The sequence below is a fragment of the Shewanella hafniensis genome, from assembly GCF_019655335.1.
Lineage (GTDB): Bacteria > Pseudomonadota > Gammaproteobacteria > Enterobacterales > Shewanellaceae > Shewanella > Shewanella hafniensis.
Genome location: NZ_BPFD01000025.1, coordinates 1 through 55,355, shown reverse-complemented (window position 1 = coordinate 55,355; position 55,355 = coordinate 1). Strand labels below are relative to the sequence as shown.

General features: G+C 47.6%; 44 protein-coding genes and 1 pseudogene. 35 read left to right on the top strand and 10 right to left on the bottom strand.

Going from position 1 to position 55,355, the window contains the following annotated elements:
* Nucleotides 1–126 precede the first annotated feature (126 nt).
* The 20 genes and pseudogenes from K5Q99_RS09585 to K5Q99_RS09490 form a co-directional block, all read left to right on the top strand.
* Nucleotides 127–207, top strand: a pseudogene (locus K5Q99_RS09585) (LysM peptidoglycan-binding domain-containing protein); the annotation flags it as partial.
* A gap of 13 nt (nucleotides 208–220) precedes the next feature.
* The gene (mutL, locus tag K5Q99_RS09580; RefSeq protein WP_373317042.1) at nucleotides 221–2,107 is read left to right on the top strand and encodes a DNA mismatch repair endonuclease MutL; all 1,887 of its coding nucleotides are present in this window, start codon (nucleotides 221–223) and stop codon (nucleotides 2,105–2,107) included.
* Nucleotides 2,100–3,026, top strand: a complete 927-nt coding sequence (gene miaA, locus K5Q99_RS09575; RefSeq protein ID WP_220776728.1) for a tRNA (adenosine(37)-N6)-dimethylallyltransferase MiaA — start codon at nucleotides 2,100–2,102, stop codon at nucleotides 3,024–3,026. The genes mutL and miaA overlap by 8 nt, the downstream gene beginning before the upstream one ends.
* Before the next feature lie 92 nt (nucleotides 3,027–3,118).
* Nucleotides 3,119–3,391 carry an RNA chaperone Hfq gene (gene hfq, locus K5Q99_RS09570; RefSeq protein WP_006084207.1) on the top strand — a complete coding sequence of 91 codons (273 nt, stop codon included), beginning with the start codon at nucleotides 3,119–3,121 and terminating at the stop codon, nucleotides 3,389–3,391.
* A gap of 23 nt (nucleotides 3,392–3,414) precedes the next feature.
* A complete protein-coding gene (gene hflX / locus K5Q99_RS09565; RefSeq protein WP_220776727.1) occupies nucleotides 3,415–4,722 on the top strand; it encodes a ribosome rescue GTPase HflX in 1,308 nt (435 codons plus the stop codon).
* A gap of 36 nt (nucleotides 4,723–4,758) precedes the next feature.
* Nucleotides 4,759–5,898: an FtsH protease activity modulator HflK gene (gene hflK / locus K5Q99_RS09560; protein ID WP_106651683.1), complete on the top strand. Its 1,140-nt coding sequence runs from the start codon at nucleotides 4,759–4,761 to the stop codon at nucleotides 5,896–5,898.
* Nucleotides 5,899–5,901: 3 nt separating this feature from the next.
* Nucleotides 5,902–6,795, top strand: coding sequence for a protease modulator HflC (gene hflC / locus K5Q99_RS09555; RefSeq protein ID WP_106651682.1), 894 nt, complete (start codon nucleotides 5,902–5,904; stop codon nucleotides 6,793–6,795).
* A gap of 370 nt (nucleotides 6,796–7,165) precedes the next feature.
* Nucleotides 7,166–7,756, top strand: a complete 591-nt coding sequence (gene petA / locus K5Q99_RS09550; protein ID WP_106651681.1) for a ubiquinol-cytochrome c reductase iron-sulfur subunit — start codon at nucleotides 7,166–7,168, stop codon at nucleotides 7,754–7,756.
* Nucleotides 7,756–8,970, top strand: a complete 1,215-nt coding sequence (locus K5Q99_RS09545) for a cytochrome b (RefSeq protein ID WP_105250274.1) — start codon at nucleotides 7,756–7,758, stop codon at nucleotides 8,968–8,970. Before petA ends, K5Q99_RS09545 begins: the two co-directional genes overlap by 1 nt.
* Nucleotides 8,970–9,665 (top strand): cytochrome c1, encoded by a 696-nt coding sequence (locus K5Q99_RS09540; RefSeq protein WP_131523976.1) that lies wholly within the window; start codon nucleotides 8,970–8,972, stop codon nucleotides 9,663–9,665. Before K5Q99_RS09545 ends, K5Q99_RS09540 begins: the two co-directional genes overlap by 1 nt.
* 96 nt (nucleotides 9,666–9,761) lie before the next feature.
* Nucleotides 9,762–10,391 (top strand): stringent starvation protein SspA, encoded by a 630-nt coding sequence (gene sspA, locus K5Q99_RS09535; protein WP_006080065.1) that lies wholly within the window; start codon nucleotides 9,762–9,764, stop codon nucleotides 10,389–10,391.
* Nucleotides 10,391–10,828 carry a ClpXP protease specificity-enhancing factor gene (locus tag K5Q99_RS09530; RefSeq protein WP_106651680.1) on the top strand — a complete coding sequence of 146 codons (438 nt, stop codon included), beginning with the start codon at nucleotides 10,391–10,393 and terminating at the stop codon, nucleotides 10,826–10,828. Before sspA ends, K5Q99_RS09530 begins: the two co-directional genes overlap by 1 nt.
* Nucleotides 10,829–11,035: 207 nt before the next feature.
* Entirely contained in the window at nucleotides 11,036–11,620 is a 585-nt protein-coding gene (locus K5Q99_RS09525; RefSeq protein ID WP_106651679.1) for an anthranilate synthase component II, read from the top strand.
* Between the two features lie 207 nt (nucleotides 11,621–11,827).
* Nucleotides 11,828–14,308: a S9 family peptidase gene (locus tag K5Q99_RS09520; RefSeq protein ID WP_220776726.1), complete on the top strand. Its 2,481-nt coding sequence runs from the start codon at nucleotides 11,828–11,830 to the stop codon at nucleotides 14,306–14,308.
* Between the two features lie 204 nt (nucleotides 14,309–14,512).
* Entirely contained in the window at nucleotides 14,513–15,658 is a 1,146-nt protein-coding gene (locus tag K5Q99_RS09515) for an HDOD domain-containing protein (RefSeq protein WP_006084202.1), read from the top strand.
* A gap of 55 nt (nucleotides 15,659–15,713) precedes the next feature.
* Nucleotides 15,714–16,625 (top strand): alpha/beta hydrolase, encoded by a 912-nt coding sequence (locus K5Q99_RS09510; RefSeq protein WP_220776725.1) that lies wholly within the window; start codon nucleotides 15,714–15,716, stop codon nucleotides 16,623–16,625.
* A 307-nt stretch (nucleotides 16,626–16,932) separates the two neighbouring features.
* Nucleotides 16,933–18,150: an aspartate aminotransferase family protein gene (locus K5Q99_RS09505; RefSeq protein ID WP_012197666.1), complete on the top strand. Its 1,218-nt coding sequence runs from the start codon at nucleotides 16,933–16,935 to the stop codon at nucleotides 18,148–18,150.
* A gap of 127 nt (nucleotides 18,151–18,277) precedes the next feature.
* Entirely contained in the window at nucleotides 18,278–19,297 is a 1,020-nt protein-coding gene (gene astA, locus K5Q99_RS09500; protein WP_220776724.1) for an arginine N-succinyltransferase, read from the top strand.
* 9 nt (nucleotides 19,298–19,306) lie between these two features.
* Nucleotides 19,307–20,767 (top strand): succinylglutamate-semialdehyde dehydrogenase, encoded by a 1,461-nt coding sequence (gene astD, locus K5Q99_RS09495; RefSeq protein ID WP_220776723.1) that lies wholly within the window; start codon nucleotides 19,307–19,309, stop codon nucleotides 20,765–20,767.
* A 209-nt stretch (nucleotides 20,768–20,976) separates the two neighbouring features.
* On the top strand, nucleotides 20,977–21,780 hold the full coding sequence (locus K5Q99_RS09490; RefSeq protein WP_220776722.1) for a DUF1338 domain-containing protein: 804 nt from the start codon (nucleotides 20,977–20,979) through the stop codon (nucleotides 21,778–21,780).
* A gap of 142 nt (nucleotides 21,781–21,922) precedes the next feature.
* Here the strand turns inward: K5Q99_RS09490 and K5Q99_RS09485 are convergent, their stop codons facing one another.
* The 4 genes from K5Q99_RS09485 to crp form a co-directional block, all read right to left on the bottom strand.
* Nucleotides 21,923–23,251: an ATP-binding protein gene (locus K5Q99_RS09485; RefSeq protein WP_220776721.1), complete on the bottom strand. Its 1,329-nt coding sequence runs from the start codon at nucleotides 23,249–23,251 to the stop codon at nucleotides 21,923–21,925.
* Nucleotides 23,248–23,922: a response regulator transcription factor gene (locus tag K5Q99_RS09480; protein ID WP_006080080.1), complete on the bottom strand. Its 675-nt coding sequence runs from the start codon at nucleotides 23,920–23,922 to the stop codon at nucleotides 23,248–23,250. Before K5Q99_RS09480 ends, K5Q99_RS09485 begins: the two co-directional genes overlap by 4 nt.
* A complete protein-coding gene (locus K5Q99_RS09475; RefSeq protein ID WP_220776720.1) occupies nucleotides 23,903–24,250 on the bottom strand; it encodes a PepSY domain-containing protein in 348 nt (115 codons plus the stop codon). Before K5Q99_RS09475 ends, K5Q99_RS09480 begins: the two co-directional genes overlap by 20 nt.
* An 82-nt stretch (nucleotides 24,251–24,332) precedes the next feature.
* Nucleotides 24,333–24,968, bottom strand: coding sequence for a cAMP-activated global transcriptional regulator CRP (gene crp, locus K5Q99_RS09470; RefSeq protein WP_220776719.1), 636 nt, complete (start codon nucleotides 24,966–24,968; stop codon nucleotides 24,333–24,335).
* Nucleotides 24,969–25,398: 430 nt separating this feature from the next.
* On the opposite strand from crp, the gene K5Q99_RS09465 reads away from it, so the two are divergent.
* The gene (locus tag K5Q99_RS09465; RefSeq protein WP_106651671.1) at nucleotides 25,399–26,178 is read left to right on the top strand and encodes a tetratricopeptide repeat protein; all 780 of its coding nucleotides are present in this window, start codon (nucleotides 25,399–25,401) and stop codon (nucleotides 26,176–26,178) included.
* 122 nt (nucleotides 26,179–26,300) lie between these two features.
* Here the strand turns inward: K5Q99_RS09465 and thpR are convergent, their stop codons facing one another.
* Nucleotides 26,301–26,846, bottom strand: coding sequence for an RNA 2',3'-cyclic phosphodiesterase (thpR, locus tag K5Q99_RS09460; RefSeq protein ID WP_106651670.1), 546 nt, complete (start codon nucleotides 26,844–26,846; stop codon nucleotides 26,301–26,303).
* 199 nt (nucleotides 26,847–27,045) lie between these two features.
* Between thpR and K5Q99_RS09455 the strand changes: the two genes are divergently transcribed.
* From K5Q99_RS09455 to K5Q99_RS09425, 7 genes are all read left to right on the top strand, one after another.
* Nucleotides 27,046–29,265 carry a putative bifunctional diguanylate cyclase/phosphodiesterase gene (locus tag K5Q99_RS09455; RefSeq protein ID WP_106651669.1) on the top strand — a complete coding sequence of 740 codons (2,220 nt, stop codon included), beginning with the start codon at nucleotides 27,046–27,048 and terminating at the stop codon, nucleotides 29,263–29,265.
* Nucleotides 29,266–29,343: 78 nt separating this feature from the next.
* Complete coding sequence (gene hrpB / locus K5Q99_RS09450) at nucleotides 29,344–31,893, top strand: ATP-dependent helicase HrpB (protein WP_198555553.1); 2,550 nt, start codon at nucleotides 29,344–29,346, stop codon at nucleotides 31,891–31,893.
* Nucleotides 31,894–31,975: 82 nt separating this feature from the next.
* Nucleotides 31,976–34,300 (top strand): penicillin-binding protein 1B, encoded by a 2,325-nt coding sequence (mrcB, locus tag K5Q99_RS09445; RefSeq protein ID WP_198555552.1) that lies wholly within the window; start codon nucleotides 31,976–31,978, stop codon nucleotides 34,298–34,300.
* 144 nt (nucleotides 34,301–34,444) lie between these two features.
* On the top strand, nucleotides 34,445–34,723 hold the full coding sequence (locus K5Q99_RS09440; RefSeq protein WP_006084190.1) for a peptidylprolyl isomerase: 279 nt from the start codon (nucleotides 34,445–34,447) through the stop codon (nucleotides 34,721–34,723).
* A 90-nt stretch (nucleotides 34,724–34,813) separates the two neighbouring features.
* Nucleotides 34,814–35,209, top strand: a complete 396-nt coding sequence (locus K5Q99_RS09435; RefSeq protein WP_106651668.1) for a DUF2391 family protein — start codon at nucleotides 34,814–34,816, stop codon at nucleotides 35,207–35,209.
* Between the two features lie 158 nt (nucleotides 35,210–35,367).
* Entirely contained in the window at nucleotides 35,368–35,598 is a 231-nt protein-coding gene (locus K5Q99_RS09430) for a hypothetical protein (RefSeq protein ID WP_106651667.1), read from the top strand.
* 211 nt (nucleotides 35,599–35,809) lie between these two features.
* Nucleotides 35,810–36,511, top strand: coding sequence for a DUF3581 domain-containing protein (locus K5Q99_RS09425; RefSeq protein ID WP_106651666.1), 702 nt, complete (start codon nucleotides 35,810–35,812; stop codon nucleotides 36,509–36,511).
* Between the two features lie 80 nt (nucleotides 36,512–36,591).
* Here K5Q99_RS09425 and K5Q99_RS22720 read toward each other — a convergent pair whose 3' ends face one another.
* The 4 genes from K5Q99_RS22720 to dsrO form a co-directional block, all read right to left on the bottom strand.
* Nucleotides 36,592–37,896 carry a methyl-accepting chemotaxis protein gene (locus K5Q99_RS22720; RefSeq protein ID WP_106651665.1) on the bottom strand — a complete coding sequence of 435 codons (1,305 nt, stop codon included), beginning with the start codon at nucleotides 37,894–37,896 and terminating at the stop codon, nucleotides 36,592–36,594.
* A gap of 336 nt (nucleotides 37,897–38,232) precedes the next feature.
* Nucleotides 38,233–41,340: a tetrathionate reductase subunit A gene (locus K5Q99_RS09415; protein ID WP_220776718.1), complete on the bottom strand. Its 3,108-nt coding sequence runs from the start codon at nucleotides 41,338–41,340 to the stop codon at nucleotides 38,233–38,235.
* A gap of 35 nt (nucleotides 41,341–41,375) precedes the next feature.
* Nucleotides 41,376–42,458, bottom strand: coding sequence for an NrfD/PsrC family molybdoenzyme membrane anchor subunit (gene nrfD / locus K5Q99_RS09410; RefSeq protein ID WP_220776717.1), 1,083 nt, complete (start codon nucleotides 42,456–42,458; stop codon nucleotides 41,376–41,378).
* Nucleotides 42,448–43,230 (bottom strand): sulfate reduction electron transfer complex DsrMKJOP subunit DsrO, encoded by a 783-nt coding sequence (gene dsrO, locus K5Q99_RS09405; RefSeq protein WP_220776716.1) that lies wholly within the window; start codon nucleotides 43,228–43,230, stop codon nucleotides 42,448–42,450. The genes nrfD and dsrO overlap by 11 nt, the downstream gene beginning before the upstream one ends.
* A gap of 281 nt (nucleotides 43,231–43,511) precedes the next feature.
* Between dsrO and K5Q99_RS09400 the strand changes: the two genes are divergently transcribed.
* The 7 genes from K5Q99_RS09400 (at nucleotide 43,512) to K5Q99_RS09370 (ending at nucleotide 54,634) form a co-directional block, all read left to right on the top strand.
* Nucleotides 43,512–45,530, top strand: coding sequence for a sensor histidine kinase (locus tag K5Q99_RS09400; protein ID WP_220776715.1), 2,019 nt, complete (start codon nucleotides 43,512–43,514; stop codon nucleotides 45,528–45,530).
* Nucleotides 45,530–46,150 carry a response regulator transcription factor gene (locus K5Q99_RS09395; RefSeq protein ID WP_220776714.1) on the top strand — a complete coding sequence of 207 codons (621 nt, stop codon included), beginning with the start codon at nucleotides 45,530–45,532 and terminating at the stop codon, nucleotides 46,148–46,150. Before K5Q99_RS09400 ends, K5Q99_RS09395 begins: the two co-directional genes overlap by 1 nt.
* Before the next feature lie 371 nt (nucleotides 46,151–46,521).
* Nucleotides 46,522–50,196: an ATP-binding protein gene (locus K5Q99_RS09390; RefSeq protein WP_220776713.1), complete on the top strand. Its 3,675-nt coding sequence runs from the start codon at nucleotides 46,522–46,524 to the stop codon at nucleotides 50,194–50,196.
* Nucleotides 50,197–50,204: 8 nt separating this feature from the next.
* A complete protein-coding gene (locus tag K5Q99_RS09385; protein ID WP_198555712.1) occupies nucleotides 50,205–50,858 on the top strand; it encodes a condensin complex protein MksE in 654 nt (217 codons plus the stop codon).
* A 48-nt stretch (nucleotides 50,859–50,906) separates the two neighbouring features.
* A complete protein-coding gene (locus K5Q99_RS09380) occupies nucleotides 50,907–52,127 on the top strand; it encodes a phosphoenolpyruvate carboxylase (RefSeq protein ID WP_220776712.1) in 1,221 nt (406 codons plus the stop codon).
* Nucleotides 52,115–52,987, top strand: coding sequence for a DUF7281 domain-containing protein (locus tag K5Q99_RS09375; protein ID WP_106651657.1), 873 nt, complete (start codon nucleotides 52,115–52,117; stop codon nucleotides 52,985–52,987). Before K5Q99_RS09380 ends, K5Q99_RS09375 begins: the two co-directional genes overlap by 13 nt.
* A 402-nt stretch (nucleotides 52,988–53,389) precedes the next feature.
* Complete coding sequence (locus K5Q99_RS09370) at nucleotides 53,390–54,634, top strand: dicarboxylate/amino acid:cation symporter (protein ID WP_220776711.1); 1,245 nt, start codon at nucleotides 53,390–53,392, stop codon at nucleotides 54,632–54,634.
* A gap of 93 nt (nucleotides 54,635–54,727) precedes the next feature.
* Here the strand turns inward: K5Q99_RS09370 and K5Q99_RS09365 are convergent, their stop codons facing one another.
* Nucleotides 54,728–55,132, bottom strand: a complete 405-nt coding sequence (locus tag K5Q99_RS09365) for a hypothetical protein (protein WP_246604442.1) — start codon at nucleotides 55,130–55,132, stop codon at nucleotides 54,728–54,730.
* Between the last annotated feature and the right edge of the window lie 223 nt (nucleotides 55,133–55,355).

Genomic DNA, 55,355 nt, shown 5'->3' with positions numbered 1-55,355 from the left:
TTGGAGGTACTCAGGCGGCCTGATTATCAAATCACGGAGAAAGAATTGCTGGCGGCCTGGGTATTATTCGCCAATCAGTTGCTCAAATATGGCTATGCTATGGCTGATTTATGAGGGGATCCTTCAGTGTCTAGCATCAAACAAGCGAATGGGATGAAGTCCGATGTGGTGCAGTTAGGACAAACGTTAGTCATACCCCAGAGTTAAATAGGAAAGCATGATGGGCATTCAGATCCTGCCACCGCAATTAGCCAACCAAATTGCGGCGGGGGAAGTGGTTGAGAGACCCGCTTCCGTAGTCAAAGAATTGGTCGAGAATAGCCTCGACGCAGGAGCGAGCCGAGTCGATATTGAAATCGATAAAGGCGGCAGCAAGCTGATTAAAATTCGCGATAACGGCTCTGGCATACCCAAAGATGAACTCGCATTGGCCTTATCGCGCCATGCGACTTCAAAGTTGCACACCTTAGACGATCTTGAAGCTATCCTCAGTTTTGGTTTCCGTGGTGAAGCGTTAGCAAGTATCAGCTCAGTCTCACGCTTAACGTTGACGTCGCGAACTGCAGATCAAACCGAAGCATGGCAAGTCCATGCCGAAGGTGCCGACATGGCGGTTAAAGTCATGCCCGCCGCGCATCCTGTTGGTTCGACGATTGAAGTGGTGGATTTATTCTTTAATACGCCGGCTCGCAGACGCTTTTTAAAGAGCGATAAAACCGAATTTACCCATATTGATGAATGGTTAAAGCGCATTGCATTAGTGCGCGGCGATATCCATTTTACACTGACCCATAACGGCAAGACGGTACGCAATTATCGTCCCGCCATGAATGAAGCCCAGTATTTACAACGTTTGACGCAAGTAAGTGGTCGCCCATTTGCCGAGCAAGCGCTTAAGATTGAATGTCAACACGATGATTTGCGCCTCAGTGGCTATTTGCAGTCACCTTGGTCACCGGTTATCAGCGATACCCATTACTTTTATGTCAATGGACGGCTTATCCGTGATCGCTTGGTCAATCATGCTGTGCGTCAAGCCTTTGCCCAAAAAGCAGAACTGGAGCAACCCGGCTATGTGTTGATGCTGGATATCGATCCCCATCAAGTGGATGTAAACGTGCATCCTGCTAAACATGAGGTACGATTCCATCAGAGTCGCTATGTGCATGATTATATTCTGCAGGCACTGCAATCGGCGCTCGAAGAAGCTGGGGAACTCAACGTCGTTCACTCTAGTTCCTTGGATGAAGTTGAAGATGTGTTTGTGGATGCTCCAACAAGCGCAGTTGGAATAGCTGCCCCTTTTGCACTTGGTGCTGATACATTTGAGTCTGCTCAAGATGCAGTTGCCCCTGCCGTTCAAGTAAAATCTGCCAGCGCAGGACGAGAAGGCGCCAGTTTTAGCACTCAAACCAATGCCTTTGGCAGCATGGCCACGCCAAGGGACAATAGTCGCGGCAGTTATTCTGCAAGTGAATCTCGGCAACGTACTGAATTACCGTCAAAAGCGGCAATTGCAAGTTATGGTGCTTTACTGCAAACACCTTCTTACAGTGTAAAAGATCAAGATTATCAGCCATCTCTGCCTATGCCTGCGATTTTAGATGGCCAATATTGGGTAATGGTTACGGAAGATAAGCTCAGTCTATTACCAATAAAATCAGTAGCATTGGCGACGCGATGCCAAGAGATTGAAGCTAAGCTAGCGACGGGGTTAATTGGTCAGCCTTTATTGATGCCAGTGTCTGTCGCGGCTGATGCGGATTGGCAGGCTGTGCTCACTGAACACGACACGCTGATCCGCCAATTAGGTTTAGAACTAACAATTCGTTACCAGCAGTTGATTATTAAAAAAGTGCCCCCATATATCAGAGAGAGCCAGTTAGCCAAAGTGATCCCTGAATGGCTACAATCACTACGTTTTGAAACACCTGCGCCGAGCGCATTGGCGTTTTGGTTGGCAAAACACAGTTTAACGGGATTCGTTTCGGCACCAGAAATCTGGGCAGCATTTTCGCAGTTAGCTGAAGAGAAAAAACAGCTTATTGCCAACAAAGCGATATTCTTACCTTGGCAATCGTGGCTAGAAGAGCAAGCAAGTGAATAAAGAATTACAGCCTAAAGTGTTATTTTTGATGGGGCCAACGGCCTCAGGTAAGACAGCTTTAGCATTAGAATTGGCCGAAAAGCATAACTGTGAAATCATTTCGGTCGATTCGGCATTAATTTATCGTGGTATGGATATTGGCAGTGCCAAGCCTTCAGCAGACGAACTGGCTCGTGGGCCGCACAGATTAATTGATATTCGTGATCCCAGTGAAAGCTATTCGGCAGCCGACTTTAGAGCCGATGCAATAGCCCAGATAGAAGAGATTGTCAGCATGGGGAAAACGCCAGTATTAGTTGGCGGAACCATGATGTATTTCAAAGCGTTACTCGAAGGTTTGTCACCTTTACCGAGTGCGGACGAGGCCATTAGGGCCGAGATCCAAGCGGAGGCGGATGAAAAGGGATGGGAAGCACTGCATGACCAATTAAGGGAGATAGATCCCGTGTCGGCAGAAAGAATTCATCCTAATGATCCACAAAGACTTTCAAGAGCGCTGGAAGTCTATAGAATAAGCGGCAAGAGCATGACTGAGTTGACTCAGACCAAGTCAGCCCCCTTGCCCTATGACGTAGTGCAGTTTGCTATTGCACCGCGCGAGCGCAAAGTGTTACATGACTTAATTGCGCAACGTTTTGCGATTATGCTCAAGCAGGGCTTTCTTGAGGAAGTCACAGAGCTGAAAGCCCGTGGAGACCTGCATTTAGACTTGCCTTCAATGCGTTGTGTGGGTTATCGACAGTGCTGGCAATATCTCGATGGTGAGTTTGACTATGATACTATGGTCGAAAAAGCGGTTGCTGCTACTAGGCAATTGGCTAAGCGTCAATTAACATGGTTACGCAGTTGGCCAGAGTTGAATTGGCTCGAAAGTGGTGCTGAGGGGAATTTAGTTACACTTATGCGTCAATGCCGCTAGCTTATTAGCCCTTGCTGTATAATACTAAAACTAAACAAAAAACTATCACTGATATCGATTTATTTTATATAAATTAAAAAGGAAATAATAAAATGGCTAAGGGGCAATCTTTACAAGACCCATTTTTGAACGCATTGCGTCGCGAGCGCGTTCCTGTATCAATTTACTTGGTTAACGGCATTAAACTCCAAGGACAGGTAGAGTCGTTTGATCAATTTGTCATTCTGTTGAAAAACACAGTGAGCCAAATGGTTTATAAACACGCTATTTCTACTGTCGTGCCAGCACGCCCATTCAACGTTACTGGTCACCAAAATGCCCAAGGCGGATATGGTGCTCAAGATGATGCGCCTAGTGGCGAATAAGTATTATCTGAGGAGTTTGCTTCTTGTTTGATCGTTATGAGGCGGGAGAAACTGCGGTTCTTGTCCATATTGACTTTTCCGATGAGGAACGCCGAGAAGATTTAGTCGAGCTGCAGCTATTAGTAGAATCAGCTGGGGCAAGATCAGTCGGGGTGATTACTGGAAGTCGACGTTCACCGGATCGCAAATTTTTTGTGGGTTCTGGTAAAGCCGAAGAGTTAGCCGCATTAGTGGCGGCGACTGAAGCCAATGTGGTGATTTTTAATCATGCATTGAGTCCAGCCCAAGAGCGTAATCTTGAGCAAGTGTGTCAGTGTCGTGTGCTCGACCGTACGACACTTATTCTCGATATTTTTGCCCAAAGAGCGCGAACTCACGAAGGTAAGTTACAGGTGGAGCTAGCGCAATTGCGCCATATGTCGACTCGCCTGATCCGTGGTTGGACGCATCTTGAAAGGCAAAAAGGTGGTATTGGTTTACGTGGTCCAGGGGAAACCCAGCTCGAAACCGATAGACGTTTGCTCAGAGGACGAATTAAAAATATCAACAAACGCTTAGAGCGAGTTGATAAGCAACGTGAACAGAGTCGACGTGCACGTAAGCGTAGTGATTTGTCGACAGTTTCATTAGTCGGCTACACAAACGCCGGTAAATCAACGCTGTTTAATGCTCTAACATCATCTGATGTTTATGCTGCAGATCAGCTATTTGCCACACTCGATCCTACGCTAAGAAAGTTAGATTTACCTGATGGTGCCGTGATATTAGCGGATACAGTAGGGTTTATTCGTCATTTGCCCCATGATCTCGTTGCTGCATTTAAGGCAACCTTACAAGAGACAAGGCAAGCTGAGTTATTACTACACATAGTTGATTGTGCAGATGAAAACATGGCGGATAATTTTGATCAGGTTCAATCTGTACTGAAAGACATCCAAGCCGATGAAGTCATGCAACTCGTGGTCTGTAACAAAATCGATTTACTCGAGGATGTAACCCCAAGAATTGAATATAACGACATAGGCAAACCCGTTCGAGTTTGGGTTTCAGCACAGAAGCGTTTAGGATTTGATTTGCTATTGAAAGCCATCACTGAGCTTATTGGTGAGGTGATTAAAGAACTAACACTTAGAATTCCGGCAACTGCTGGACATTATCTTGGCCAGTTTTATCGACTGGATGCGATACAGCAGAAAGAGTACGACGATCTGGGGAACTGTATTTTGTCTGTTCGTTTATCGGACGCCGATTGGCGCCGATTAGCTAAACAGAGTCAGGGTGAGTTAGAAACCTTCATCTACGAAGATTCGATAGATGAGGCTGTTTGTTAATAATCTAATTTATTTCATCCACTTATGGAGTGCTAAATGGCTTGGAACGAGCCCGGTAACAAGGGTAATGATCCTTGGGGAAATAAAGGTGGTAACGACAAAGGACCACCGGACCTTGACGAGGTTTTTCGTAATCTTTCAAAGCGCTTTGGCGGCAAAGGAAATGGCTCAGGCCAATCTTTTAGTTCGTTTAGCCTAATCATCATTCTTGCTGTTGCTTTGGTTGTTTGGGGACTCTCGGGTTTTTATACAATTAAAGAAGCGGAGCGTGGTGTGGCACTGCGATTTGGTCAACATAATGGCGAAATAGGACCAGGTCTTCATTGGAAAGCGACTTTCATTGACCAAATTTATCCCGTTGACATTCAATCGGTTCGCTCTATTCCTGCGTCTGGTAGCATGCTGACATCCGATGAAAACGTCGTGAAAGTTGAGCTTGATGTGCAGTATCGTATTTTAGATGCTTACTCATATCTGTTCAGTGCCGTTGATGCGAACGCCAGTTTGCGTGAAGCGACCGACAGCGCATTGCGTTATGTCATCGGACATAACAAGATGGATGATATTCTGACTACTGGCCGTGATGCTATCCGTCGCGATACGTGGAAAGAGTTAGAGCGCATTCTTGAGCCCTATAAATTGGGTCTGGCGATTGTCGATGTTAACTTCTTGCCGGCACGTCCGCCTGAAGAAGTGAAAGATGCCTTCGATGACGCGATTTCTGCCCAAGAAGATGAACAACGTTTTATTCGTGAAGCTGAAGCCTATGCCCGTGAAATTGAACCTAAAGCTCGTGGTGAAGTTGAACGTATGGCACAACAAGCGAATGCTTATAAAGAGCGTGAAGTCTTAGAGGCTCGCGGTAAAGTGGCTCGATTTGAGCTGTTATTACCTGAGTATCAAGCTGCGCCTGAAGTGACTCGCAAGCGTTTGTATCTCGATACAATGCAGCAAGTGATGACTGATACGAATAAAGTGCTGATTGATGCCAAAAACAACGGTAACTTAATGTACCTACCGCTAGATAAGTTAATTCAGCAGAAGCCTGCGACAATTGAGCTGGAAGCTAAGCCACAGCAAAATGTCAATTCTTCATCTGTATCAACGACTCGCGCGAATGAGCCTTTGAGTGGACGTCCATCCCGCGATGATCGTACTCGCCAAGGGAGGGAGTAATCCATGGGTAGATTAAGCGTTATTCTTATCGCCGTACTTTTAGGTATTGGTTTGTCATCTTTAATGGTGGTGAATGAAGGCGAGCGCGCAATTGTGGCGCGTTTCGGTGAAATTTTAAAAGACAATGTGGATGGCAAGCAAGTCACTCGCGTCTATGGTCCAGGTTTACACGTTAAAGTACCTGTGATCGATAAAGTAAAATTACTCGATGCCCGTATTCAAACACTCGATGGTGCTGCTGATCGTTTTGTAACTTCAGAGAAGAAAGACCTTATGGTCGATTCCTATGTGAAGTGGCGTATTTTGGATTTCGAAAAATATTACCTGTCTACAAATGGTGGTATTAAATCGAATGCTGAATCGCTTTTACAACGTAAGATAAACAACGATTTACGAACTGAGTTTGGTCGCCGCACAATCAAAGAGATTGTCTCTGGTAAGCGTGATGAGTTACAGAATGATGCATTGGAAAATGCTTCAGAAAGCGCTAAAGACTTAGGTATTGAAGTTGTCGATGTGCGTGTAAAGCAAATCAATTTACCCGCTAACGTCAGTAACAGTATTTACCAACGTATGCGTGCTGAGCGTCAAGCTGTGGCAAAAGAGCATAGAGCACAAGGTAAAGAGCAATCTGAAATTATCCGTGCAACGATCGATGCTAATGTAACAGTGAAGATTGCTGAAGCTGAGCGTAAAGCCTTAACCATTCGTGGTGAAGGTGATGCATTAGCGGCTAAGATATATTCTGATGCTTATAGCAAAGATGCTGAATTTTTTAGCTTTGTTCGTAGCTTAGATGCCTATCGTGCTAGTTTCTCAGGCAAGTCAGATATCATGGTATTAGAGCCTGATAGCGAGTTCTTCAAGTATATGAAGAGCACCTCACCTAAGAAGTAATACGTTAAAAGTGTTGATCTAATAGGCCCTGTTACCCAGGGCCTATTTTTTTATCTGGCGATTGTTAACTTAGATAGAAAAGTTAAGGCTAATTTATATTAGCGATGCATGCTTTATGCCGATGTCACAGACAAGATGTTCAAAAAACCTTCCAAATGGATTAAAACGGCTTAATAGTTGGGGCTTTTTTCGACTTTTTTCAAAAAACACGCAATCTCCCTAACTTACTTGCGTGTTTTCACTATGATCTGCTTCTAATTTTTAGCTATAATGAGCCCCGCTTCAAACTTCGATTTTTGACCCTAGTGATGACTAAGGGCCGAAAGTCTTTGAAATATAAAAATTCCAACACCCTCTGGGAGATAAGTGGATGAGCAATGCGCCAGTCGATACCGGACGTCGCAGATTCCTGACAGCCGCAACCGCCGTAGTAGGTGGTGCTGGTGCCGTCGCTGTAGCGGTTCCTTTCATCAAGTCATGGAATCCGAGTGCCAAAGCGAAAGCTGCAGGTGCACCGGTCGAAGTAAATATCAGTAAAGTAGAGCCAGGTCAGCTGATCCGTGTTGAGTGGCGTGGAAAACCTGTATGGGTTGTCCGTCGCACAGATGCTGTGATCAATGAACTGCCAACACATGATGATAAGTTAAGAGATCCTGCTTCTGCTGAAATGCAGCAGCCTGAATATGCAACAAATCCTTTGCGCTCAATTAAGCCAGAGTATTTTATTGCTGTCGGTATTTGTACCCACCTCGGATGTTCACCTACTTATTTACCAGATTCATTTGGTGAGCAAGTTGAAGGTGTCACTTCTGGTTTCTTCTGTCCATGTCATGGCTCTAAGTTCGATATGGCTGGCCGCGTCTTCCAAGGCGTACCTGCTCCATTGAACCTAGTTATTCCTCCACATCAATACGTTGATGATGGCACCGTGATTATCGGTGTAGATAAAGGAGTGGCGTAATGGTTAAGAATTTAATTAATTGGATTGATGCGCGTATCCCAATGACGGCGACTTATAATCGTCACGTGGGCCAATACGCTACGCCAACTAACTTTAACTTTTGGTACTTTTTCGGTTCGCTAGCGATGTTGGTATTGGTTAACCAATTACTGACAGGTATCTGGTTGACGATGAACTATGTACCAACAGCAGAAGGCGCATTTGCCTCTGTTGAATACATAATGCGTGATGTTGAATACGGTTGGTTGCTGCGTTATATGCACTCAACGGGTGCATCAGCCTTCTTCGTAGTGATCTATCTGCATATGTTCCGTGGTCTGATTTACGGTTCATATCAGAAGCCTAGAGAACTACTGTGGTTGTTCGGTATGCTGATTTTCCTCGTGTTGATGGCCGAAGCCTTTATGGGTTATTTGCTGCCATGGGGTCAAATGTCATATTGGGGCGCGCAGGTAATTATCTCTCTGTTCGGTGCAATTCCAGTTATTGGTGACGATTTAACCCTGTGGATCCGTGGCGATTACGTGATCTCTGGCGCAACGCTGAACCGTTTCTTTGCGCTGCACGTTATTGCTCTGCCGCTAGTATTAGTCGTACTCGTGTTTTTACACTTAATTGCGCTGCATGAAGTGGGTTCTAACAACCCTGACGGTATCGAAATCAAGAAGAACAAAGACGAAAATGGCTGGCCAGTTGACGGTATTCCATTCCACCCATATTACACTGTAAAAGACATCATGGGCGTCGCGGGCTTCCTGATAGTGTTCTGCTATGTGTTGTTCTTCATTCCTGAAGGCGGTGGTTACTTCCTTGAGAAGCCAAACTTTGAAGCGGCTAACTCGATGAAGACTCCTGAACACATTGCACCCGTTTGGTACTTTACTCCTTTTTACGCCATTTTACGTGCTGTGCCTGATAAATTGGGTGGCGTGATAATGATGGGTCTGTCAATTGCAGTGCTGTTCGTATTGCCTTGGTTAGATCGCTGTAAAGTGAAGTCAGTTCGCTACCGTAGTACGCTACATAAGCTGAATATTGCCCAATTTGCTATATCTTTCATTGTATTGGGTTATTTAGGGGTAGTGCCTGCCACACCGACGCTGACGATAGTTGCACAGGTGTTTACTTTCACTTACTTTGGTTTCTTTGTGGCGCTGTGGGTATACAGCAAGAATGAAAAAACTAAACCTGTTCCAGCGAGGTTGACACACTAATGAAAAAATTATTGATTGCATTAGTTGCCTTGTTGCCGACCTTGGCAATTGCCGCGAGCGGACACGTACATTTAGAAGATGCCAATGTTGATCTGCATGATAAAGCTTCTTTAGAACGTGGTGTGGACCTGTTCCAACATTACTGTTCTGGTTGCCATAGCACTCAGTATCAACGTTATGAACGTGTAGCAACCGATATCGGTATCTCTGCGGATGATATGCGTAACAAGTATATGTTCACTGATGCCAAAATTGGTGAGTTGATGCAAAACGCTATTCCACCTAAAGATGCTGCTAAATGGTTTGGCGCTACACCGCCAGACTTAACTTTAGTTGCTCGCGTGCGTGGTGAAGATTGGGTTTATTCCTATCTGAAAGGCTTCTATAAAGATCCAAGTCGCCCATTTGGTGTGAATAACACAGTATTCCCATCTGTTGGCATGCCACATGTACTCGAAGAGTTACAAGGCACACCAGTTAAACAAGAAGATGGCACTATTGTGGTGACTGGCGGTAAATTGAATGCGGAAGAATACGACCAAGCAGTACGTGATATCACTGGCTTCTTAGTTTATTCGGCTGAACCTGTTAAGCTAGAGCGTCAAGCTATGGGCTGGTGGGTACTCGGATTCCTATTTATATTCTTTATTGTGGCCTACCTCTTGAAGAAAGAGTATTGGAAAGATGTACACTAGGCACCAATAACGGGTAAAATGTAATATCCGCATAGTGTAAACGGGGGGCTTTGCCCCTCGTTTACTTTTGTTTTATTTCGATTCTGGAGGGTATCAATGGCTGTTGCTGCCAACAAACGCTCTATCATGACACTGTTTTCAGGTGCTGATGATCTGTATAGCCATCAAGTACGTATCGTGTTAGCTGAGAAAGGGGTTACTGTTGATGTTTTACAGGTCGACCCTAACGAAATGCCTGAGGATTTGCTCGAAGTAAATCCATATAACTCAGTGCCAACTTTGGTAGACCGTGAACTCGTTTTATACGAATCACGCATTATCATGGAATATTTGGATGAGCGTTTTCCTCATCCGCCTTTGATGCCAGTTTATCCAGTGTCTCGCGGCCAAAGCCGTTTGATGATGCATCGCATCGATACTGACTGGTATTCGCTCGTTGACCGTATCCGTAAAGGTGATCGTGTTGAAGCCGCTCGTAAAGAGTTGACTGAAAGCCTGATTGCAATTGCGCCAATCTTCGGTGAAGTGCCTTACTTCATGAGCGAAGAATTTGGTCTAGCGGATTGCTACCTTGGCCCATTGTTATGGCGCTTACCTGTATTAGGTATTGAGCTAGATAGCCGTGTAGCTAAAGATATCAAAGCGTACATGACACGTATTTTTGAGCGTGAATCGTTTAAAGCTTCTTTGACTGAAGCTGAACGCGAAATGCGCATGGGTATGTAATGAAGCCTTTGACTCCAAATCGTCCTTATTTACTAAGGGCTTACTATGATTGGTTGATGGATAACCAATTGACTCCTCACGTTGTGGTTGATGCCTTTATCGAAGGTACTCAAGTACCGCAGCAATACGTGAAGGATGGCCAGATAGTGTTGAATATCGCTGCTGGCGCAGTGGGCAATTTGCAAATTAGCAATGAGTGTGTGGAGTTCAATGCGCGTTTTGGTGGTGTTCCCCAGCAGGTGATGTTGCCAATGGCGTCAATTGTCGCTATTTATGCCCGTGAAAATGGGGCTGGCACTGTCTTCGATATCGAAGATGCTTATTTGCTTGACGATGAAGTCGATTCATCTTTATCTGTTGTTGAAACAAACGATAAAGCGCCTGAACCGACGGATGAGCCCCCTAAGCGTCGCAGCCATTTAACCGTCGTAAAATAACGACCGCTAAATCGCTGTGGTGAGATGCCCAAGTTGTTTTAAAACTGAGCCAGTCCAATGACTGGCTTTTTTGTCACTATATTTTATCGCTATATTTTATCGCCGTAATTGGCTAAACCTTGAGGATAAGGTGTGGTAGCATTTGCGCCCGCATTCATCCGTCGGATATGCGTTCTACTCTTACCCATTTAGGCCAATGGATCTTGTATGTTGCTAATGATCGATAATTACGACTCTTTTACCTTTAACTTAGTGCAGTATTTTCAGCAGCTAGGGCAAGAGATAGTGGTTAAACGTAATGATGAAATTAGCATCGCCGACATCGAGGCGCTTGCGCCTACTCATCTGGTGATTTCGCCCGGCCCTTGCACTCCCAATGAGGCGGGGATTTCCCTCGCGGCGATTGAACATTTTGCCACGCGTATGCCGATCCTAGGTGTGTGTTTAGGGCATCAGGCGATGGCGCAGGTTTTTGGTGCCAAGGTGGTGCGTGCTAAGCGGGTGATGCACGGCAAGGTCAGCGCCATTGCTCACACTGGGCAGCGGTTATTTGAGGGATTGAATCAGCCCTTAACTGTGACACGCTATCACTCGTTATTGGTGGATGCTGTGCCTGAAGGTTTTGTTCTCGATGCTTGGTTTGATGATCCGATCCACGGCCGAGAAATCATGGCCATGAGTCATCAAGATTTACCCTTGTATGGGGTGCAATTTCATCCCGAATCGATTCTTACCGAGCAAGGTCTCGAACTATTAGCCAATTTTTTAGCGCAATCGGCTATGCCAGTATAATTTCCTCGCCCTGAAAACTCCTCGCCCTAAAAACTCTCCGCACTATATTCGTACTATCAATTTCTGTTACAAGATTTATCCTTTTTTTAAGCAAGTTTAGCGATTAACTATGCTATAACTGCGGCAAAACTACGCGAATAGGCAAAACCAGCAGATAAACTAGACTGGGTCATTTAGCCGTTGCGATAACAATAAAAGGAAGGACAAATGAGAAGCGTAATGCGAAATTTGGGTTTAAGTGCGTTAGCGGTTGCCGTGTTGGCAGGTTGCGCTGCGACATCGACTGAAACAGCAGTTCCTGCATCATCCCCGCAAGCATTCCAAGTTCCCTTAGCCCAACCGCCACAGGTTTCACAGGCGCTTACGCTTAATCAAATTATGGCAAATCCCGATTGGATGGGCGTTTTCGCCAAAGAGGCATACTGGAGCGACGATAGCCAAAGTGTGCTGTTTGCCCGCCAAGCGAGTGCTTCACCTCTGCGTAGCTATTATCAGCAAGGTATCAATGACAGTCGCGCCGTCGAGCTAGCACTTGATAAATTACACGCGGCAGATCAGCAGTTTGGTGTGTTTGATCGCACTAAGTCTCACAAGGCTTATCTGTATCAGGGCAATATTTTTGTTAAGCAATTAAGCACAGGTAAAATCAGCCAGCTGACTCGCCAGCGCAGTGCTATCGATGGCGTGCGTTATCTCAATAATGGCGATATCGCCTATTGGCAGGGCGACAATGTTTTCCAAATTCATCAAGACTCAGGCTTAGTCGAGCAACTTGCTGAATTTAAAATGGCGAAAGCCCCTGAAGGTGTAAAAGAGCCAACGTCTTACATTGCTAAGCAACAGCACAGATTGATTCAGTATGTAGCGCTGCAGCAAGAGAACGCTAAAGCCAAAGCACAGTACAAAGATGAATTGCAAAAAAGCGACCCAACACTTGCCGCCAGCACTTGGTATTTAGGCGATAGCGAAGTCGTGTCAGAGCTTAGCCTGTCACCGGATGGCCGCTATATTTTACTTGCTCTGACCGACAAGAATTACACCGGCAGCAGTGAACACGACATCATGCCTAACTACTTAGGCAGCGATGGTTATATTGATCCCGTACCCGTGCGTGCACGTGTGGCTGAAGATACGCCGCCAGGGCAACGCTTTGTAGTGCTTGATTTAAACCAGCATAAACAAGTCGATATCACTATCGAGGGCTTGACGGGTTTTGATGAAGATGTGCTCGCCAAAGTGAAAGCTGAGAATGCTAAAGCGAAAGGCGAAACTTACCAAAGCACTAAAGCGCCACGCAAAATTCAGCTGATGCAAGATTGGGGCTGGACCCAGAGTGCGATTCAGTGGCATGAATCGGAAGATAAATTGGCTCTGATGCTAGAAGCTACCGATAACAAAGATCGCTGGATCGCCAGTGTCGATCTCGCTAAAGGTAAATTCACCACAGAGCATCGTTTGCATGATGATGCATGGGTGAATTATGACTACAACCAATTCGGTTGGTTGCCGGGGACGGATTCTCTGTACTATTTGTCGGAAGAATCAGGTTATTCGCAGCTCTATGTGAAAGGACTCGGTGCAAAGCCGCGCGCCTTAACCCAAGGCAAGTTTGTTGTGAGCGACATCCAGCTGTCACCGGACGCGAATTATATCTACTACAAAGCTAACCAAACTCACCCTGGTATGTATAACGTTCACAGGGTGAACTTAGCCACAGGCAAAAATGAGCAATTAACGCAGTGGGATGGCAACTTAGATTACAGCCTAAGTCCCGATGGCACTCAGCTATTACTTAATGCCTCACGCCGCACTCAGCCCAATGAGCTGTATGTTCAACCCATTGGCGGTGAGTTAAAGCAGCTGACGTCTTACACCAGCGATGCCTTTAAAAATTACCCATGGCAAGCGCCAGAAGTGGTAGCAGTACCTTCAAATCATGGCGCCGGCAAGGTGTACGCCCGCGTTTATCTGCCGCAAGGCTATGATAAGTCCCGCGCCGAGAAGTACCCTGCGGTGATTTTCAACCACGGCGCAGGTTATCTGCAAAATGCTGACTACGGCTTTAGTGGATACTTTCGCGAATTTATGTTCCACAACCTGCTGACTCAGCAAGGTTATGTGGTAATGGACATGGATTACCGTGGCTCTAAAGGTTATGGCCGAGATTGGCGCACTGCGATTTATCGCAATATGGGTCATCCAGAAGTCGAAGACTTAAAGGATGGTGTTAGCTGGATGGGAGCCAATACGAATGTCGATACGCAACGTGTCGGGACCTATGGTGGTTCCTACGGCGGATTCTTAACCTTTATGTCATTGTTCACTGCACCAGACCTGTTCCAAGCAGGAGCCGCACTGCGTCCTGTGGCGGACTGGGCACATTATAATGCGCCTTATACCTCCAACATCTTAAATACGCCTGATGTCGATCCTATCGCCTATGAGCGCAGCTCTCCGATTGAGCATGCTCAAGGATTAACTAAACCACTGCTTATTATGAGTGGAGTCATGGACGACAACGTCTTCTTCCAAGACAGCGTGCGCATGGTGCAGCATTTGATTGAACTGGAAAAACCGACCTTTGAAACGGCGATTTATCCTGTCGAGCCCCATGGTTTCCGTCAGCCTTCTAGCTGGTTAGACGAATACCGCCGTATCTATAAGTTATTCGAACAAGAACTCAAATAACTCAGCTCGATTTCCTGTAAAGGCCTCTATGTGAGGCCTTTTTATTGGGTAACTGAGTAGGAAATATCCGACATCACACTATGTTTGTGTTCTGCGACTTTGCGTTATTGCTAAGATTAAGTGTATGTGCTGAAATTGTAATGATTTTGAGAGTTTGATTGTTTTGACGTCACTCAGGCATTAGCGATATAGGAAAGACTTATAGTGGCGATTTCGGTTGCGGGCGGTGTAAGACCCGGCAAAATTATAGAGATAGAGCACAGACTCTACCAACAGTTGATCCTCGGAAAGCATAAAGCGAGCCCGACTCTTTTGGATGACCTCGACCTTGAATTAGAGGCCGATGCGAATAAGTTAGATGTTGAGCGCGAAGCGATTTTGGCACGTTTGATGAAACAAATTAAAGCCAAAGAAGTGTTTGAAGCCGTGTCGAGCCAGCTGCATGAAACGGTCAATAATGCCATCGAGCATCAACTCGCGTCCCCCGAACTGGTTCTGGCTAAGTCAGAGATCAATGAATCGCAAATTCTGTTGCTGGAATTACTGCTGGCAAAAAATCTTGATGCGACGCGATTAAGACCGCTGATCAGCAACTTAAGTTGGTTGTGCCGCGACTTAACCAATATGGTCAACAGCCCGTCTTTTCGCGCTCGCCGGCCTCAGAGCTCAGATGTGCGAGTTACCGATATTAAATTGGTGATGAATTACATCGGCATCGAAAATCTGCGAACGATTATCCCTTATTTTTGCCTGCGTAATTGGCTGCCGAGCGCCAATGCTAAGTTGCTGTGGACTACCCGTAAATTATGGCGCTACAGCATAGTCAGTGGCATTGCGGCCAATGCGTTGGCTCAGCTTCATAATACTGACTCAGCCTTAGTTTACAGTAGTGCCTTACTCAATCAATTAGGCACCTCGGTTGTGCTGAGTTTGAGCGCGCGCTTATTCGATCAAACTTGGGGCTCTTGGATAAGGGAAGCCAGCAGCAGCCGTGATAAGGAAGTGTATGATGCTGTGATTGCCACTGAGTTTCCGGCCAAGGCTGTGTTTGAACAAGTGTTAAGTCATGGTCATAAACTAAACTGGCAGTTATTAGAGCTGCTTAAGTTTGAAGCTAGCCCTTTGACTGGGTTATTGAAGGAGCTAGACCTGACCTTAAGTTATCGGGAGTTGTCACCGCAGGCGGCATTAGTCGCACGGGCAAACTGTTATGCTAAAGTGGTGTTACTCGAAGAGATGCGTCAAATCGATCCCCAAGAAAAGCGTTTAATGTTTGATTATTACGAGTTAACTGAGCAAGAAGTACTGCGCTTAAAAGCACAGAATTATAGAAAGTTAGATCTGCTGTAATCCACGACCTGCGACTTGAGCGTCGGGATGGCGGCGTTTAAGTAGAGGAAGTGATATGCCAAGCTGGCAAGCATCTGTACTGAATACTATTTTATCCTATGTTGCTAGGCCATCCATCAGTCGCGGCAAAGCCAAAGTCCCCCTAGCGCAAGTGCGTAAAAAGTTGCTTGATCTCGATAAACGTTGGCTTCCTTGGCCGGATAAGTTAGTCAGTGCCACCATCCCTTTGCAACACTCTAGCTTGCTGCACTATGTGCTTCTCAATGAACAAACTCGCCTTGGCAATCTGTTTTATATCCGTGGTGGAGGTTTTTGTTTTAAAACGCCCCATGCCCACGCAAGATTGATCGCGGATATTAGCCAGCGTTGTAAATTGGATGCCTATATTCCCGATTATCGTCTCGCACCTGAGCATCCTTTTCCTGCGCCATTTGATGATGTGCTTGAAGCCTATAAGCGATTAATTGCGCTTAAGGGCGCTGACAATGTGGTCCTTATGGGCGACTCTGCTGGCGGCAATTTAGCCTTGAGCTTATTGCTGGAATTAAAGCGTTTAGCTCTGCCTTTGCCGACGGCTTGTATCCTGTTATCGCCCGCGTTGGATTTAGCACTAACCGGAGATACTGAGTTGATACTCGCGGCTGACGATCCCTTCTTCACCATCGAAGCCTTACTGCGTTTACGGGGCGCTTATCTTGCTGGGGCAGACCCTATGTCAGCAAAGGTTTCACCCTTGCAGGGAAACTTAGCTGATCTGCCGCCCATCTTAGTGATTGCGGGTACGCGGGAACTCTTATTGCAGGATTCTGAGCGCTTAGTCGCTCAAGTCAAAGCCTGTGGCGGCGAGATAACGGGCTGTTTTTACCCTAACATGCCCCATGTGTTTCCCTTGTTCGATTTATTGCCCGAAGCCCTTGAGGCTAGGTCTAAAATTAGCCATTTTGTGCTTTCACACTTGATTCGTTAAAATGGTGTAGTTATTCACATTCAGTGAATAGCTAGCAAAATGAGGGGTAAATAACTTTTTTTCTGACTAATTATGCTGCAAGCCACGGGTTTAAGCGCTTGTATAGTTCTTAAACTGCAATCTTTATGCACTTTGGGTAGAAGAGCTAGGATTGATGTTTGTGAAAAACTGGTATTTTGATCACATTTTCGCTAATAATGGTTATTAATAGACACAAGCAATCCCAGTATCACTAACTCTAGATAAAGATACCTATGGGACTCTGACGGCCCCGATGCCGTTAAACAAACACAAAGGACGAAGAAGAATGAGCGTTGATATGAAGTTAGACCGTGCCCAGTTTGACGCAGTTATGGTGCCTAATTATGCGCCTGCTGCTGTGATCCCTGTTCGTGGCGAAGGAAGCCGAGTTTGGGACCAAGAGGGTAACGAGTTTATCGATTTTGCTGGCGGTATTGCGGTAAATTGCTTAGGTCACTGTCATCCTGCTCTTGTGAATGCCCTTAAAACACAAGGCGAAAAATTATGGCATCTGTCAAACGTAATGACGAACGAGCCTGCCTTAGAATTAGCGACTAAATTAGTCAATAGCACGTTTGCCGACAAAGTGTATTTTGCCAACTCTGGTGCCGAAGCCAACGAAGCCGCATTGAAACTTGCCCGTCGTTACGCCTTAGAAAAACACGGCGTTGAAAAAGACGAAATCATAGCATTTGATAAAGCCTTCCACGGCCGGACCTTCTTCACCGTGAGCGTCGGTGGACAAGCTGCCTATTCCGATGGTTTTGGTCCTAAGCCGCAGAGCATTACTCACCTGCCATTTAACGATGTTGCCGCATTAGAAGCCGCAGTAACGGACAAAACCTGCGCCATCATGCTTGAGCCGCTGCAAGGCGAGGGCGGTATTATTGATGCCGATCCTGCATTCCTGAAAGCCGTGCGTGAACTGGCTAACAAGCACAATGCGCTAGTGATTTTTGATGAAGTGCAAACGGGTGTGGGTCGTACTGGCGAACTGTACGCTTACATGGGGACTGAAATCGTACCTGACATTTTAACCACAGCTAAAGCACTCGGTGGGGGTTTCCCTATCGCAGCTATGCTGACAACCGCTGAGATTGCTGAACATCTAAAAGTGGGCACTCACGGTTCTACCTACGGTGGTAACCCATTAGCCTGCGCTATCGGTAATGCTGTGTTAGACGTAGTGAACACGCCTGAAGTGTTGGACGGCGTTAAACATCGCGAGCAGTTATTGCGCGATGGTTTGAACAAAATCAATGAAAAATATCATGTATTTTCAGAAGTACGCGGTAAAGGTTTGCTGTTAGGTGCAGTTCTTAATGAACAATACCAAGGCCGTTCACGCGACTTCTTGGTGGCCTCTGTCGCTGAAGGCTTAATGAGCCTGATGGCGGGTGCTAACGTGGTACGTTTTGCTCCTTCTCTGGTGATCCCTGAGGCAGATATTGCTGAAGGTCTAGCTCGTTTTGAACGTGCTGTGGCGAGCATAGCTGCCGCCTAAATGACCAAAGGAGTGCTGAATTTATTCGCACTCCTTTTTTGTCAGGGAATACTTACGTGCATCACTACCTGTCTTTTTGAAGAGAGGCGCCTTGATGCACGGCAAGCCAAAGTGAGGAGACACTAAGATGTTAATCATACGTCCTATTCAGGCTGGCGATTTTGAAGCCTTATATCAAATTGCCGAAGAGTCTGGTCATGGTTTTACGTCATTACCTGTGAATGCGGATCTGCTCAGACATAAAATTGCTCGAGCAGAAGCCTCATTCGTCAAAGCCGTAGAGACTCCCTTCGATGAAGGTTATCTAATGGTGCTGGAAGATACCGACACCCGAGAAGTCGTGGGCACGTGCGCTATCGAAGCGGCCGTGGGAATGGAAGATGCGTTTTACCATTATCGACTCGGTACCGAAGTCTATCATTCCGAACAAATTGAAGTGCGTAACGAGGTCGAAACCCTCACCCTTTGCCATGACTACACGGGCGCCGCCGAGATGTGCACCCTGTTTTTGCGTGAAGCGTATCGCAAGGGCAACAATGGCCGCATGTTATCCCGCAGTCGCTTTTTGTTTTTAGCGCAACATGCGAAGCGTTTTGGCGAAACTGTGATTGCCGAAATGCGCGGTGTGAGCGATGCCGATGGTCATTCACCTTTCTACGGCTGGCTGCAAAAACACTTTTTAGGCATTGATTTTATTCAGGCAGATTATCTTTCTGGTTTGGGCAAAAAGGCATTTATGGCCGAAATGATGCCACGAAACCCTGTCTATGTTTGTCTGTTGCCGGAAGAGGCACAGAAAGTGATTGGTGAAGTGCATACCAATACCCGTCCCGCATTAAGTCTGCTACAGGCCGAAGGCTTTAGATGCCGCGGTTACGTGGATATTTTTGATGGTGGTCCAACGGTTGAGTGTCGTTTATCGGACATTCGCGGCGTGCGTGAAAGCCGTTTATTAACCGTCGATATTGGTGACATGGTCGAAGCCGACACTCAATTTATTATCTCAAATACTCAATTAGCCAATTATCGAGCGACGTCTGCCGCACTGGCCGTGGACGACAAATCCGAACACATCATTATCAGCCCTGAGCTGGCTGCGGGTTTGTTGCTCGCAAAAGGCGATCAAATCCGTATTTTGGCAATGTAGGAATAGCAAATGACACATTATATTCAAGGTCAGTGGCATGCTGGCAAAGGTCATGACGTGGCCTCAATTAATCCAGCCAATGCTCAAACTATTTGGACAGGTAAAACGGCCACAGCAGAACAAGTTAATGCCGCAGTTGATGCCGCGCGCGCCGCGCAGTTTGATTGGTTTATGTTAGGTTTCGATGCGCGTTTAGCCATAGTCGAAGCGTATCGCAGCCAACTCGAAGTCAACAAAGCGGAACTGGCTGAAACGATTGCCCAAGAAACCGGTAAACCTCAGTGGGAAACGGCGACCGAAGTTGGCGCCATGATAGGTAAAATTGCGCTATCAGCCGCGGCTTACAATAAACGTACGGGCACAGAAGCCAACGATACGCCAGCGGGACGCGCGGTTATCCGTCACAAACCCCACGGTGTTGTGGCGGTGTTCGGTCCTTACAATTTCCCCGGTCATTTGCCGAACGGTCACATAGTCCCTGCGCTGTTGGCGGGAAATACTGTGATTTTTAAACCTTCTGAATTGACGCCTAAAGTTGCCGAGCTGATGGTTAGCCTATGGGATAAAGCGGGTCTGCCTGCTGGCGTGCTCAACTTAGTCCAAGGTGAAGTGGATACGGGTAAAGCATTGGCTTCTCACCCGCAGCTCGATGGTCTGTTCTTTACCGGCAGCTCACGCACGGGTCATTTTTTACATCAACAATATGCGGGTCATCCGGGCAAGATTTTAGCACTTGAGATGGGTGGCAATAACCCACTGATCATTAAAGGTGTGCAGGATATTAAAGCTGCCGTGCACGATATTTTGCAGTCGGCTTATATCTCATCTGGCCAACGTTGTACTTGTGCGCGCCGTCTATATGTAGAGCAAGGCGAGCAGGGCGATGCCTTGATTGCCATGTTAGCTGCTGCGGTCAAGCAGATTAAAGTTGGTCCTTGGAACGCGCAGCCACAACCTTTTATGGGCTCAATGATTTCTGAAGCTGCCGCCAAAGGTATGGTTGCGGCGCAGACGAATCTGCTGAACTTGGGCGGCGTGTCTTTGGTCGAGTTGACCCATCTAGAAGCGGGTACAGGCTTAGTGTCTCCTGGCCTTATCGATGTGACAGCGATCGATGCATTGCCGGATGAAGAATACTTCGGACCTCTACTGCAGCTGGTGCGTTACAGTGATTTCGATCAAGCGATCAAATTAGCTAACCAAACGCGTTACGGCTTGTCTGCGGGATTACTTGCCGATAGCCGTGAAGATTATGACTATTTCCTCGCGCGTATTCGTGCTGGCATTGTTAACTGGAACAAACAAATCACTGGCGCATCGGGCGCGGCACCTTTTGGTGGCGTAGGGGCTTCGGGTAACCACAGAGCGAGTGCTTTCTATGCCGCCGATTACTGTGCTTATCCTGTCGCTTCGGTCGAGGCTGATGCCGTGAGTTTACCCGCGACATTAAGCCCAGGTTTGAGCTTGTAAGCGGGTAGAGATTTGACTTTTATGCGGTAAAAAATATGTGGGAAAGAGGAGGAAGGACTAATGTTCTTCCTTTTTAATAACAAGCAGTAACGTTACTTGAGTTTCTACTGTGGGTATGTGTGACGCTACAACAGTGGCATTTAGGTCGTTACATTTAGTGTTCGCGGCAAAATAACAGCAATAACCGCAGCACAATAAAAGGAGTTTTTATGCATACCGACATCAACGCGTTATTTGCCGCCCTGTGGCAAGACTATATTCAAATGACCCCTTCTGCGGCAAAAGTGCACGCGTTGTTGGGTCATGGTAAGCCGATTATCAACGACCATATTGCCCTGCGTACTTTCAATATCGCTAAGGTGAATTTGGACGTACTGGCTAAGCATTTCACTTCGCTAGGTTATGTACCTTGCGGTGATTATAAGTTTGAACAGAAAAAACTGATCGCTAAGCATTTTGAACATCCAGACTCGACTCAGCCTAAAGTGTTTATCTCTGAGCTATTAGTTGAAGAGTTTAGCCCTGCACTGCAAAAAACTATTCAAGGCTTAATCGCCCAAGTGGATGCAGCAGCGACCACGGCGGACAACTTTATTTACTCAGGCCGTCATTGGTCTTTAGATGCTAAAACCTATCAGGACTTATTAACTGAGAGTGAATACGCAGCTTGGGTAGCGGCTTTTGGTTATCGCGCTAACCATTTCACTGTGTCTATCAATCACCTCGACGGTTTTGAGACTTTAGAGTCAGTGAATGATGCACTGAAGCAAGCGGGCTTTGTGCTCAATGGTTCAGGCGGTGAGATCAAAGGTTCGCCAGAAGTCTTGTTAGAGCAATCGTCGACTATGGCCGATAAGATTGGCGTTGAATTCACCGATGCGACAGTGGAAATCCCAAGTTGTTTCTATGAGTTTGCGCTGCGTTATCCTATGGCCAATGGTGAGCTGTATACCGGCTTTGTGGCAGCGTCTGCCGACAAGATTTTTGAAAGTACGAACGTGAATAAGGCTTAACGTGAATAAAGCCTAACGTCGTTAAGATTTTGAGCATAAAAACGCCATCACTTCGATGGCGTTTTTTTATGATTATATTAAAGAGGAAATATTAAAGAGTGCAGTCAAACTGGGTGTGTAAAGCTGAGCAGCTTCAGCAAGACTAACTGAAGATCAGTTCGATCCTCAGTCCACCTAAGCGAGTGCTGTGGCTAAACTTAAGCTCAATCTCATATTGCTCGGCAATTTCCTTCACTATCGACAAGCCTAAGCCGTGCCCCATGACAGACTCATCTAATCGCGTGCCTCTTTGGGTGAGCTTATCGAGTTCATCATCGGCAACCCCCGGACCATCATCATCGATACAAAGGCTGAGACGCTCCTGTTGGCGTGATAGCTGAATGCTGACTCGGCTCTGGGCCCATTTAAAGGCGTTGTCCAGCAGATTGCCTAAAAGCTCCATGCCATCTTCCCTGTGGATCGGCAGCCTGATAATATTAGGGTCGAGTTCGAAATCACATTCGATGGTTTTATTGCGGTGAACCTTGTTTAAGGTGTTGGCTAGGCTGTGTAAATCCCTTGGGATTACTAATTGCGCCGCGGGAAGCATATCGCCTGTAATCCTTGCCGCCGCCAGTTTGCGCTCGACCATCTTGTGGATAGAATCCAGCTGTTGCTGCAAGGCAATGGCGGTTTCGGGATCTTTAAGGCCAAGGGCTTCGACCTGTTGCTGCATCACAGCCAGCGGGGTTTTAAGCCCATGGCTTAAGTTGCCTAAGTTATTGCGGCTACGCTCAATTTGCTTGGCGGTGTACTCGAGTAACTCGTTGTAAGTCTTAGCGAGTGGCTGCACTTCTGGCGGGATATTATTCAGCTCCAGCGCGTTAATTTCGCCTTCTCTTAGCCGCGAAAGCGCGTGCTGAATATGCTTAACTGGCTTAAAGGATTGGCGTAGGATCAGGAAGATCCCCGCGATCATCGCCACCAACATCGCCAGATTGATCCCCAGCTTAGTGCCATAGACTTCGCTAAACACGCGTCTGCCGATACTCAAATCTTGGGCAACAGTTAAGGTGGCGCTGACATTGGCGCTACTGGAATTTAGCCCCAGTGATAACAGCTGCATATCGTTATTTTTAGGGCCTTTAGCTTGCCAGACACGGGTTTGATTTGGCGCGAGTGGCTCGATATCTAACTGCATATCCCACAGGGAGCGGGAGCGAATGACTTCATTGGGCAGGTTAAGCTGGAAATAGCGGCCTGAATAGGCGGGCTTGTAGAAACTGGAAAGCTGGCTTTGATCTATGCTGATGTCCCCATCGTGAATATGGGTTGCCAACATAATATGTTCGAGATCTTCTTCTAAGCGATTGATAATAGAATCATGAAACGCCTGACGCAGCATGGACTCAAACAAGATGAGCCCAATGACTGTGCCTATTACCAGTAAGCCCGTTAACCATAAACTGAGCTTAGTGCGGATTGAGATCATTCAATAATGCCGTGGAAGATATAACCTTGGCCGCGGCGGGTTTCGATAGCGGTTTTGCCTAATTTCTTGCGTAAGTGGGTTACATAAACCTCGACCACATTACTCTCTTTTTCATCGTCAAACTGATACAGCTTATCGGTAAGTTGTGTCTTAGATAACAGCTTCTTAGGCGACATCAGGAAGATTTTTAACAGCCTGAATTCCATCGCCGTTAGCTCAAACAATTGGTCTGCCACTTTTACCGTTTGCTCGGCTTCATCTAAGATCACGCCGCCATAGCTCAATTGCTTGCTAGAAGTATTTAAACGGCCATGGGCACGGTGGATAAGGGCTTGAATACGGGCCAGTAATTCCTGCGCGTGGAAAGGTTTGCCTAAGTAATCGTCGGCGCCGGCATTAAAGCCTTCGACTTTTTCATGCCATTGGCTGCGGGCGGTCAGCATGATGACAGGAGTGCTGATCCCTTGATTACGCCAGCCTTCGAGTAGTTCGAGGCCGTTGCCGTCGGGCAAGCCGATATCTAAGATCACGCAATCGTATTGGGTTTCTTTGATCAGATAATCGGCTTCAAGCGCTTTGTCAGTAATATCGGTCACATAGCCAGCGAGTTTGAGTTGTTTCTCCAGCTCGGTGACTAGCATAGGGTTATCTTCAACGAGTAACAGTTTCATGTTTTCGACATTCGCTCGGTAATGCTATTGAGTGATCGGCTTGACCATTAGTTGCATCAATACTGAGATTGACGATTTGGCCACGCTGAACTTTGATTTGCAAATCATAGCGCCATTTATGATCTTCTTGATAGAGATGAGCATCAATTAGTTCACCTTGGCAAAACTGATTAACTATGGAGAGTGTACCGTTTAAGGATAGTATTTGCCCAGAGTTGACGAGTGCCTTGGCTTGATAATGTTCTAATTCAATAGGTTCGGCATGCAAGATTATTGGATGCACCAGCGTGAATAGGCTGAAAAAACAGATTAAAAACAGCCGTTTCATTTGAGCTCTCCAATAAAAAATGGCCTAGAATTTATTCTAGGCCACTTTAATAAGGCAGGCTTAAATCAAGCTGAAGACTAACTTAACGGGTACCGTATACCACGATTGTCTTACCATGAGCTTGGATCAAATTCTGTTCTTCTAACATCTTCAAGATACGACCCACAGTTTCCCGTGAACAGCCAACGATTTGGCCTATCTCTTGACGAGTGATCTTAATCTGCATGCCATCAGGGTGTGTCATCGCATCAGGTTGTTTAGCCAGATGTAATAGAGTTTGAGCAATACGGCCTGCAACGTCTAAGAATGCAAGGTTACCCACTTTCTGGCTGGTACTTTGTAGGCGATAGGCCATTTGTGCAGACAGCTTCATCAGAATTTCAGGGTTAACTTGAATTAACTGTCTGAATTTCTTATATGAAATCTCAGCGATTTCACAAGCTTGCTTAGCACGAACCCAAGCGGTACGTTCGGCTTGTTCTTCAAACAAACCTAGTTCACCGATAAAGTCACCTTGATTCAGATAAGAAAGGATCATCTCCTTACCTTCTTCATCTTTAATCAATACCGCTACAGAACCTTTTACTATGTAATAAAGGGTATCTGAGTCTTCACCAGCATGGATAAGAGTGCTCTTTGCAGGGTACTTATGAATGTGACAGTGTGATAAAAACCATTCCAAAATTGGATCAGGTTTTGGCTTACCAATCAGAGCCATGTTGGTGTTCCTCGATTGATTAAAACGAAAGTAAGAGTATTCTAAATAAGCATTTTACGTCAATTAAACTCACAAAAACTTGATGGAAGTCTTAGTTTAGAATAAGTGAATAAATGCAATTAACCATCTAAAATTAGAGCTTATTTTGCTACTTTAGTGATTTAAGTCAACTAAATCGATATGAAACTCGCTGGATTCACTTAACTCTGTCGAGTTAATCACATCTTACCAGTTTAATTAAGCCGTTTTATTATAGATTATGGATAAAACAGGCCACTAAATGACAGTTGAAGATGTTTCACAGCTGAAATTAGCTGCTCATTTGCTTCAACTTCCCCCATTATCCTGAGGTTTGTGTGTATTTAGACTCGACTTATGGGGTTAATTCTGGCTAACTTTGAGGGCAGTCGCTTTTAAGAGAGGTAAGCAAGTGAAATACAGATTATGGGTTTTAGGTGCAGGTTTAAGCTTAACGATTGGGCTGAGCTCTGCGGCGCACGCATTTTCTATCCCGCAGCCTGCTGCCGAACTCGCAGCTAGTAAGTTTGTGCATATTCAGGTGACGGCAGAACAAGGCGACGCTGATGCCCAATTTCTGCTGGGATTAATGTATCTCTCTGGGCGTTTTGTGGAGCAAGAAGTGCCCTCTGGTTTGCATTGGATTTCACTTGCCGCCGAGCAGCAACATGAAAAAGCCCAGCAAACCTTAGCCGACCTGTCTTTTGAAGGCCAATTGATCAAGCGTGACTTATCCGTGGCCGAGCATTGGTATCGAGCCTTGAGTGAGCAGGGCAGTCGTTGGGCACAATTTCGTTTAGGTTTTATTTATGCTTCTGGCGGCGATGGTGTGCAACGTAATTGTGGTAAAGCGGTCGAGCAATTTTCCCAAGTGGGTGATGATGTTGCCTTAGGTAATGTGGCGTGGATTTTAGCGACTTGCCCAGAAGCTGAGTATCGCGATGGCAATAAAGCGGTCGAGTTATCCTTAAAGTTACTCAAAGTGAATGAAAACGATCCGACAAATTTAGATAATCTGGCGGCGGCTTATGCCGAAGTCGGCGATTTTGGTGCGGCAATTTCGACGCAGCAAAAAGCGATAGAAGCGTTAAAGATGAGTGCCGAAATGACCAAGACAGATGAGTTTATGCAGCGCTTACAAACCTACGAGCAAAAGCGTGCGTATCGCGAAACCTTACGCTTACTCGAATAAGGCATTGGTTATTGGAGCCCTTAAAGTAAGCCCTGTTGGTTTATTCGCGCTTTAGTTGATGCATATAATGATAAATTGGAAAGCCTGAGTTAATACTCGGGCTTTTTTGTTTTTAATTGACGCTAACCGAGCGTCCAAGAATCTAGGATGTGGTATTCCACACCCGTGCTTGTGCTTTTTGAATGATATAAATACAAATGTTCGGGCGTTAACGTTAGCGTATTCATCTCCTTGAGTTGCAATAACGCTGGCTCATCTCGTGTCCATTGTTTGGCCTTCCTAAATAAACTAATGTGCGGGCAAAAGTGGTGTTCACTGCTATGTAATTGCAGGCGGCCTGCTATTGCTTGCGTCTGCTTAGCTAATTGCGTTAACGGCGGATCAACTTCATCGGCTTTTAAGCAACAGACTTGGGCATTAGGCCATAAATCGAACTGGTTAAGTCGAACACTGAATCTTGGCTTAGCTAAGCGGTCAAGTGCATCAAGGAGGGAGATACGTTGATCGTCGTCCACTTGCCCTAGAAAGCAGAGCGTTAAATGCATATTGTTGACACTCACTGCTTTCGCCTCAGGATTAAGGTGGCAAAGCAGTTGTTGCTGTAAATCACTCAGCCTTGCCCTTTGTGCAGCGGTAGGCGCGAAGCCGAGAAATAGCCTTTGTTGCATCGGTTTATCGTCCTTTGTGGGGCTCAACACGGATTATCTCAGGGAACACTTTGACGGTTAGCGTCTTTGAGCGTTAATCTAGTTGTTGAATTTATCGGCTAATTTACGACTCAAGCAGACGTTTAATTCACTGTGAGCCTATACTCAATATACGTCGATAATACCTTAAATGGATTTTTAGGTAAGGAAGTCACTTTTCATGTCAGTAGGTTTAGCAAATCCACTCCAACAGGCCTTAGTGAGTATTTTTAGTGAGTCTCCACTAGAAACCTTAGAGCAAAATGTTGACCGAGCACTTGAGACCATCACATTGCAACTGCATTGTGATGGGGTATTTGTATTGACGGGCAGCCAGTCTCTGGATCGTTTACGCACGCGTAATTTGTATCTAAAACCCCAATTTGCTAAAGGCCAGCAAACTCGAGTTTGGCCCTTAGCGCGCATGCCATTTTTTCGCTCACTCGTTCGTACCCCAAGACTATTAAATCTGCCCGATGTGAATACCTTACCCGCCGATGCACAGGCCGAGCGAACGCTATTAAGAGATTGGGACGTCAAAAGTTTATTGGTATTGCCGCCTGTGGTATTTGGCGAAACGCGTATCGCGCTGGGCGCGGTGAATTGCTCTGAGTGTTGCGAATGGAGCGAAGAGTTTATTCAGGAATTTAATCACGCCGCTGTGATGATTGGCTCGGCGATGGAACTGACGCGCATCGCCCTGAGCATGCTCGCCAGTGAGCATAAATATTGTGAAGTCTTCAATCAGCTACCTTTAGCCTGTGCCTTGCTAGATAAGCATGATCAATTGACTATGCTCAATAAAGTCGCCCTGCAAACGCTACCAATCCAACATGGTTATGACTTATTCGACATGGTACGTGAGGAAGAGCATGCCATGCTCACCGATACCTTACATGTGGTACGAGAAGGTGTACTCGGTCACGCTTGGTGTGAGTTACCCTTAAAATCTATCCATCAATTGGCTTGGTTGAAACTCAGCTTTAGCCAGATCAGTGGCGATAAAGATACCTTAGTCATGATTGCCGAAGATGTCAGTGAAAAGTATCGCCTAGCCGATGAACTGTCCTTCCATGCCAATTATGATGCGCTCACAGGATTGCCCAATCGGTTACATTTCGAAGCCCTATTAGAAAATCTGCTGTACGCCCACGACGACATGCCAATATGTGTGGCGTTTCTCGATTTAGACCAATTCCAAGTCATCAACAATATCAGTGGCCATCAGGCAGGCGATAAGCTGCTGTGCCAAGTGGCATTGCGCTTAAAACAGCTCGTGCGTAAGGGCGATATTGTTGCCCGTTTAGGAGGCGATGAATTTGGTATCTTAATGCATTACTGCAATGTGGAATCGGTGAAACAAATTGCTAAACGTATCTGTACCCAATTGGCGAAGCATGAGTTTATTTGGGAAAGCCGTAGTCACAATGTCAGTGTCAGTATGGGGATTGCCAAGTTAAATAAAAAAGCCGCCGACATTTATACCGTGATGAGTCAGGCCGATGCAGCTTGTCGCTTGGCGAAGGATCAAGGTCGCAATGGCTGGCATTTATACAGTGCGAGCGATCCTAAAATGAACCGTCTCTATACCGAGATGATGGCGTCGGTGGATATCGTTGGCGCACTCGCGTTAAATCAATTTGAGCTTTATTTTCAAAGCATAGTGCCATTAAACCGTGAGGAGTCAGGTCTGCATTTAGAGATCCTACTGCGCATGGTGCAGACTAACGGCACTATAGTGTCTCCCGCCATTTTCTTACCCGCCGCCGAGCGATACAACTTAGCTTCTAAGGTCGACTTGTGGGTGATCGATAATTTACTCAAGTGGGGCGGTTGCCATTTAGATATCTGGCAGCAATTGGACCTAGTATCGGTGAATTTGTCGGCGACGTCTTTGGGCGACCATGAGTTTATGAACTGGCTAGAAATGCGTTTGATGGCCGAACCTGAGCTGGTGGACAAGCTTTGCATCGAAATCACTGAAACCGCAGCCGTGAGTCAGCTCGATCAAGCGACAAAGTTACTCGATATATTGCGCCCGCTCAATTGCAAGTTAGCCCTCGATGACTTTGGGGCTGGTTTTTCTAGCTTTGCCTACCTTAAGCGCCTTAATGTGGACATTGTGAAGGTAGATGGTCAATTTGTAGTGAACATCTGCGAAGACAGTGCGGATCAGGCGATTGTTAAGTCGATTTGCCAACTTGGCCAAGATATGGGCTTTGATGTGGTTGCCGAATTTGTCGAATCCCAAGATATTGGCCGAAAACTACAAGCTTTAGGCGTCGACTATGCCCAAGGTTACGCCATCAATAAACCGATGCGGTTAGCTGAATTGCAGTCAGGACTCTGTCAGCCTTGGCTCGAAAAACGTGAGACCTTTGCGGCCTATCCACAGCTTTAGTTTTGGGCACGACCGCTTAGCGCGATTATGTTGCAGTGAAATGGTACTCAAAGCCGATTGTTAGTACACTGACGGCCTGTGTTGGCCGCTGATGTCTTTTTCTTGAACTCTCTACCTATTCATAGCTTGTTAGCACCGCTGCGTGCGGCTTTTTCTCGTCACGCTCAAGTGATCCTCGAGGCACCGACAGGTGCGGGTAAATCTACCGCATTACCTTTGGCTATGTTGGATTGGCCAGAAATCAGTGGACGTATTTTAATGCTCGAACCGCGGCGTGTCGCGGCGCGTAGTGTTGCGCACTATATTGCCCGTTGTCGCCAGCAAAAGGTGGGGCAAGAAGTGGGTTATCGCGTGCGCGGTGAAGCTAAAGTCAGCGCCAATACCCGCTTAGAAATCGTTACCGAAGGCATACTCACGCGGATGATCCAGCAAGATCCCGAGTTAACTGGGATTGAGATGATCATCTTCGATGAAATTCATGAACGCCACCTCACTACCGACTTAGGCCTCGCCTTAGCGCTCGAAGTACAAGCTTCACTGCGGGACGATTTAAAGATATTAGCCATGTCGGCCACCTTATCTGGCCTTGCCTTAGCTGAACTCATGCCAGAGGCTGTGACCTTACACAGTGAAGGCCGGAGTTTTCCCGTTGAGGTTGAATATCGCCCCGTGCCGACGCAGCAGCATTGGATCGATCATCTTGGCCGCTGCGTGCTCGATCTGGTCTCTGCCAGTAGCGCCGGTGTTGATAAAACGGCTAGCAATAATGCCGTGCTCGTGTTTTTACCCGGAAAAGGCGAAATATCACGATTGCAGCAGTATCTGCGTGAGCGTTTAGCGGATGATGCTTTTCTGATTTGCCCCCTTTATGGTGAGCTTTCAGGCGCAGAGCAAGATAGCGCGATTGCGGCAACTACGGACGGCAGGCGCAAAATCGTGCTAGCGACTAACGTGGCGGAATCGAGCTTAACTATTGAAGGTATAGGGTTTGTCATCGACAGCGGCTATAAACGTCAGGCCAGTTTCAACCCTAAAACTGGCGTCACTCGTTTAGGCTTAAAACGTATTAGCCAAGCCTCGGCGACTCAGCGCAGTGGCCGCGCCGGACGTTTATCTGCGGGCATGTGTGTGCGTTTGTGGAGCCAAGAAGAACATGGCCGCATGCTCAGGGCCGATGAACCTGAGATCAGCCAAGCGGATCTGGTGGCTATGGCCCACGACTGTGCTTATTGGGGTGCAAAATCCTTTAGTGACTTGATGTTGTTAACGCCGCCACCGAGTGTGAATGAGGCGCTGGCGTGGCAATTACTGCAGCGCTTAGGCATGGTCGATGGCCAAAATAAACTGACTCCCCACGGAAAAGCAGCCTATGAGCTAGGGTGTCACCCAAGGCTTGCCCATATGTTATTGGGCGCGAAAAGCTTAGGCGATGATTATGAGCAAACTGCGCAATTGGGCAGTTTGGCCTGTTTGCTGTCGGGGATTTTAGAAGCGCGCGGTTTGCCTAAAAAGGGCGCCGATATCATGAATTACTTGCACTTTGCCTGTCAGGGGCAAGCGGGACAGCAGGCAAAACAGTGGCAGAAAAAGCTCGGTTTAACTGCTGACTTAGTGAAAGTCGCGACCCATGCTCACCACAGTGATGTGGGATTATTGCTGGCACTGGCGTATCCAGATCGCATCGCCAAAGCCCGAGGCGTTGAGGGTTATCAATTAGCCAATGGGACTGGCGTGGTGTTAGCAGCCGAAGATGCCTTGTCGCAAACGCCTTGGATGGTGGTGGCAGATTTCCAAGAAACTGAAGGCAGAAACGCTGGGCGGATTTACTTGGCGAGTCAGTTTCAGCCGAGCTTGTTCGATAGCGAGCTAAAAGACTTGCTGGAAATCCACGAGATCTGTGGCTGGGATGAAGGCAAAGGCCGAGTGATTGCCGAGCGCCAATACAAGGTCGGACAAATTTTAGTGAAAACCGAGACCATTGCTAAGCCTGAGCGCAAGCAAATTGTCGCGGCCTTACTAGCTTATATTCGCCAGCAAGGATTACAAATTCTCAATTGGAACGCTAACTTAGAGCAGTTTCAATACAGGCTTAAACTCGCGATTGAGTTCGATGCTGGCAGTGATTGGCCAAAGGTCGATGATGAGGTGTTATTAGCGAGCCTAGAAACTTGGCTGGCACCTTACCTCGAAAATGTGAATAATCTGCCGCAATTAGTTAAGCTCGATTGCTTTGGTTTTGTGGCAAACTGTTTGAGCTGGCAGCAGAAACAGCGGCTGGAGGAGTTATTGCCAACCTCTTGGCCGTTAGTTACCGGTACCTCTGCGCCAATCGTATACGATGAATCTGGGCGTGCGCTGCTGCGGGTGCGTCTGCAAGAAACCTTTGGCATGGCGCAGAGCCCTATGTTGGCGCAGGGCAAGCTAAAGGTGACGATGGAATTACTTTCTCCCGCTCAACGTCCATTGGCTTTAACGGCGGATTTAGCCAGTTTCTGGCAGGGACCTTATGTGGAAGTGAAAAAGGAAATGCGTGGCCGATATCCAAAACATCTGTGGCCGGACGATCCTGTGAATACACTACCAACAAAATTTACCAAGAAGAAAACCTTGGGTTTAGCTCAGCCATAGCAGTGACACTGGTTTTTTTATCGGGTGAAAACACGCCCTGATTCGCACCACGCTTGCTATCGTGGCTGATGTCTTTAAATGCATGAATGATGAAGTAGATATGACGACTAAGACGACAAAAAAAACACCCGCTTCCCGTAGGGCCAACAATGGCCGCGGTTTCTTTCGACGAGTTTGGTCAATCACTTGGAAATTAGCCTTAGCCGGATTAGCGGTAGTGACTTTCTACAGTATTTATCTCGATCAAATTATTGCGCAAAAATTTGAAGGTCAAAAATGGCACTTGCCCGCGCAGGTGTTCAGCCGTTCTATGGCGCTGTATCCCGGCGCGGCGGTCAGCCATCCGCAAATGATGGCTGAACTTAAGTTGCTCGGCTATCGCAAGGTCGCGAATCCACGCCAAGTGGGTGAGTTTTCGGCATCAAGCACTCGTATCGAATTGTGGCGTCGACCGTTCCTGCATCCTGAAGGCGATCAAGTAGAACAAAGAGTCATGATAAGCTTCGACAGCAATGGCGTTAGTTCAGTCACCCGAGTGTCGGACAAACGCCAGCTTGCCGTATTCCATCTTGAGCCTGTGTTGCTCGATCGCATTATTACTGGCGACGGCGAAGACAGATTGTTTGTGCCGACCGAAGAAATGCCTAAGTCGATTGTGCAGGCGTTACTGCTGGTGGAAGACCGTAGCTTTTACGAACACCATGGGGTAAATCCTTTCGCGATTGCTCGCGCGGCTTTTGTGAACATCAGCGCCGGTCGCACAGTGCAAGGCGGCTCGACGTTAACCCAGCAGTTAGCGAAAAACTTTTTCCTATCGAGTGAGCGTTCTTTGCTGCGTAAAGTGCGCGAAGCCTTGATGGCAGTGATTATCGATTTTCGTTACAGCAAGGACGAAATCCTCGAAGCCTATCTTAACGAAGTGTATATGGGGCAGGATAAATCCCGCGCCGTTCATGGTATGGGTTTGGCTTCACGTTTCTATTTCGGCCGTCCTATCAGTGAGTTGACTATCGCTCAGCAGGCATTTTTAGTGGCGACGATTAAGGGACCGTCTTACTACAATCCATGGCGATATCCGGAGCGTATTCAAGAGCGTCGCGATCTGGTACTGCGTTTACTCATGGATGCCGGCGATTTAACCACGGCCGAGTACAAGGCGGCGGTAGAGTCACCTCTGGCAATTCGTAATCTGAATAAACCCGCACATCAAAAATTGCCTTCTTTCTTCGCCCTAGTAAAACAGGAGGTGAACGAGCGTTATGGTGATGCGTTACTGAAGCAATCTGGGGTAAAAATTTATACCACGCTCGATCCTATGGCCCAAGAAGCGGCAGAAAAAGCGGTCACTCAAACCCTTAAGAGTTTAGATAAGAGTAATAAGTCATTACAGGTGGGCATGGTAGTGACCGACAAATATACGGGTGGTATCGCGGCTATGGTCGGTGATAAAACCCCAGGATTTGACGGCTTTAACCGCGCAGTTGAAATTCGTCGCCCGATTGGCTCGTTAATTAAGCCTTTTGTGTACGCCACGGCATTGGCACCTAATAGCCAATTTACTTTAGCTACTCCCCTTAAAGATCAGCCTATTACCTTAAAAAATGAACAAGGTAAGACATGGTCACCGCAAAATTTCGATAAGAAGTTCAGCGGTCAAGTGCCTTTGTTAACGGCGCTGAAAAAGTCGATGAACGTCCCGACTGTGAATCTTGGGATTGCGGTGGGCGTGGATGCGGTTGCGACAACCTTAGCTAAGTCGGGTTGGCAGGAACCGTTAAACGAGTATCCTTCTATGTTACTCGGTGCCGTCAATGGTTCGCCATTAATGGTGGCGCAGGTGTATCAAACCTTAGCCGATAGTGGGGTTTATCGTAAATTAACCACAGTGACGGCTGTGTTAGATGCAGATAAAAATCCATTACCTGTGACACGATTGCCTAAAGAGCAGGCTATTTCACCCGATACTGACTTTTTGATCCAGTACGCTATGCAGCAAGTGGTGAATACAGGCACAGCTACGCGCTTAGGCAATGCCTTCCCCGGAGTGGGATTGGCGGGTAAAACAGGCACAAGTAACGACAGTCGCGACTCTTGGTTTGCGGGCTTCGATGAGCGTAACGTCGCCGCCATTTGGGTGGGGCGTGATGATAACGGCAAGACTAGCTTGTATGGCAGCAGTGGCGCCATGGCAGTGTATCTTGCCTTCTTAAAGGAACGTCCACCTATTAGTCTGCGCTCTATCCCAGTGAATGGCGTAGTAAAGGGCTTTTTTGACCGAGATACTGGTGTGGCCAAGGAATCGGATTGCAGCAATGTTGATGCGCTTCCGGCATTAACCGCGACTTATCGTCCGGTGAATAATTGCGGCGAGCCTTTGCAATGGTGGCAGAAAATTCTCGGCCAATAGCTCGAGAATTGGCCAAAGACGTTGTGTGTGGAATATAAAATTTTAAGTAGTAGAACCTATGTAAATGGACGTGGCGTTATCGAGCATACACGCGTGACGCCATCTTCCCTTAGCCTAGGTCGTTAACCCAAAGTGAGAAATAACATGTTTAAAACCGCTGCCGCCGTGCATATTTTAGTGAAACACAAAGAGCAGGCTGAGGATATTGTTAAGCAGCTGAATAATGGCGCTAATTTTGCGGTACTTGCCAAGCGTTTTTCCTCTTGCCCTTCGGCCAAAAAAGGCGGTGATTTGGGCGAGTTTAAAAAAGGCCAAATGGTGCCACAGTTTGATAAAGTCGCTTTCTCGGGCGAGTTATTAGTGCCGCACATAGTTAAAACTAAGTTTGGCTGGCATGTGGTTAAAGTGCTGTATCGCACTTAATACCGCAGCAATAAGCCCCAATGTAGCGTCTTATCGCCGCACGTCATTTTCGGCGAATTAAATGGATTGGAATATTAAGGAGCGATGGGCATGACCTTTAGTTTTAATACCGAAGATGCGAGCCAAGTTTGCGTGGGGGCATTTGCGCTGGCGGTGCCCGTGGCGTTTTCAGAGGAAGCCTGGCACCTCGGCGAAACCTTGCCTGTGCTCAATATCGCCATGCTCTTTAGTTTATCTTTGTTATTTCTAGGGGTTTTTACTTACCACAGCGTGTTCCAACAGAATATTCGTGCCCGAGTCCCTGTGTTTATTTTCCGCATCATGGTGGCGTATTTGCTCACCGCGCTGGTGGTTTTCCTCGTCTTGCTGTGTCTCGATAAAGTGCCATTTTTTGAAGACCCGCTAACCTCGATCAAACGGATTATCGTCATCACTATGCCTGCCTCCATGGGCGCTATTGTTGTGGATAGCTTCGATAAGGAATGATGCGCCTTAGCTAAACCTCATGACTTTTGTCACTGGTGGATAAGCGTTATTTTGCGCATACTCATTGCCATATTCTGACTTTGAGCTATATCTAGAGTCGAAATAAGCCTGATTTTTTAGCCTGATAACAATAGCGCCAATCGATAAAGGAAATGACTATGAATACCGGAGCCCTCGCTTTACTTATCCCGATCCTCGCCATTGTTGGCGGATATGTGGTGGCGATTATGAAAATTCGCGACAAGCAAGGGGTGTCTAGCCGAGCGCAAGAGGCTGAAAATCAAGCTATGCGGGCCGAGTTAGCCACACTGCGTCAACGCGTCGAAGTGCTAGAACAACTGGTTACTGACGATAGTTTTCAATTGAAGCGAGAATTTAAACAAGTCTAACTATTTGTTCCTTGTCCAATGGAAGGCGCTAGCCTGTTAACCTAAGTTAATACCCTTGTAATGTGTTTGGCTTTACAAATGTGGTCATGGTGTTACTTTGTACATCTTCCGTGGGATCAAGTCATCGGGTGAGTTAAATACCTAATTTAAGGTAGACTCGTGATAATTTTGTTATCCATCCCTGTATTGAGTTATTACAAATAGAGTTTATATGTTTCTAGCGCCTTATTTTTCCGAGCAAAATCAAGCCATTTCCGTATCCGCACAACAAGCCAGCGACTTCGCGAAGAAAATTGCGCAGGACTTTAATCCCATACACAATGTGGGCGCAAAGCGCTTTTGCGTGCCGGGAGATTTACTGTTTGCCATAGTATTGACTCAATATGGTCTGAGTCAGAGCATGAAATTTAGCTTTGCGGGTATGGTGGGCGATAGCGTCGAACTGCAATTCCCAGAACAAGTGAGCGAGAGTTTTTCGATTCGCGATAGCCGCGAAAAAACCTATCTTAATGTGAGTCGCCAAGGCGATGTAAGTTGTTGCGATGCGCAGACCGAATCCTTTATTCGTCAATATGTTGCCTTCTCTGGACATAATTTTATCGATATCCTGATCCCTTTGATGAAACAACATCAAGTGATGATCAACCCAGACCGACCTTTAGTGATTTACGAAAGCATGTCGTTTGACTTAACCACCCTCGATTTTGTGCAAGTGACCTTATCACTCGTTGACCAAGATTTAAAAATCGATGGTAAACGTGGCGATGTGACACTGCACTTTGAATTACACAGTGGCGATACTTTAGTCGGCACAGGTATCAAAACCTTAGTCATGAGTGGATTACGTCCTTATGACGAGGCGCTGGCGCAGCAAATGTGCGCCACCTATGAAGGTAGTAAAACTGATTATTGATTGACGGAACAATCACATGGCGTTTTATCGGTAGATAAAGCGCCATGCAATCCTTGATAGCGCGATGAAATGCGAGGGGATTAATGACCGTTGATTGAAAGTTGAGAGACGATTTGTGAGACGTTTTCTGCTCCGTTGCGTATTTCTCCCATCACCAAAGTTACCTCGGCTAACTGTTGTTTCCCTTCCTGTGCGATACCTTCAACTTCGTTCATCATGTCCGTTGCACTTGTGGTGAGCTGGGTATTTTTAGTGACTACGGCGGCAATTTCACTGGTTGATTTACTGGTTCTGGAAGCGAGCTGCCTCACTTCATCGGCGACAACCGCAAAACCTCGGCCTTGTTCACCCGCACGTGCGGCCTCAATCGCGGCATTTAATGCCAGCAAATTGGTTTGATCGGCAATCGAGCTAATCGTCGCGACTATGGCTTGAATACTTTGGGATTGCTCATTCAGTTGAGTAATCGCCTGAGTCGTTTTATGGGTTTGCTCAGCAATAGCATTGGAGGTATTGACGGTCGCATTAAGCAACTTAACGCCTTGTTCCGCTTGCTCAACGGTGCGTTGCGATGTGGTGAGCGCAATATTTGCGGCTTCACGCACAGCGTGGCTTTGCTCGATCCGCTTGCTGATATCACTGGCGAACTTAATGACTTTAACGACCTTTCCATGCTCATCCATAATGGGATTGTAAGCCGCCTCCAGCCAAATTGAGTCGCCATAGGCATTTTTGCGCTCAAATAGCCCTTTGCTATAGCGACCTTGCTTAAGCTCGTCCCAAAAGTGAGGATTTTGTCGATAAAATTCATCGAAACAGAAAATTCTATGATGCTTACCTAGGATCTGTTCTTTGCTGTATCCCATTGTTTTTAAAAAGTTGGCATTTGCCTTCAGGATAGTGCCATCAGGGGTGAATTCGATTATGGCTTGGGAGCGATTTAGGGCATCAAAGATGGCGGCTTGATCGTCAAGCTGTTGCTTATATTGGGTAATTTCAGAAGCCGTTTTCATTATCTTCACGACTTTGCCCGCCTGTTTTACAGGAAAGTAAGTCGCTCTTAGCCAGATTTCTTGGCCATTTTTATTCACTCGCGCGAAATGTCCCTCCTGTGGATGACCGGCTTTTAAATTACTCCAAAATTGTTGGTATGTAGGAGAATTAGCATAGGTCGCTGAGCAAAACAGCTTATGGTGTTGACCAACAACTTCAGTAAGTGAATAACCGACTACTTTTAAAAACAAGGCATTCGCATCGAGTACTTTTCCTTCCGGCGTAAATTCTACCGTGGCAATACTTTGCTTAATGGCGTCGATGACCGACTCCGCTTCTTGGCGCTTGTTTTCGCTCACTTCTAGGCTTTTACGTAATGAAGAATTGAACACTGAGATACTCCTGATGAGCTTAACTGACTCAAAAACCGCTGGTCTTTATTGAAAGCTCGATATAACGAGCTGGATACACAGATAAATATAGCTGTGATTTTAATGTGTGGTTTATTTCTATGAAACACGTGATCGGGATCTATATACCTAAATTGAGCAAAAGAAGATCACTTTTCTTTGGTTTTAGCTCGACTAGGCTTTGGTTTTAGCCCGACCAGACGTAGCGGCAGAACGGATAGCTAAATTTTAGCATGCTACTTGGGTCAGTTAGCTTGAATTCACGCTATTAAAAAAGCTGCCAATGGCAGCTTTCTAAATATTATCTATGCGCGGCGGTTAGCTTAGTTTTTCAATCTTAGCGGGTAGGCCTTGTCTTGCCGAGGCGCCACTTGCCCAGTCTACCAGCGGATAGCGGCCGTTGCGACTCGGATCGAACAGATTTAAGTCGTTCATGTTGATCCCTACTCGGATCAGCGGATTGGCGACGATTTTAATCTCGTCAATCACAGTGTCACGCGCGCCGAGTTCCTTATGACCATAACCGTGTTCGATAGCGATGCAGTCTGGGTGCACTCCGGCAACACATTCCACCAAGGCAATCACGCTGCCGTTGGGCGTGCTGATTTTTACCGTGTCGCCCGTGCTGATGCCAAGGCGAGTGGCGGTTTTCTCGTTCAGTCGCACCGGATTATTAGGGTGCACTTGGCGCAAACGATCCGAGCCAATACTCATAGAACTCATGGTATGGGATTTGTAGCTGCTGATCAGCAATGGCCACTGTGACTTATCAAACGCCTTATCGAGCGGCGTACCATCGGCCAAGGCGGGTTGATATAAGCGCGGACAACCACTCATAAATTCTCCTGTGAGACTGTTGCGACGACTGCCGACGTCGGGATTCCACAGCATCATAGGTTTAGGCCAGACTTTACTCGGATTCCCCGCGTCATCGCGCGCGCCGCGCATTTCTTCAAAACGGCCGCCGCGGGCAAATAAGTAACTGACTTTTTTGACTTCATCAGGCGTGAGTCTGGTATTGAGCTCACTTTGAATGCGGCTTACACCGCTAAGATACATGTCCTCGGCGTTGATATCGGCGACGGCTTTACCCAAATAGGCCACGTTGGCGGCGCCGTAGAGTGAGTAATCCGCTGCGCGCGTTAACGGATGTAAGCTGCCATCGGCGGCCTTAACGGCATTTTCGCCAAAGCCGGGTAGTTGCAACTTCATCGCCACTTGGCTCAAGAAAGACTCCATGCACACCACATCACCACTGGCCATTTTCGCGACTCTTGGCTCGACAATCGGCCAACGACCTGTGGCAACTTTGGTTAGTGTGCCTTGCCATGCTGAGGTCCAGCCCCAAGACTCGTACGTTAAGGTGTCGGGCACTATGTAATCCGATAGCGCCGAGGTTTCGTTAATAAAGCTGTCGATGCTGATAAACAGCGGCAGCACCTTAGGATCTTTCAGTTGTTCACCAATAGCTTCCCCTAAACCCGCTTGACCATAAATCGGATTGCCCATGTGGTTAATCCATGCTTTGAGTCGATAGGGATAACCGTGCACCGCCGCGGTTAAATGTTCGCCAAGCAAGGGCGATGAAATCGGAAACCAAGGCTCCTTGGCGGGATAAGGCGATTCGCCCGCTTCGACTTTACGGCGATACTCTGAGGTTTTCTCGTAGGGGAATTTAGAGCGCGATAGGAATACGCCCTTAGGTTCGACCATGCCGTCAAACTCCTGCAGATTATACCTTGGGCCTTTACCAAAGGCTGGGAATGAACCGCCGGAAGCTAATGCACCGCCCTTCAAATTGATGTTACCTATCATAGCGTTGAGCATCATGATCGCCCACGCGCTATAGAAACCATTGGCGCTCATTGTGCCGCCGTGGGAGATCACCGCGGCCTTAGTGCCATGGCTGGTAAACTTATCTGCGAGAGCAATAATCTGCGCTTCGCTGATATCGCACTCCTTGGCATAGTGTGCCATCTCGAAGCTGTGCGCCGCTTCACTTAACAGTTGGAAGCTAGATTTAACCGCAATCGTGCCTTTAGGTGTGTCGACACTTTGATTAACGTCGAGCTTGGCTTTTTGACTTTGGCTAGCAAAAACTACCTCGCCACTCGCGGCATCGACAACCAACTGCGAGTCCTGCTCGCCATAGGCTTTGCCGTCGAAAGGTAAGCCAAGATCGCTGGCAAAGAGATATTGGCCATATCTTGGATGGGTGGGCTCGCTGATTATCAAAAAGCCTGCGTTACTGAAGCCACGGTAACCTGATGCTTTTGCGGCATCGACATTGGGCGCACTCAAAAAATCGGCGGCATAGCGCTGGTTATCGATAATCCAGCGCAACATGCCCATGGCGAGGGCCGAGTCGGTGGCGGGGCGGATCGGCAGCCAAGTATTGTTACCCGCGCAAGGTTGATTCGAGGTATTGGGCAACATGGGCGACACCACCACATAACTGAAATTGGTGTTATTCACCCGCGCGTTTGCCAGTTGTCTCGCTTGGCGTTTAAAGGGATTGCCCGATTGCTGCGGCGAGGTGCCGATAAAGAGTAAAAATTCGCTATGGTCCCAATCGGGCTTCAAGTGGGCGTATTTTTTCAAATCATCCAATAAAGCGCCTGCACCAGCGCGGTAGGTAAACCCGCAATAGGCACCATGGTTGGCAAAGTTTCGCGTGCCAAAGCTGTTGAAGGTAAAACGTTTGATAATGGCATCGCGGCCTTCATCGGAGGCGTTCGAGACCAGTAACTGGTTGGCCTTAGGGCCGTATTCTGGATTATTGGTATCGAGCGGTGTGGTGATATCACGAATCGCTCTTAAGCCTTCGACTTGCCCCTCACCAAATAAATCACCGCCTTCGACGACTTCATTCAGCAATTGCTCAAAGCTAATGCTCTGCCATTGGCCACTGCCGCGCTTACCCACGCGCTTAAGACATTGGGTAACACGATGCGGGCTATCTAATTGTTCTAGCATGGCATTACCGCGAGCGCAGGCGGTGGAACGCCCCTGTAGACCTTGTTCTTGAAAGGCGCTAAGCCCAACAAAGGCGGTTTTGATTGGCGTATCGAAATCGATATGTTCCCGCGATGACAACGGGTGATAAGGATTACCGCTGATGCGGATGATCTTATCGGTTTTTTGATCGATACGAGCGCGCACGCCGCATTTGGTCCAGCAACCTAAGCACATAGTATTGGCGACGCGCTGATCGTCATTGCTGATCAGCTGACCTGACTGTAAATCGACTTTGTATTCAGGCGCTAAGGAATTGCCATGCAGCGGATCTTGGGTCGGTTTCCCTGACGTGCCATTGACGACACCTTTGCCCATTTGCGCTAACGTATGGCTATAACCCGCGGCAAACAATCCCACACCACCCGTGACAGCGGCCCCTTTGATAAAACGACGTTTACTCTTATCCATGATGGACTCCTTCATTCTGTAAACTAATTGGGTGCTCAGCGAGCAAGTTTTGCCGCAGGCGTGTGGCGAATAAGTTCGGAGACCAGCGCCATTAATGCCAGCCAAAGACCGAAGGTGCCGGCTATGCCTAATAGCCCTTCGGGTCCCCAAGGCAGTTGATAGAGGTAAGTCCCTGCGCCGTATTTAGGATCGGTTTGCGCTTGGATTAACACTATCCAGCGAAATCCCCACGCGAGATGAATGGCCGTGAGGCTGACGATTAGCATTGCAACATTGGGTAAGTGACGAATGGCGAGCATCAGTGCCAGCACGGCGAGGGTGACTAGCACCCAAATCGCAGCCAGTTGCCAACTTGGGCTGGTTTCAAGCAATAACGCGGCTTCAGGAGCCGAGCCCTTATCGAATAACGCCCAGCCGATAAGGCATAGGGCGAATAGACTAAAGCTGGCTCTTACCCAGAGTAATAGGCTGTCTTGGGTGCGCTGTTGGTAGCCCTTTAATAGTCGATTCAGTACCACCAAAGTGCCGCAGGCGGCGAGCAGGGCACTCATTGCCATCAAAGGTGGCAGCCAATAGGTATGCCACAATGGCCGCGCCTTAATGGCCATGGTTTCCATGCCAGTGTAGAGGGCGATACTGCAGGCACTCAGGGCCGTGAGCAGTGCGATCGGCTTGATGAATTTGTCACTGTTCCAATCACCGAATCTCAGTAATTGGCCTATTTTATTCACCCAATCTGAGTCTTGATTCGTGGTGTGCTTAGGCAGATATTGACGCAATAGCAGCCAAGCAAACACTGCGCTGGTGCCCGAGAATACGGGCAGTAAAAAGGCGCCATACCACATCCAAGAATCAGGGCGAACTTGCGCATAAAAATGCCAAGCCCGCAGCGGTTGGTGTAAATCGGCGAGTAAGGCGATAGGGGCGACTATGCCTGCGGTTAACATTAAACAGGCGCAGAGCTTCAGCAATCTGTCATCGGGTTTGGGTTGGCTAAACAAGTGTATTGTCGCTACCCATACGCTGGCGTAGGCGAGCCCCATCATAAAAAAGTATTGCACTGCCCAAGGTAGCCAAGTAATGGCGATATCTGGGGTAAAGATTTCTTTAATGACCATGGTGGATCTCCACGCCAGTATCGGTAAGTAAGGTTCTAACGGGGGCTTGGCCGCTAATCTTGTGCTCAAAAGCGCTGCTCATGCCGATGTAGAATACCCGTGGCGCAGTGTTGGCCGTCGGTTTGAGCACCTTGATATCGGTTTTGTTGGCGGCAAGCAGTTGGCTTATCTGGCTGTTGGGATTATTCAGATCGCCAATCACACGGGCTTCTCCTACGCAGGTTTCGACACAGGCGGGCAGTAACCCTGCATCTAACCTGTGGGCGCAGAAGGTACATTTGTCGGCGGTATTGGTGTCGTGGTTGATAAAGCGCGCATCATAGGGGCAGGCTTGTACGCAATAGCCACAGCCAACACACCATTCATTGTTGACGACCACTATGCCGTCCTTGCGCTGGAAGGTCGCGCCCGTAGGACAAACTGGGATGCAGGGCGGGTTTTCGCAGTGATTACAAAGTCTTGGCAGCATTAAAAACGCAGGCGGCGTGGTATCTTCCTGCTGTGAGACTTCATACTGCTGCACTGTGGTGCGAAATTGCCCGAGGGGCGGTTGATTCTCGATAGTGCAAGCGACAGTACAGGCTTGGCAGCCCACACAGCGGCGCAAGTCAATTACCATACCGTAACGTTTACCCACTTGGCCTTCGATGGCACTGTGCATTTGAGGGCTGCGCTTATCATCCTGTGCATACACTTGCACGACAGGGATGAGTGCGACGCCAACACTGACGCTGGCCATTTTGCCGAGAAACTGACGTTTACTCTTGTCCATACAGATTTCCTTCACTACTTGCAGATGGCGAATAAACTGGCTCATAGACCTAGCGTTAAGGTTTATGGCGAGGTTTACAGGCATTCTGTAAAAGGCGAGGCGGCATAACTATAGTGGTTTTCCACATATCGGGTGTGGACTTGATCTAGCGCAACAAATATCCGTTAGAATAGCCTTCAAAATGCTAGGGTTTTATTTTTTATTACTTGAGTTTGGCCTTTTCTTAGCTTGAGTTGGACTTGATTTTAGTGTGAGTGACTGGGGATAAAGGATTGCACTTCATGTTATTGAGGATGATGAAAACTGTGTTTCGCTTAGCTGTATCGGTCAAGTGGCCGTTATCGATTCTGAGCACTCTACATTCCGTGGCAATACCGAGAAAAAAGCCAAGGAACGCAGTGTTATTCCTATGCTTGCTGGCTTCAGTTAAGGTGTTTGCTGCGGAGCCACTGAATCAAAGCGTACATTCGGGGTTAACTGACTCTGAGGTTGTCGCTCAAGTTGCTATCGAAGAGCCCAGTTATCAAGTGGTCGATGTTGGCGTGTTAGCCATCCGCGGTTATAAGGCGACCATCAACCGCTGGCAACCTTTGATGGGGTGGCTCGAAACCCAAATTCCCAACAGTTACTTTAGGTTACATCCTCTCACCCTCGATGAGCTCGCTAAGGGCGTTGAAACTCAAGGGCTTGATTTTGTAATTACCAACCCTGGGCAGTCCGTGATGCTGGCGCGGCAATATTCCCTCACTTGGTTGGCGACTCTGCGCAGTCCGTTAAATAATGGTGCGGCGATGCAAGTGGGTTCGGCGCTGGTGGTGCGCGCCGATTCACCCTATCACACCTTAAGTGATCTCAAGGGACGTCGACTCGGGATAGTGTCGAAAAATGCCTTCGGCGGTTACTTGACCTTAGTTTACGAAGCGCAGCTAAAAGGCATAGATTTGCCTCGCTTTGTGGGTGAGATTATTCCGCTGGGGTTCCCGCTAGATAATCTGTTGTATCAGTTAGACGATCAAAAAAGTGGTGATAATACGGCGAAAGACAATCGACTGGATGCAGCTGTGGTGCCTGTGTGTCAGCTTGAGCAGATGCAAACGGAAGGGCTGATTAATATCGGCCATTATCGGGTGCTGGATAACCAAACTCCGGTGGGATTTCATTGCCAAGTCTCGACTCGCCTCTATCCCAACTGGTCCATGGCGAAGACCAATCGCGCCTCCCAGTCTCTGGCTAAAAGCGTGACCCAAGCGCTGCTGGCGTTGCCCGAAGATCACCTCGCCGCTAAGTCTGCTGATTCTGCGGGTTGGACCACGGCAGTGAGTCAGCTGGCGATCGATCAACTGCTCAAAGATCTCGACATGCATCCCTTACAAACACCTTGGTGGCAAAGGGCGTGGCAGTGGGTCAAGTTACATCAACAATGGGCTTGGTTTGTTTTGGGGATTTTGGTGCTGCTCAATGCGTACCATTTCTGGTTGGAGTATCGTTTTAGCCGTCGCGGCCGGGAGTTGATTAACACTCAGCGCCAGCTCAATGAAAACCGCGCGCTACTGGAACATGCTCAGCGTATCGCGATTGCGGGTGAGCTTGGCGCGAGCCTCTCCCACGAACTCAATCAACCTTTGGCGGCGATTGGCCATTATTGCCATGGCGCCGAAGTGCGATTACAGCGGGGGACGAGCCCTGAGGAACTGCAATCGGTATTGGCGCTGATCCAGCAGGAAGTCACACGGGCCGACAATATTATCAGTCGCTTACGTAATTTATTGAAGAAGCGACCTGTGTCGAAACAGCCTTTGTATTTGCATGAGTTGGTCAATGATACTGTGCCACTGCTTGCCTATGAGTTTGAACAACATCAAATCAATCTTGCCGTGAATGTGAGCGGTGAGCCCTATTTACAGTCCCTCGATGAAGTTGGCATGCAGCAGTTGTTGCTTAACTTGCTAAAAAACGCCTTTGACGCCTGCGTTCAGCGGTTAGAGCTTGAATCCAGTGGCACAGAACAGAGCGTAATGCATAAGCCCTATGTTCCGACGATCGATATCGATCTTCGCTATCAAGAACGCACACTCTTGCTGACAGTCACGGATAATGGCACTGGGTTAACCGAAGAGACCAGCCTGCTAATGCAAGCCTTTTATTCCACTAAATCAGAGGGATTAGGTTTAGGCTTAGTGATTTGCCGCGATATTGCCGAGAGCCATGGCGGAACCTTTAGCCTAGAAAGCGCTATGGGTGGCGGTTGCCAAGCGCAGGTGGCTATACCGCGTAAACCTGAACCTAATGGAGTACTTTAATGAGTCTTGCCTTACCTGTGTATTTAATCGATGACGATGACTCAGTGCGTCGTTCCTTGCGTTTTATGCTCGAAAGTTATGGCCTTAAGATCACCGACTTTGATAGCGCCGAAGCCTTTTTTACTACTGTGGACTTAACTCTGCCGGGTTGTGCACTGGTCGATGTGCGTATGCCAGGTTTGAGCGGCCCGCAGTTGCATCTTGAATTAGTCGCCAAAAATAGTCCGTTAGCGGTGATTTATCTCACCGGACATGGCGATGTGCCTATGGCGGTTGAAGCGCTTAAACTCGGTGCGGTGGATTTTTTTCAAAAGCCCGCCGATGGCGCTAGGTTAGCCGAAGCGGTTGTCAAAGCGTTGGAACATACCAAGGCGCATCATCAAGACAATCAGTATCTTGAGACGTATCAAGCGCTCACGCCAAGGGAGCGGGAGATACTCAACCTGATTGCCCAAGGTCTGAAGAACCAAGAGATCGCCGATAGTCTTTGTATCGCCATGCGCACGGTTGAGATCCACCGCGCCAATTTGATGAAAGGCATGCAAGTGGGATCGCTGGCGGAAATGATGCTGATCTATAGCCGGATCGCCGAACGCCTGCGCCTTGAAGATAACCGCTAAAATTTACCTTTTACTGCGCTAATTGCCGCTTTGTTAGCCGCCTATTTGGGCTAAGTTGTCGTATCATTGGCGGTTAGTATTGGCTTTGCTAGTAGCTTAGTTATGAGCTTAGTTCTGGGCGTAAAGAAGAGCTTAGTTCTGGGCCTAATTCGAGGCGTAAAGATTGTGAGCCATGGCATTAGTGCAGCGCCGCTTAATTGCCAATACACCGCGATTGCCTTATTTTAGGGGCACTATTTTTAGGCCATGATTTTAACAGCACTTTTTTACCGTGCTTGTTAAGGTCTGTGGCCCTCTTGGATTGTTTTGCTTTGTCCTGTAGAAGGCTTCTGCAGCTTAGATAAGACGCTCCCGTTTGCATAAGGAATGAAATGGCAAGCTTGATTCGTATTGTGCTGATTGATACGCACCTTCCGGGCGTGGTGGAACTCGCCCTCAATGGCCATACCAACATTTGTGGTACTAACGCCTCGGGTAAGACGACATTACAACGTCTAGTCCCTGTTTTTTATGGTGAATACCCAAGCCGCGTGGTGCCTTCGACCCGCGACAGTTTCGAGCGTTGGTATTTGCCACACGATTCAAGCTACATCATTTACGAATATCAAAAGGCCGATGGCTTACTGTATCAAGCCGTGTTGGCCTCTGCGGGCGATGGGAAGGGCGTTAACTATCGCTTTATCGCCAAAGGTTTTGAGCTAAGCGATTATATTAAATCGCAAAATGGCGACACTATTCTGTGCCACACCATGGCGGAATTAGGCCGTGATTTAAAACGTGCTGGTATCGCCACCACTAACTTACTCAACACCCGTGAATATCGCGCCATTATTCAAAACGATCGCACCCTATTAAGCACGGGTAGCAACCGCAGCGAACTACGCGGTTATGCACGCCAATTTGCCCTGTGTGAGGGCGAGCATTCCCTGCGCCACATCGAAAAACTCGCCAAAGCGGTGCACTCCAAAGAAGGCAAGATGGAGACGGTCAAATCCATGATCGCCGCTATTTTAGAAGAAGACGGAGTTAATCCGCCCAGCTCACGCTTAAACCCGCAGCGCGTTGAAGCGTGGATCCGTGAAAGCCAACTTATCCAAGGGTTTGAAGTTATTCGTCCTGAGTTTGAAAAACTCGAGCAAGAATTTAACCAACTGCTCAGTGCAGAGATGCGCTTATCGAGCTTGTCCCGTGGTTATCGCAACGATGAAACCTTAGAAGCCGATCGCCAAGATATTCAGCAAACCTTATCTAAAGAGCTGAATTTAAAGCTCAGATTGCTTGATGACGAATGGAAAGAGCAGCGCGATGAGCTCAACCTCGATTTATCTGCCGCCAAAGGTGATGTGGCCAAGTGCGAGTATGAACTCGATGCCATTGAAGATCAGCACAGCGCCTTTTTAGATGCCAACATAGAGCAAGCTAAGGCCGATCTCGAGATGCTGCCAAACTGGCGCACCGATGTTGAAAACCTAAGTGAACGCCATAAGCTGCAAACCGAGAAGCACCAAGACATTGAGGCGGCGTACAATGCCCGTCGCAGTAAGATTGGCGAGCAGTTAAACCGCGAGCTTGAAGGTTTGCATGCCGACCAAGACAAGCAGCGTGAAGCCCGCGATAAGCAACGTGAAGTCGCGCGCACCGATATTGATGCCCTAGAGCTGCAATGGCGCAACCAAATGGATGCGGGCAAGGCTAGCTTTAGCGAGCAGGAATACCAATTCAAACTCACTGCCGCCGAGCTTAAATTGCGTGTTGATGGAGTGACTTACACCGAAGAAGAAAAGCTGAGTCTCGCGATTTTCGACGAACGTATTCACCGCGCCGACGAAGAACAAGAAAGCTGCAATGCCAAGGTTGAACGCTTAAGCAGCGATGAGCGTAAGCTTAGAGCTAAACGCGATCAAGCCAACGAAGCCTTGCGTATCGCCACCTTAAGGGTGAACGAGCGTCAAACTGCGCTGGATGAACTGCACCACATGCTGTTCCCGCAATCCCACACCCTATTGGAATTCTTACGTAAGGAAGCCCAAGGTTGGGAGCAAAGTTTAGGGAAAGTGATCGCGCCTGAACTGCTGCATCGCACCGATTTACATCCAAGCTTAGTGAATGAATCGAGCGAAGCTTTCTTTGGCGTGCATTTAGATCTTAAAGCGATCGATGTGCCTGAATATGCCGCCTCTGAACAAGAGCTGCGGATTCGGTTAAGCAAAGCCGAAGAAGCCCACACTAGCGCGGAGGAATTGCAGGCCGAGGCCGAATCTCAGTTAGTGGCGATTAATGGCGAGCTGGACAATCTCAGCCGTGAACTGACTTTTGCTCGCACAGCGTACAAAAATAGCCGTGACGATCTGCGTCGCCTATTTGATGAAAAGCGCAGCGAGCAAGAGAAAATCAATAAAGCATTGAGCGAGCGCAAAGCCCATGCGGGACAAAGACTGACGCAGCTGGATGGTGAGCTAAAACAGCTTAAACATCAGCACGAACTCTGGCTCGAAGAGCAAAAAGAGCAAGCGCTCGAAGCGCGCATGGAAAAACAAGCCTATTGGCAGGAAGTCATCGGCGCGCTCGACAATCAACTCGGGCAAATTAAGGCGACCATTGAAGGCCGCCGCGAAAGCGCCAAAATCGAGCAGAAAGCCTGCGAGACTTGGTACAAAAACGAGCTTAAATCCCGCGGTGTGGATGAGGATAATATCCTCAAACTCAAGCAACAAATTCGTGAGTTAGAAACCAAAATCAGCCGCGCCGAGCAGCGTCGCAGCGACGTACTGCGTTTCGACGATTGGTATCAACACACTTGGCTTGTGCGTAAACCTAAACTGCAAACTCAGCTTAGCGATGTGAAGCGCGCAGTATCGGAAATCGATCAACAGCTTAAGGCGAAAACTCAGGATGTTAAGGCTCGCCGTCAACAACTCGAAACCGAGCGTAAAGCGTCCGATGCGGCGCAGGTTGAAGCCTCTGAAAACTTAACTAAGTTACGTGCCGTAATGCGTAAACTCGCCGAGCTTAAGTTGCCGAATAATCACGAAGAAGCCCAAGGCAGCCTAGGCGAGCGTCTGCGCCAAGGTGAAGATTTGTTGCTAAAACGCGATTACCTGATGGGGTCAGTGAAGCAATATGTGGAGCATTTCGACTCAGTGATCGCCAGCAAGTCAGGTTCTGGCCTTGCCGAAACATGGGAGCGTGCCCGCGAAGAATCGAGCTTTATCAACGACAAAGGCATTCGTCTGCTGGATTACCGCAAGTTAGTGCCACAGCTTGAGCAATTGCTGAACGTGATAGTGCCGCAATCGATTACTGCGCTGCGTGAGCAAGGACGGATTTTTGGCGTCGACTTAACCGCCTTCTACGATGTATTAGCCGATATTGACCGTCGCATCGCCTCCCAAAGTGCACGCATTACCCGCGAAGTGGGTGAAGAGTTATTCCTCGATGGCGTGTCTGAATCGGCGGTACGTATTCGTTCGCGCATCAGCGAGTTAGAGTTCTGGCCTGAGCTTGAACAGTTCGTCAAAGCCTTTAAACATTGGAAAGCCGATGGCTTTAATGGTTTACCCGATGAGGATTACACCAACAGCATGCGCCGCGCCTTAGACATTATCGGCCGCGCCGCGTTAACGGGAGGCATCTCTAAGTTGCTGGAAATCGAGCTGCGCCTCAAAGAAGGTAACAGCGATTTGATCATCCGCACCGACAGACAGCTTAACGAATCCTCAAGCCACGGTATGGCGTATCTGATTTTGTGTAAGTTCCTGTTGGCATTCACGCGTTTGCTACGTGGCCGCGCCGACGTGACCATTCACTGGCCAATCGATGAGTTGGGCACTTTGCACCATACCAACGTGAAGAAGATTTTCGATGCCTGCGAAAACAACAACATTTGTGTGCTGGGCGCCTTCCCGAACCCAGAGTCCGAGGTGCTGAACTTGTTCGCCAACCGTTACATTATCAACAAACAAACCAAGAAGTTGCAGGTGGTGAAGCCTAAGGTCAACCCGATTGCTGATATGTTGAGTAAACGCCTGAGCAAGGAGGCCATCTAATGAGCGCCATGAACGAATCGAACCAAACCGTATTAGTTGGCACTGGCGCGTTAATTGAGCTGTTACTCAAGGGCGAGTTTATTTGCCGCACTACCAATGAAGAAGGCTGGCGCGCCCTTAAAAATAACAGCACCCGCGAGCGGGTCGAAGCCTATCTTAATCAAATCAACCGTACCGTGGCGTCCGCCGCCGAAGGCGATGTGTTCTTCTGTGGTTATTTGCAGCTTGGCGATAGCGAACGCAAAGTGATTTCATCGCAGTTTAAAGATATCTGTCAGGCACTTATCCCGCTGGTGGAATGGCTGGTATTAGTGCAAGAAGCCAGTGGTCAAGATGCGCCGCTGAGCGAAGGTGCGCCCGTGCGTTTAACTGAGCTGCAAAGTCGCATCGAAGACACGCCGGCGTTCCGTGAGCAGTTAGCCAAACTCAGCCAATATCGTCTATTTGGCTCGACCAGTACCAACAGCGATGCGCAAATCAAATTAGTCTTCAAACGATTAGTCGAACTCGGCTATTTAGTGCGCCCCAATGCGGAGAAGCAAATCTATATCGCCACGGGTAAGCTGGATTATCTGTATGAAGTCATTCGTTTTATCGATGAAACCGAAGGTTTAAGCCTAGAAGCGCAGGCGGAAACGGCGACCCAGCGGGACTTAATCTAATGTTGGCACTGTTAAACCTAGGTAAAAGCTGCGACCAAGGAGGCCATGATGAGCAGTAACTTACATCAGGCGGGTGTGAAACTGCTCAAGCAGTTAGGTCGCCATGCTGACATTATTATGGACGCCTATTTGGCGGGTTCTCTTAACGAAGATGCGCATGATCCAAGCGTGGTTGAAAAGCTTAAACAGGCCGGTATTTTGTGGCGGCCAGAGCCAGATCAAGAGTTGCGGCTTAAACGCTCCGTGCGTGCCTTACTCGAAGAAGGCTTAAGCGACGAGCGTAATCGCCAAATCGACTCTAACGTCGGTTCGGCTCTCGCGACCATTAAAACCTTGGCCGACCACTACAAAGAGGCGCGTCATAGCTCTGATTACAGCGCCGCCGAGGCCTATTTATCGGATTTGAGCGAGCATGTTTATAGTTTCGCCGATAGTCTGCGTTATTCGATCCGTGTGCTCTGGGGCCGGATCAACAACGAGTTCGGTTATGTGGGTACGATCAACGCTAAGATCCGCGAAAACGAATTAGCCCAAAGCCAAGTGTCTGAATTGCTTAATGGCTTAGAGATGTTCCAGTTTAGTGAGCTAGGCGAAATCGCTGGCGATATCCGTGAGCTGCGCAAACTATTAGTGACGACTTTACAAGAAACCATGAGCGACTGCGCCCAGGAACTGAGCGTAGTGCAGGGACGTTTACTCGAACTCTTAGGTCGCTTTAGGCAAATCCGTGGCCGTACCCGTTTGCTCAAGGGCTGGTTGCTCTACACTGATTTGCATCCGGATTATCGGCCTGCGGACCATGTGTCCCACAAGGACATTCCGAGTCTTTTCAATCGCGCCGAAGTCTTGCTCGCACCTGCTGCGGTAGACGTGCACAACGCCAGCCAAGAGTTGGAGTTAATGGGTATAGTCGCGCATATCAAGGCTATCAGTCGTCATCCCGTGATTGAAGCGGTACGTGAGCGAGATGCGTCAGTGTCACTCACCCAAAGTGAAGACTTCGATGTGCCCGATAATCCACTTAAGCAGGCGGTGGATACCTATTTTGTCGATGTAATTGAGTCTGGTTTGCGCCAATCGGCGCTGGAATATTTGGTGGATAAGGCCTTGCCTTGGGAAGCCGAGAGCTGGATTTATCAAGTGATTGGTGGCTACGAAGGTCTGCCAGATGAACATAAAGCCTACTTTGAGCTTGAGCCATTAGGTGAGCCACATCCTATCTATAGCGGTAACTTTATCATTCGCGATGTTGAGTTATGGCTCGCCTAGGCCAGCAACAACTGCAACTGTTGGAGAAGGCTTTTATTAAGCGTTCTCCCAAGGTTAAGCTCACGGCTAACTGGCGCGCGATTTACCGCGAGTTAGAAGTGGGCGAGTTAGACGAGTCTGAAAAGCATTTGTGCTTCGCGCCCAAAGACTTTGATCTGCTAAGGCAAAGCGTATTGGCGCTAATGGGGCTCGATCTCAGGGATCTGGATTTCAATGTCGATCGCATGGCGATGTCCGCCAAAAGTCACGCTGAAAAGCTCGCTAAGATCCGTCCCGAAGCCGAATACGTTTTGATGAAGTATCTAGGTTTTGAATCGTCGCCAACTGGGATTTCAACACGCACATCACTACGTATTCCTTTGGATGAAGCGCAAAAGCATTGCCATGAACTCAATGTCGCCGCCATCTTAGTGGTTGAAAACTTGGATGTGTTTGACGTTATCCATCAAGCGCGTTTGCCACAGGATTTAACCCATGTGATGGTTATCTACCGAGGTAGCGGCCATCATTCCCCGATTGGCGTGCGGCACTTTTTACAAGCTATGGCAGGTAGATTGCCGGTTATCGCTTTTACCGACTTAGATCCCGCAGGGCTGCAAATCGCCCATACCTTAATGGGCGTGACCCATTACCTTGTGCCGCAACTTGCGCTAACGGCTGCTGCCGAGTTGTTGGCCATTGGGCAAATTAATTCAACCTATGATTTCGACAAGCAAGCGAAACAGACCAAATATCTTCAGCATGCCGATTTAAAGCGTTGGCAAGAATTAGCTTTTTGGCTAACTCAACACAGTATTAGCATTAAACAGCAACACCTGCTAGCTCACGGGCTTGAACTAGTGTTAGTGCCATATATTTAGTCATCACGCACTTTATCTCTCTGCTTTACACTAATTATCTAGTTTTAAATTCCGTTATAATTTGAATTTTAGTCATTAAGACTGAGGTCGATTTTCTAATTGTTTTTAATATGTTTTCATTGTGATTTATTGGTTTTCATTCTGTTTAAATATACGGTTTTAAATAAGTCTTTAGTCTGCTCATTGATTGAACATAATTATTTTTTATCATTAAAAATCAAATGAATGCTAATTTTCCGTGATGCAGTTAGCTTAATTCAAGATGAAAAAATGAAATTTATTCATTGAATTAACGGCTAGCATGTTTCACTATCCCCTGCCTAAGCCAAAAATGGATTGGCAATTGTGCTCATCATGGAAGATGAATAACAAAAAAACTACATTTCTGGGGAAACCACAAGCATGATGAAATCACTTTCGACGCGGATCTTTATAGGTCTGTTTGCGGGTCTTATTTTCGGCACAATAGTGCAGTACTTCTTAAACGATATCGGCTTTTTCTCGGGTAATTTAGTCGATCTTGCTGGCGGCGCTGGCACTATGTTCGTCAATATGATCATGATGCTCGTCGTGCCATTAGTGTTCGTGAGTATTGTTTGTGGCGTCTGTGAGCTGCAAGATCTCAAAAGCTTTGGCCGTTTAGGTGGTAAGACCTTCGGTTTCTATATCATCAATACCTTTGTGGCGATCGCGACGGCATTATTAGTCGTGCTGTTACTCGACCCTGGTAAAGGTGTCGATATGAGCAGCACAGACGGCGTGGCGATTACTGCGACTGAGCTGCCAAGTTTGATGGCATTAGTTGTCGACATAGTCCCGCGTAACCCTGTGGCGGCGTTTATGTCGGGCAATATGTTGCAAGTGATCTTTATGGCTTTAATGCTTGGTGGCGTGATTAAGTCACTCGGTGAGCATGTCGCTGGCGCTGTGCAAGGTTTTCAAACCGCGAATAAAATCATGATGAAGCTGATTTCTGTGGTCATGAGCCTAGCGCCCTACGGTGTGTTTGCCTTGATGTTCAAGCTCGGCGCGACTTTAGATGCTGGCGTGTTTATGAGCGTAGTTGAGTACATGGTGCTGATCCTCGCGCTGCTACTAGTGTGGATTTTTGTGGTTTACCCAGTGGCGGTGGGCATATTCACTCCGATTTCGGCCAAAACCTTCCGCGAGAAGACCCAAGAGCAAGTGCTATTTTCACTGTCGACCGCAAGCTCGAATGCGACTATCCCTGTGACTATGCGCACCTTAACCGAAAAGTTAGGTGTGAATCGCGCGGTAGCAGGCTTTGGGGTGCCACTCGGTGCGACAATGAACATGGGCGGCGTGGCGATTTATATCACTATTGCCATCTTCTTTGTCGCCAACGCCTTTGGCATGCCTATCACCTCTGAGCAATTGCCTTCGCTGTTATTTAGTATCTTCCTACTTTCTGTCGGTGCTGGCGGTGTGCCTGGCGGCGGCATGGTGATGATAGGCGTGTTAATCCATCAAATGGGTTTACCAATAGAAGCTTTCGCGATAGTCGCGGCCTTAGATCGCATTATCGATATGGTGCTGACCTCTTGTAACGTGGTAGGTGATGCTGCGGTATTAACCATAGTAGACCAAACTGAAAAAGTGCATCAGGTCGAGCTAGCCAAGAGCTAATCTAGACGTAATGTCATATACCATAAATGCAAAAAGCCACTGTCATCAGTGGCTATTTGTTTTTACGATTTGATTAAATGCTGATTGAGGTGACTACTTGGCACAATCTTGTTTCAGTCTGACCACTGCATCGGCAAAGCCTACGGCAACTAGGTCTGCACTAGTGTATTTGCTAGAGCGAAAAGATACTGCTTCAAGGTGTATTTGTTGAGCCTGCAGTTCACCTAAACTTGCCCATAGATCTGGGTTGGCAGCGCTCCCACTACTAAAATTCATCAGTGAGCCAGTACCATGCAATTTCAGCTTAGTCTGTTCGCCACTGGTAATGATGAGTACGCTAGGATCACCATTAAATGCAAAGGACTCCGACATAGTGACATTAATGCTAGGTTGCAGATCGCCAACGGAGCAGGCCAAGGTTAATTTGAGATTTTTATCGATAAAATCGATGCTATGACTCTTCAGTGGTATTCCTTCTGCGTTTAGAGTTGAGGCCAAATCTTCCTTGGCACTGAAGAATCCCCTGATGATTTACAAATAAATCATCAAATTAGGGTGGAAGCGCATCTTGTTGCATGATCAAATGGTTTCGCCAAAAACTACACTTGGACAACAAGATGCGCGAAGCCAATATCCTACAACATTCTTTACACCAATACTGCCCAGAACTTCACCTAAAACGATTAAACAGCTTGATGCTGGCCTCTAAGGCACTGATTGA

Coding starts and splice junctions, on each gene's coding strand:
- K5Q99_RS09480 (WP_006080080.1), bottom strand. CDS start 23,922: ATGAAACTGTTACTCGTTGAAGATAACCCTATGCTAGTCACCGAGCTG.
- K5Q99_RS09435 (WP_106651668.1), top strand. CDS start 34,814: ATGACCTTTAGTTTTAATACCGAAGATGCGAGCCAAGTTTGCGTGGGG.
- K5Q99_RS09425 (WP_106651666.1), top strand. CDS start 35,810: ATGTTTCTAGCGCCTTATTTTTCCGAGCAAAATCAAGCCATTTCCGTA.
- K5Q99_RS09385 (WP_198555712.1), top strand. CDS start 50,205: ATGAACGAATCGAACCAAACCGTATTAGTTGGCACTGGCGCGTTAATT.
- K5Q99_RS09380 (WP_220776712.1), top strand. CDS start 50,907: ATGAGCAGTAACTTACATCAGGCGGGTGTGAAACTGCTCAAGCAGTTA.
- astA (WP_220776724.1), top strand. CDS start 18,278: ATGTTAATCATACGTCCTATTCAGGCTGGCGATTTTGAAGCCTTATAT.
- K5Q99_RS09400 (WP_220776715.1), top strand. CDS start 43,512: ATGTTATTGAGGATGATGAAAACTGTGTTTCGCTTAGCTGTATCGGTC.
- K5Q99_RS09395 (WP_220776714.1), top strand. CDS start 45,530: ATGAGTCTTGCCTTACCTGTGTATTTAATCGATGACGATGACTCAGTG.
- astD (WP_220776723.1), top strand. CDS start 19,307: ATGACACATTATATTCAAGGTCAGTGGCATGCTGGCAAAGGTCATGAC.
- K5Q99_RS09540 (WP_131523976.1), top strand. CDS start 8,970: ATGAAAAAATTATTGATTGCATTAGTTGCCTTGTTGCCGACCTTGGCA.
- hflK (WP_106651683.1), top strand. CDS start 4,759: ATGGCTTGGAACGAGCCCGGTAACAAGGGTAATGATCCTTGGGGAAAT.
- dsrO (WP_220776716.1), bottom strand. CDS start 43,230: ATGGACAAGAGTAAACGTCAGTTTCTCGGCAAAATGGCCAGCGTCAGT.
- thpR (WP_106651670.1), bottom strand. CDS start 26,846: ATGCAACAAAGGCTATTTCTCGGCTTCGCGCCTACCGCTGCACAAAGG.
- K5Q99_RS09475 (WP_220776720.1), bottom strand. CDS start 24,250: ATGAAACGGCTGTTTTTAATCTGTTTTTTCAGCCTATTCACGCTGGTG.
- K5Q99_RS09490 (WP_220776722.1), top strand. CDS start 20,977: ATGCATACCGACATCAACGCGTTATTTGCCGCCCTGTGGCAAGACTAT.
- K5Q99_RS09415 (WP_220776718.1), bottom strand. CDS start 41,340: ATGGATAAGAGTAAACGTCGTTTTATCAAAGGGGCCGCTGTCACGGGT.
- petA (WP_106651681.1), top strand. CDS start 7,166: ATGAGCAATGCGCCAGTCGATACCGGACGTCGCAGATTCCTGACAGCC.
- K5Q99_RS09430 (WP_106651667.1), top strand. CDS start 35,368: ATGAATACCGGAGCCCTCGCTTTACTTATCCCGATCCTCGCCATTGTT.
- K5Q99_RS09440 (WP_006084190.1), top strand. CDS start 34,445: ATGTTTAAAACCGCTGCCGCCGTGCATATTTTAGTGAAACACAAAGAG.
- hflC (WP_106651682.1), top strand. CDS start 5,902: ATGGGTAGATTAAGCGTTATTCTTATCGCCGTACTTTTAGGTATTGGT.
- K5Q99_RS09455 (WP_106651669.1), top strand. CDS start 27,046: ATGTCAGTAGGTTTAGCAAATCCACTCCAACAGGCCTTAGTGAGTATT.
- crp (WP_220776719.1), bottom strand. CDS start 24,968: ATGGCTCTGATTGGTAAGCCAAAACCTGATCCAATTTTGGAATGGTTT.
- K5Q99_RS09545 (WP_105250274.1), top strand. CDS start 7,756: ATGGTTAAGAATTTAATTAATTGGATTGATGCGCGTATCCCAATGACG.
- nrfD (WP_220776717.1), bottom strand. CDS start 42,458: ATGGTCATTAAAGAAATCTTTACCCCAGATATCGCCATTACTTGGCTA.
- mutL (WP_373317042.1), top strand. CDS start 221: ATGGGCATTCAGATCCTGCCACCGCAATTAGCCAACCAAATTGCGGCG.
- K5Q99_RS09370 (WP_220776711.1), top strand. CDS start 53,390: ATGATGAAATCACTTTCGACGCGGATCTTTATAGGTCTGTTTGCGGGT.
- mrcB (WP_198555552.1), top strand. CDS start 31,976: ATGAATGATGAAGTAGATATGACGACTAAGACGACAAAAAAAACACCC.
- K5Q99_RS09520 (WP_220776726.1), top strand. CDS start 11,828: ATGAGAAGCGTAATGCGAAATTTGGGTTTAAGTGCGTTAGCGGTTGCC.
- hfq (WP_006084207.1), top strand. CDS start 3,119: ATGGCTAAGGGGCAATCTTTACAAGACCCATTTTTGAACGCATTGCGT.
- K5Q99_RS09485 (WP_220776721.1), bottom strand. CDS start 23,251: ATGATCTCAATCCGCACTAAGCTCAGTTTATGGTTAACGGGCTTACTG.
- K5Q99_RS09525 (WP_106651679.1), top strand. CDS start 11,036: ATGTTGCTAATGATCGATAATTACGACTCTTTTACCTTTAACTTAGTG.
- K5Q99_RS09505 (WP_012197666.1), top strand. CDS start 16,933: ATGAGCGTTGATATGAAGTTAGACCGTGCCCAGTTTGACGCAGTTATG.
- K5Q99_RS09510 (WP_220776725.1), top strand. CDS start 15,714: ATGCCAAGCTGGCAAGCATCTGTACTGAATACTATTTTATCCTATGTT.
- sspA (WP_006080065.1), top strand. CDS start 9,762: ATGGCTGTTGCTGCCAACAAACGCTCTATCATGACACTGTTTTCAGGT.
- K5Q99_RS09390 (WP_220776713.1), top strand. CDS start 46,522: ATGGCAAGCTTGATTCGTATTGTGCTGATTGATACGCACCTTCCGGGC.
- K5Q99_RS09530 (WP_106651680.1), top strand. CDS start 10,391: ATGAAGCCTTTGACTCCAAATCGTCCTTATTTACTAAGGGCTTACTAT.
- K5Q99_RS09375 (WP_106651657.1), top strand. CDS start 52,115: ATGGCTCGCCTAGGCCAGCAACAACTGCAACTGTTGGAGAAGGCTTTT.